We start from the raw sequence: 44,102 nt of genomic DNA, 5'->3' as shown, positions 1-44,102 counted from the left end.
GACACATGAGGAGACGCGGTCGGATACGCCGCGCGAATAGGTACGAAAGCTGCCGGACGCCGGATCAGCATGTGGGCTAGGGAAGACAAAAAACAGAACAACGAAGGAGGAACCCTTGGAGGGTCCCGAAATCAAGGCCGCTGAGGCGGTCATAGACAATGGCTCGTTCGGCAGGCGCACGCTGCGCTTCGAGACGGGCAGACTGGCACAGCAGGCGGACGGCGCCGTTGCCGCCTACCTCGACGATGATTCCATGGTGCTGTCCACCACGACCGCTGGATCGAGCCCGAAGGAGAACTACGACTTCTTTCCCCTCACCGTCGACGTCGAGGAGAAGATGTACGCCGCGGGACGGATCCCCGGATCCTTCTTCCGTCGCGAGGGACGCCCCTCGAACGACGCGATTCTGGCCTGCCGCCTCATCGACAGGCCTCTGCGCCCGCTTTTCCCCCACACGCTGCGCAACGAGGTCCAGGTCGTGGAGACGGTGCTCGCCGTCAACCCCGAGGACTCGTATGACATCATCGCGCTGAACGCCGCCTCGGCGTCGACGCTGATCTCCGGACTGCCCTTCGAGGGCCCGGTATCCGGGGTGCGGCTCGCTCTCGTGGACGGTCAGTGGGTGGCCTTCCCCAAGTGGAGCGAGCGTGAGCGTGCGGTGTTCGAGCTCGTCGTGGCCGGGCGCGTCGTCGAGAACGGCGACGTGGCGATCGCCATGATCGAGGCCGGAGCCGGCAGGAACGCCTGGCATCTCATCTATGACGAGGGACAGGCCAAGCCTGACGAGGAGGTCGTCGCCGGTGGCATCGAGGCCGCGAAGCCCTTCATCAAGGTCATCTGCGCGGCCCAGAGCGAGCTCAGGGAGAAGGTCGCAAAGCCGGCCCGCGAGTTCCCGCTCTTCCCCGAGTACACCGACGAGCTGTACTCCCGCATCGATGAGATCGCCCACGCCGATCTCGACGAGGCGCTGTCCATCGCCGAGAAGCTTCCGCGTCAGGCACGCATCCACGAGATCAAGCAGGGCGTGCGCGCGCAGCTTGCCGGCGAGTTCACCGACATGGACGACGCGGAGAAGGACAAGCAGCTCGGCAACGCCTTCAAGGAGCTGCAGCGCCAGATCGTTCGCCGCCGCATCCTCACCGAGGACTTCCGCATCGACGGCCGCGGCCTGCGCGACATCCGCACGCTGTCGGCTGAGGTCGACGTCGTGCCGCGCGTGCACGGGTCGGCTCTGTTCCAGCGCGGCGAGACCCAGGTGCTGGGCGTCTCCACGCTGAACATGCTCAAGATGGAGCAGACCGTCGACGCCCTGTCGGGCCCGCAGACCAGGCGCTACATGCACAACTACGAGATGCCGCCGTATTCGACCGGTGAGACCGGGCGGGTCGGCTCTCCGAAGCGCCGTGAGATCGGCCACGGGGCCCTCGCCGAGAAGGCGCTCGTTCCCGTGCTGCCAGGTCGCGAGGAGTTCCCCTACGCCATCCGCCAGGTCTCCGAGGCGATCGGGTCCAACGGCTCGACGTCGATGGGCTCCGTCTGCGCCTCCACGCTGTCCCTGCTGGCGGCGGGCGTCCCGCTGAAGGCGCCGGTCGCGGGCATCGCCATGGGCCTCGTGTCCGGCGACGTCGACGGCCAGCACGTCTTCAAGACGCTCACCGACATCCTCGGGGCCGAGGACGCCTTCGGCGACATGGACTTCAAGGTCGCCGGCACCTCCGAGTTCATCACCGCCCTGCAGCTCGACACCAAGCTCGACGGCATCCCCGCCGACATCCTCGCCGCCGCCCTGCAGCAGGCCAAGGACGCCCGGACCACCATCCTCGACGTCATCACCGAATGCATCGACGGACCGGCCGAGATGAGCCCCTACGCACCCCGCATCATCACCACCTCGGTTCCCGTCGAGAAGATCGGCGAGATCATCGGGCCCAAGGGCAAGATGATCAACCAGATCCAGGAGGAGACCGGCGCCGACATCACCATCGAGGACGACGGCACCATCTTCATCTCCTCCGAAGGCGGCGAGGCCGCCGAGAAGGCGAAGGGCATCATCGACTCCATCGCCAACCCGCATGTCATCGAGGCGGGCGAGACGTACAACGGCAAGGTCGTGAAGATCACGAGCTTCGGCGCCTTCGTCAACCTCACCCCCGGCACCGACGGCCTGCTGCACATCTCCCAGGTGCGCAACCTCGCCGGCGGCGACCGCATCGACTCGGTCGAGGACGTGCTCAAGGACGGCGACTCCGTGCAGGTCGTCGTACAGAGCGTGGACGACCGGGGCAAGATTTCCCTGGCCATCCCCGGATACGAGGACCAGGTGCAGGCTCCACACGGAGGCCGTGACCGTGACGACCGTGACGACCGTGGACGCGACGCTCGCAGGGGCCGCCGTGACGACCGCGGCGAGGATCGCCCGAGCCGCGGCAGGTCGGATCGGGACCGTGGGTATGACGAGGACCGTCCGCGTCGTCGTCCGTCCCGTGACGACCGTGACGCCCGCTACGACGACTCCGAGGACCGCGGCGAGCGTTCCGATCGGGACCGTGGGTATGACGAGGACCGTCCGCGTCGTCGTCCGTCCCGTGACGACCGCGAGGGCCGTGACGATCGTCATGACGATCGCCGGGACGATAGAGGTGGACGCCGTGGAGGATATGGCCGTCGTGACGACCGCAACCCCCGCTACGCCGCCGACGAGAACTACGACGAGTATCGCGCGGACCGCGAGGAGCGTTCGGAGCGTCCGCGCCGCCGCGTGCGTCGCGACTTCGATCCCTTCGAGGACTAGCCGGATCGACCGTCCGCTTTCCTGATTCCTGCTCGCAGGTGAGGGAACGGACGGGGGATTGAGCGCGGGGGCCCCGCGATCCATCAGGATCGCGAGGCCCCCGTCGTCGCAGGCATGCGGCCGCGATCGGCGGGAGGTATGGTTCAATGAAGACGAAGGGCGGCCGTTCTACTGGCGCGGTGCTCCCGGGTGTTCCCGCGGACTGAGACAGGCAAGGGGAAGCAGACATTATGGGATACGTCATCGTCATTATCGTTCTCGTCGTGATCGTGGTGCTGTGGGGCGTCGCGGCCTACAACTCGCTGGTGACGCTGCGCAACCGGGTGGGCAACGGCTGGGCCCAGATCGACGTGCAGCTCAAACAGCGGGCGGACCTCATCCCCAATCTCGTCGAAACCGTCAAAGGCTATGCGGGCCACGAATCGACGGTGCTCACCGAGGTGACGCGCGCCCGCGCCGGGGCCGTCGCCGCCGCAGGCGACCCCAACGCCACGGCTGCCCAGCGGGCGTCGGCGGAAGGCGCCCTGTCCCGTGCGCTCGTGGACCTCCGGGCCACGGCCGAGGCCTATCCGGATCTCAAGGCCAACCAGAACTTCCTTGACCTGCAGAACCAGCTGTCGGCCATCGAGCAGAAGATCGCCTACGCGCGGCAGTTCTACAACGACGTCGTTCTCAAGCTCAATACGGCGATCGAGAAGTTCCCCACGACCATCGTCGCCGGGATGTTCCACTTCGCGCATGCCGAGTACTTCCAGGCGGACGGGGGCGCGCGCCAGGCGCCGCAGGTGAGGTTCTAGAAGGCTTCGGGTTCCGAGCCGGGTGATTCTGAGGAGCGCGGCAGGAGTTCGGTCGAACCCCGGCCCGCTACCGGACGAAGGGAGGGCGTCCGGACTCCGCCGGAATCCCGTGGGGAAGGCCTGCCGTGGCGAGTCCATCACCTCGTCCTCGTCATATGGCCGGCGAGGGGCAAGGACGGGTCGTGGCGGAGACGTCGGGCGGGGATGCAATCGGACAGGGATGCATGGGAATGCAGGAACGGAGGCCGGGTCATGTCGCGGAAGAGGATTCTCGCCAGGACGGCACTATCGCTGCTCGCCGCCGTCGTGGTGGCCGTCGTCATCGCCGTCATGTCGCTGGGGTCGTCGGCATCCGCCGATCTCAGCTACCGGTCGCTCGGCTACGACGTCACGATCCTGGCCAACGGCGACATGAGGATCGTCCAGACCATCGACGTGCATCTCGCCGACCGTGATTCGCCCTGGCGGCAGCTGTACCAGGACTACACGCTGAAATCCTCGAACCTCACCTCCATCAGCGACGTGTCGGTCACCGACCTGAGCACGGGCAGGACGTTCACGAAGCTTGACGCCCCCCGCACGCCGGACCAGGTCTCCTCCTCCGAATGGGAGGGCTCCTACGCGAACCACTGGTATCTCGCCGACGTGACGAACGGATCCGATTCGATGGAGCCGTACGACTCCTCGACCTCCGTGACCTCGCAGCGCACGGTGGAGATCGGATGGAACATTCCCGCCACCGACTCCGCCGACAGCATGCGCTTCCGCGTCGCGATGACCTTCCATGGCGTGGCCACGGCCTACAGCGATGTGACCGCCCTCCAATGGGAGCCCTTCGGCGCGTCGAACCAGGTGCCCATCGGCACGGTCACGGGCGTCGTGCGTTTCCCGGACGGGGTCACCGCGGCGAACTCCTGGGCGTGGCTGCACGTCACGGGCACGTCGACGACGTCCCGGGACTCCGACGGCACGCTGCGCTTCACCGCCGCCGACGTGCGCACGGGCCAGTATCTCGACCTGGTCGCCATGATGGACGGGGACGCCACGTCCGGGGTGGTGCGGCGAAGCGATTCGGCGGCGAAGGGCCGCATCATCGCCGATGAAAACCGTCAGGAGACGCAATGGCGGCAGCAGCGGCATGAGGCGGCCGTCCGCACGGTGGTCGCATGGGTGGTGATCGCCGTCCTGGGAATCGCGTTCCTCGTTCTGGGAGTCATCGGGTCCGTGAGGTCGAACAGGCTCGCGCGCTACCGTGGCGACATCGAGTACCGGCGTGACCCGCCGGATATGAGCCCGGCCTCCGCCGCCGCGCTGCTGTCCCTCGTCGGGGATGCCTCCTCCGGCTCGTCGCTGACGACGCGGCAGATGAGCGCGACTGTTCTGTCCCTCGTCTCCAAGGGCGCCATCGCGGTGTATCCAGGTTCTGCCGCCCTCTACCAGGGCATGGACCTGGCCCGGGCCTCCGCCGCCTCCGTGGCGGCCGCCCTGCATTCCGACGCGGCCTCGCGTTCGTCGATGGCCTCGACGAGCACCGTCGCCATCCTGCCGGTCTGCATGACGGACCGGGATTCCCTGCATCTGAGCCCGTCGGAGGATGCGGCCCTGTCTCTGCTCGAGACGGCCGCCCAGCGCCTGGGGACCTCGGCGTTCGGACTGGACTCCCTGCGAACCGCCTTTGCCGGATGGAGCGGCGGCGCGTCTGTCCAGAACCGCTTCACGACGGCCGCGGCCAACGAGTTCGCGATGCTCGGAGTCATCCGTCATGACGGGGTCATGGCCTCCGTCTTTGGGTCCCTGGCCTTCCTCGATGCGGCGGCCGCTCTGGCCTTCGCCTCCTATCAGGGGTCCTTGGCTCTGCTGTTCGCCGTGGGGCTGCCCGTGCTGGCCGGTGCGCTGGCCGTGCTGTCGACGAAACGCTCCCGCGTGCTCACCGACGAGGAAGGACAGCGTCTGGCTGGCCAGGTCGTGGGCCTTCGGCGCTATCTGACGGATTTCAGCGACTTCTCGGACCGTGGGGTCGCCGACATCGTCCTGTGGAACCGCTATCTCGTCTACGCCGCGGCCTTCGGCATCAGCGACGTGGCGATCCGACAGCTGGCGAAGGCCTATCCGCAGCTGTCCGATCCCCAGTGGCTGGACGCCAACGCCACCGGGTCCCTCATCTACTGGTCGTATCGCCCCTGGGTCATCGGCCCCTCTCTGGCCGGAGGAATGACGGGATCCCTCCCTCCCGATCCGGCGGGCGCCTTCCGCGGCGGATTCGGCGACATCGGCGCTCAGCTGAATTCCAGCTTCTCCCAGCTGCGCTCCACGATCATCGCCGCCTCCGCGCCGAGCGGCCCCAGTGGCGGCTCCTTCTCCGGCGGCGGTTTCGGCGGCTCCTCGGGTGGCTCCGGCGGCGGCTCCTTCGGCGGTCGCTGAATCCGGGCGTAGGATCCGGCGGGGTCCGGGACCGGCCGCTCGCGTCCCAGGCGAAACGGTTGGGGCTAGAGTTGGCCTCAGTGGTATTCCGCCGCGTCCGCATCGACGGGCGCATCATTATCCGTGGTCCTGCGGGCGGATGCCGTGCGGGTCGCCCAGGCCATCGTGGCCCTTCGCATTCCGCCCCCGGCTTCCGTCCGCGGGGCCGTCGCACGAAGGAGAGTCATGCTTCACCGCCATATCGGACCCTACGACACCACCGCCATCGGTCTGGGCGAGATGCCCTTGACCATTGAGAACAACCTCGGCGAAGACAAGGGCGTGGAGACGATTCACGCCGCTCTTGACGCCGGATGCCGCCACATCGACACCGCATGGGCCTACTACTGCTCGGGCGGCGAGGAGCAGACGGGTGAGAAGCTCGTCCGCCGCGCCCTCGACGACTGGAAGGGCCCCCGCGAGGAGGTGCTCGTCGCCACCAAGGTCGGGCACTATCGCAACTTCACCGACGGGCGCCCCACCTGGGACGTCGACGGCCGCCCCGAAAGCCTTATTCGTCATGCCAAGGAGTCCGCGCTCGCCCTGGGCGTCGACGCCATCGATCTGCTGTACTTCCATCGCCCCGATCCGAAGGTTCCCTACGCCGAATCCATCGAAGCCATCCGCCAGCTCGTCGACGAGGGCGTGGCGCGGACCGCCGGCGTGTCCAACGCCTCGGTGGAGCAGATTGACATCGCCCATGACGTCCTGGGTGACAGGCTCGTGGCGGTGCAGAACCAGTTCTCCCCGATCTGGAGACAGACCCGCGACACCCTGGAGCATGCCCGACGCATGGGCCTGGCCTTCGTGTGCTGGAGCCCTCTGGGGGGCTACCGCAAGCCGAAGAAGGAGTCGCTTTTCGACCCCTTCCGGGACCTGGCCGCCCGCCATGGCGTGAGCTACCAGCAGGTCGTGCTCGCCTGGGAGCTCGCGCAGGGCGATCACGTGTTCGTCATCCCGGGAGCGCACCGGCCGGCCACCATCCTCGACAGCCTGAAGGCGGGCGATCTGCGTCTGGGCGCCGAGGAGCTCTCCGCGCTCGGCTGAGGCGCGGAGCCGGCGACGCGTACGATGGGGCCCATGAGCGCACCAGCGGAGGGACGCGATGAGGACGGGATCATCGACAGCAGCCCCATATCCCCGGTCGACGAATGGGGCAACCCCATTCCCGTGACCTTTCCCATCGCCCTGTCGGCGGAGGTGCGCGTCGTCTACACCACGCGCCTCGGAGGAGTGAGCGACGGCGATTACGCGGACTGCAACCTCGGCGCGCATGGCGGAGAGGACGTGATGAAGGTCACGGCCAACCGCATGGCCCTCTCCCGCACGATCGGGGCGCCCATCACGCTTGTCAGCCAGGTGCATTCGGCCGTTGCGGTGGACGTCGACGCCAGCCGTTCGCGGGAGTCGGACTTCGGATGCGACCTCGTCGACGACGGCGGGAGCGTGATTCGTGCCGACGGGCTGGTCTCCTCGACCGTCAGATCGGCCCTGGGAGTCTTCGCCGCCGATTGCATGCCGGTGATGCTGTGCGACGCCGAGGCCGGGGTTATCGCCGCCGCCCACTGCGGACGCAGGGGCCTGATGCGGGGAATCCTGCGTTCGACGGTGGACCTCATGGTCTCCCGGGGCGCCACGCCGCAGGGCATCGTGGCGACGCTGGGGCCTCGAATCTGCGGGGACTGCTACGAGGTCGGCGGCGTCATCGCGGACGAGTTCGACGCGCGCTTCCCCGGGACCTTCACCGTCACCCGCTTCGGAGGACCTGGCATCGATCTGGCGGCGGCCGCCCTGCAGGAGCTCTCCGCCGCCGGCATCCCCCGCGACAACCTCATCGACTCGCGTCCGCGCGTGGCGGCGGCGACGAAGTACCTGTCGCAGGACGAGGAGCTGGCGAGGCTCTGCCGCGAGGACGGTGAGGGGGATCCCGACCTCTCCGTGCGCATCGCCGCCATACGCCACGGCATGTGCACCCTGGAGAACCCCCTGTGGTACTCGCATCGGCGCGCCTTCCTGGCGGGCAAGGCGCATGAGGGACGCATGCTGGCTCTTATCCTGCGCGAGGTGTGACTCCGGTCTGCATCCGTCAGACGTGGAACGCTCCCGCTTTTCGCCGTGCCTCCGTCGCCTCGGCCGAAACGGAGCCCTCGACGACGGGTCGGCGACGTCCCGATAGAGGGAATTCGGTGCAGAATGACCTGCGCGTCGCGGGGCGTCATCGTCGGCCTCCTACTGTGGAGCGCATGAACGAGAAGACTTCGGGTGAAGGACGCGCCATGGGTTCCCCACCCGCCATTCCGGTGGTTGCGGTCGTTCTGGCGGCCGGGTTCGGCACGCGCTTCGATCCGGACAGCCCCAAGCAGCTCGTGACCCTGAACGGCCGGCCCATCATCTGCTGGAGCATCGAGGCCTTCGAGGCCGATGACAGGGTCACCGACGTCGTCGTCGTGGTGAACCCGCAGGTCCGTCCCGTCGTGGAACGACTGGTGGACGAGTGCGGGTATCCCAAGGTCAGAGCCATCGTGGACGGCGGACCGCGGCGTGCGGACAGCACCATCAGCGCCCTGCGGCTTCTCGAGTCGGCGGGCATACCCGCCGGCGCGAAGCTGCTCATCCATGACGGGGTGCGGCCCTTCGTCTCCACCCGCTGCATCGACGCCTGCGTCGACGCCCTGGATGGGGTCGACGCCGCGACCGTGGCCGTACCCTCCACCGACACCATCCTCGTCACCGACCTCGTCGGCGACCACAGGGTCATCAGCGACGTTCCCGACCGGTCCGGGATGTACCGGGCCCAGACGCCGCAGGCCTTCCGCTTCGGCACGATCCGGCGGGCCTACGTCCTGGCCGCGAACGACCCGGGGTTTGCCCCCACCGACGACACCCGCGTGGTCGTCGACTATCTGCCGGGCCATCGAGTGGCGATCGTGGACGGCGACTCAGACAACATCAAGATCACCACGCGCGATGACATGCCGGAGGCCGAGCGCATCGCCCGGCGGATCGACATGGTGCGGGGGACCTCGTCCTTCACCGAGCATGCCGCGGTCCGGATGGGGAATCCCCTCGCCGCCGCACACCGGGGCGGAGAGCCCGGACGGTCGCCGGTCGGTGGGGCGGTGGGGGAGAGGCGCCTTCCATGAGCCGGATCAGCGTGGTCGTGTCCGGGTTCGACCCCTATGAGGGCGTGAAGGCGAACCCGTCGCTCCAGGTCCCGTGGAGGCTTGCCGCGGAGGGCATCCGATCGGATGACGGACTCGATCTCGACGTCCATGAGGCCGTCCTTCCGGTGAGCTTCTCCGAGGCGTGGCCGGCCCTGTCCTCGGTCGTCACGCGCGTCGATCCCGTCATCGTCATCGCCACGGGGCTTAAGCGTTCGGCCCGGGGAATCGAACTTGAACGATGCGCCACCAATCTCATGGAGTACCGGCACGCCGATGAGGATTCCGGCGGCGTCCGTCGTGAGCCGGTTCGTTCCGACGGCCCCGCCGCCTACTGGACCAGGCTTCCGCTGAGATCCGTTCTGAGGGACTTCTCGCATGACGACATCCCCGCGACCCTGAGCTCCGACGCCGGGACCTGGGTGTGCAACTCCCTGTTCTATCGGCTGCTGGACTGGACTCATTCCCGCGGACGCGTGCTGGCGGGGTTCGTCAGCCTTCCGCCCGTTCCCGCCGGTCCGGATTCGCCAGGGCTGACGGTGGACCGTCAGACCGAAGCCCTGAGGGACGTCGTGAGGATGACCGTGCGGCACTGGCTCGGCACGGGGGAGGACGTCCTCGTCTCCTAGCATGTCCGGGGGTTCCGGTGATCGGGGCCGCGCACCGATGGGGGCATGCCTCGAATCCCCGGGCGTCGGCGGTCACGGCGAGTGCGGCGTCCACGGACGCGTGGAGGCGTCGCGTCATCCCGAGGGCGGCCGTTCCGCGGAGTCCCCGGCATCCGGTGCTCCCCCGCGCGTCGGCGATGATGGGACCATGATGTGTGGGAATACGTGAGATTGGCGGACGCGCCGTTTCCCACGACTCCCATGCGATACAGTGCAATCGGTTATTGGTTGCGGGGTGCCCGGCACCCGCGATGAAAGGACTTAACATGGTGGATCGGTTCCCGATCGTGCTGCGGGGCTATGACAAGGACAAGGTCGATGAGGCTTTCATCTCGGCCCAGGAGACGCTGACCAGGCTGCGCGAGCAGGTGCGTTCCAGCGACGAGGCGATCCTCCAGCTCCAGGCGAAGCTCCAGGAGGAGAAGACCAAGGCCAGCAAGGCGGGCAAGTCCAGCACCTTCGCCTCGCTGGGAGCCAACGCCCAGCAGCTGCTGGCCTCCGCGGAGCAGACCAGCACCGAGCTCATCGAAAGGGCCAAAAGGGACGCCGCCTCCATCCGTCAGGCCGCCAAGGCCCAGGCGCAGACCCTGCTCAACAACGCTCGCCTCGACGCATCCCACATCATCGCGGACGCCAAGACCAACGCGGGGTCCATCATCGCCAGGGCGCAGAGCGAGGCGGATACCGCCACCACGGGCGCGAAGAACGACGCCGCCCAGCTGCGGGCCCAGACCGAGAAGGACGTCGCCGAGCAGCGCGAGACGACGAAGCTCGAGCTGGAGAACGCCCGCCAGGAGCATGCCAAGAAGCTCGCCTCCGAAAGGGCGGCCCAGGAACGCGAGCTGTCGGAGCTCAAGGCCGGAACGGCCAAGTGGGTCGCCGAGCAGCGCGAAACCGCGAGCAGGGAGGTCGCGCAGCTCAAAAGCGAGACCAACGACCAGATCGAGGCCGCGCTCGCCGACGCCAACAAGAAGCTTGCCGACGTGCGCGAGCAGGTGTCCCGCATGATGACCGAGGCGCAGCGCCGGGCGTCCGAGATCACGGATGCCGCGAAGTCCAAGGCGCAGGCGATCAGCGACCAGGCGGAGGTGCATCGCACCACGGTGATCAGCAAGGTGAGCTCCGAGGTCGAGCAGATCCGGGGCGACATCGCCGCCCAGCAGGACGAGGCGACGAAGAAGGTGGACAGGCTTCTGGCCAGCCTTGAGGAGCGTCGTGCGCAGACCAAGAAGGAATGCGACTCCCTGATTGCCAAGGCCGCCGACGTGCGCAAGGCCGCTGACGACTACTCCGCTCAGGTGCGCGGTCAGGCCGATGCCCAGGCGGCGGCGATCCTCGACAAGGCGTCGAAGGACGCGGCGCGGCAGATCGAGGAGCGTCGCGAGGCCGCCAAGTCCGAGCTCGAAGGGCTGGAGGGCCATATCGCGGAACTCCAGCAGCGCGAGGCGATGATCACCCAGCGCGTGAGCGAGCTGCGCAGCATGTTCGTCAAGGCCTTCTCGGGCTTCGACTTCGCCGGGGACTCCGAGGCCTCGCAGGACGGTGCATCCGGTCAGACGCAGGAGGCCGGAGGCGCCGTCCCGAGCCCCGGCGGCGCCTCGATCGAGGAGCAGGACGGCGGCGAGGACCGGGAGTCCGCCGGGGAGATGACGACCGTCATCGCCCCGGGAAGCGTGGTGGATGCCGTTGCCTCTCAGGTCGCGCATTCGGATGATTCGGAAGGGGACTGACATAGTGTCGATCAACGCATTGGACGAGAACCGGCTTGACGCGCTCCGCGCACGATTCGAGGCGGATCCCGCGCGGCGTCTGGCCATGAACGCGGTCACCGTCGCCGGGATCCAGAGCGTGGCCCGCAACTACGACAGGTCGCGCCGGCTGCAGCGGCGCTTCTCCGTCAGCCTTGATGACGGTCAGGCCACCCATCAGGACCGCTCGGGGCGCTGCTGGCTTTTCAGCTCGCTGAACGTGGCGCGTTTCATCGCCCGCAGGACGCTGAAGGTCAAGGAGTTCGAATTCTCCCAGAACTTCGCGATGTACTACGACAAGCTCGAGCGCATCAACTACTTCCTCGGCGACGTGTCCGGTCTGGTCCGCGCCGGCGAGCCCTCCGACTCCCGTCTCATGCAGCATCTGCTGCATGACGTGATGGGCGACGGCGGTCAGTGGACCATGGCTCTCAACGTCTATCGCAAGTACGGGGCCGTTCCCAAGGACCTCTATCCGGAGACCGCCTCCTCCCGGAACACGGGGGAGATGAACGTCCAGCTGCGCCGCCTGCTGCACACCGCCGTGGGCCGCATGTACGCGGATCCGATGCGCATCGACGAGATCGCCGCCTCCACGCTCGAGGCCGGCCATCGGATGCTCACCATCCATCTGGGTGAGCCCCCGGAAAGCTTCGACTGGGAATGGACGGACACTGACGGTGTCTTCCACCGCGACGGGGAGACCACTCCCGTGGAGTTCTGGAATCGATACGTGGACGCCGGGCTTGAGGATTACGTGTGCCTCGTGGACGATCCCCGTCCGGAGCATCCCAAGGGTCGCAAGATCGGCATCGAGCATCTCGGCAATGTGGCCGGTGGAGCGCCGACGGAGTACCTCAACGTGCCCAACGCCTTCATGAAGGACTGCGCCCGACGGATCCTCACGGAGCTGTCGCTTCCCGTCTGGTTCGGAGCCGACTGCCATCCGATGATGGACCGGGAGCAGGGGGCGTGGGCCACCGACCTCTTCGAGTATGGACGGGTGTACGGGGTCGACTTCGATCTCGACAAGGAGGAGCGCGTGCGCTTCGCCGATTCGGCGATGAACCATGCCATGGCCTTCGTCGGCGCGGACGTCGACGACGACGGAACGACCACCCGCCGCTGGCGCGTGGAGAACTCCTGGGGTGATGGCGTCGGCGACAAGGGATACTTCACCATGTCCGACGACTGGTTCACCGAGTACGTCTACGAGATCGCCGTTCCGCGGGACATGCTGCCTGCGGACTACCGGGCGGCGCTTGACGGGCCGGCCATCATGCTGCCGGCCTGGGATCCGATGGGGGCGCTCGCCCGCTGAGGTCTTCCGAGGCCTCGTGTTTCCTGAGGACGCCGCCGGTACGCGGAGAATCCGCACCGGCGGCGTCCTTCATGGGGACCGCGTCGGTTTGGTGGCCGGACCTTCCGCTATGGTGGTGGTTTCGTGCGCCGGCGGCGCGAAGGAGGCGGACGCAGCGATGGTGGAGCTACGGGGACCTGGAAGCTCGCAGGATGCGGGACGGCTGGGAGACAAGGCCGTCTTCCCGGAGACTGTGGACGTGAACATCCGCCAGCTCGACCCCATACCCGCCCCGAGGGCGTTCCTCAGGGAGCTTCCGCTGACGGACGCCATGAGCTCCCTGGTCCTCGGCTCCCGGCAGGCCATCCGCGACATCCTGCACGGCAGGGACGACCGGCTGCTCGTCATCGTCGGCCCCTGCTCCATCCACGATCCCCGGGCGGCCCGTGACTACGCCTCGCGGCTCGCGCCGGTGGCGGCGGAGCTGCGGGACCGCATCCTCGTGGTCATGAGGGTGTACTTCGAGAAGCCTCGGACCACCGTCGGCTGGAAGGGTCTGATCAACGACCCGGACCTCGATGGACGCTTCAACATCCGCAAGGGCATGTGGCTGGCGCGCAAGGTGCTCACTGACGTCCTCGCTCTTGGCTTGCCCGCCGCCACCGAGTGGCTCGACCCCATCACCCCGCAGTATCTGTGCGATCTGATCAGCTGGGGCGCCATCGGCGCGAGGAACACGGAAAGCCAGGTGCACCGGGAGCTCGCCAGCGGGCTGTCCATGCCCGTGGGCTTCAAGAACTCCACGGACGGCTCGGTGAGGACTGCAGCGGACTCCTGCTTCGCCGCCGCCTTCGAGCACCACTTCCTGTCCATCAACCTCGACGGGCGCGTCATCTCCGCCGAGACCAAGGGCAACCCCGACTGCCATGTCGTGCTTCGTGGGTCGAGCCATGGGCCCAACTACGACCGCGTCTCGGTGGCCGAGGCCCTGAAGGAGCTGCGGGAGTCGAGAGCCTCGAGGCCGAGCGAGCGCGGGCTGGTCGTCGACGCCGCCCATGGCAACTGCGGCAAGGACGAGGTGCGCGAGGCCGTCGTCGTCGAAGAGCTCGCCGCCCGCATCGCGCAGGGCGAGCACGGGATCCTCGGCGTCATGATGGAGAGCTTCCTGCTGGGCGGACACCAGAGGCCGGCGCCATTGGACGATCTCGTGTACGGCAGATCCGTCACCGACGCCTGCATCCCCTGGGACCGTACCGAAGGGCTGCTGAGGCTGCTCGCCGGAGCCGTGAGCGTCCGGCGCGCGCTGAAGGACTGATATGGCGGGCTGAATACGGCATCACCTTGAGCCGGGAAGGGGCGAACCGGTTCCGAACACGTCGATGCTCCGGGCGGGACACGGTTCAGGCGCGTCGTTCGCCGTCCGCGGCCCTTGGGTCCGGCCTCCTCGCGTCCGGTCCTATTCTGGGAGGAAACGTAAGGAGAAGGCATGCAGCAGCAGGAGTCCCCATCGACGTCGTCGGGGTCGGACGTCAGGGCGGCGCTGTCCGTCGGCGACGTCCCCCTCAACACGCCCGAGGAGCTCAGGGCGATCCATCAGGCGGTGGCCGAGGGGAAGAACCCCCTGGTGGCCACTGACGTTCCTCGCTGGGAGGACGAGGTCGGCGTCAGCCGCATCATCAACCGTCGCGTGCTTGAGCTCGAACCGCTTCCGACGCCCGCGCAGGTGCTGTCCGACCTGCCTCTGACATCGGTGGCTCAGGAGACCGTGGCATCCTCGAGGGATGAGATCCGTGCCTGCCTGTACGGGCAGGACGACCGTCTGCTGGTCATCGTCGGCCCCTGCTCCGTGCATGATCCGGCTGCCGCGCTCGATTACGCGGAGCGTCTGGCCACGCTGCGCGGGGAGCTCGACGACCGTCTCCTCATCGTCATGCGGGTGTACTTCGAGAAGCCGCGCACGACCATCGGCTGGAAGGGGCTGATCAACGACCCCGACATCGACGGCAGCCATAGAATCGCCAAGGGTCTTCTTCTGGCCAGGAGGGTTCTGCTGGGCGTGGTCGGTCAGGGGCTGCCGGCGGCCACGGAGTTCCTTGAGCCCACCAGCCCGCAGTACCTCGCCGATGCGGTGAGCTGGGGGGCGATCGGAGCCAGGAACACCGAAAGCCAGATCCACCGTCAGCTCGCGAGCGGTCTGTCCATGCCCGTGGGTTTCAAGAACGCCACGGACGGATCCGTCAAGGCCGCCATCAACGGTTGCTACGCCGCGGCCCAGCGTCATGCCTTCTTCGGCATCGACCATCTGGGGCGCGCCTGCTCGGTCCAGACCCTGGGGAACCCCGACTGCCATGTCGTGCTGCGGGGGTCGAGCCACGGCCCCAACTACGACGTCGCCTCCGTTCGGGCGGCTATGGAGGCCATCCACCAGGAGATGCCCGCCGATTCGGCCGCGAGCCACGGTCTGGTCATCGACTGCTCCCACGGGAATGCCGGCAAGGACGAGCATCGTCAGGCCGCCGTCGTGCGTCATGTCGCATCCCGGATCGCCAGCGGGGAGACGGGCATCACGGGGGTGATGATGGAGAGCTTCATCGTCGGCGGCAACCAGAAGGCCGCCCCGTTGAGCCGCCTGACCTATGGACAGTCCATCACCGACCGCTGTCTGTCCTGGCCCGACACCGAGGATCTGCTCAGAACCCTCGCCGACGCGGTCTCGACGCGACGCTGGAGCTGACGGATGACGCCGGCGGCGCGTATGGCGGCGCATGACGGGGAATGACGACGGGGATCACCGACGACACGAGGAACGGAGAGGCGATGACGGGAACGATGGATGAAGGCAGGGACCGGTGCGGAAGGTCGGACGTCCGGGATGCGGCGCGCATCCCCACCGTCGCGGTGATCGGCGCCCTCGAGGAGGAGACGGCTCTCATCGCCGGGCGTCTGCGCCGGGCGTCGACCGCGTCGGGGGCGGGCATCGAGGTCGTCGACGGACTGCTTGACGCCGCATCCGGAGGCCTCGTCCACGTCGCGGTCACGGTGGGGGGAATGGGGCTGGTCAACGCTGCGGCGACGACGCAGCGGCTCATCGACGTCCATCATCCCGATGCGGTCATCTTCTCGGGCATCGCCGGCAACCTCAACCCCGACCTGCATGTCAACGACGTCGTCATCGGTGGTACCGTGCGCTATCTCGACACCGATATGAAGCTCGTGTCGCAGTGGGCGCCGAAGCTGCAGGAGTTCCGTTCCGACGACCGTCTGGTCGCCCTCGCCGACGAGGTCCTCACCTCCCGCGGCATCCCTCACATCACGGGGATCATCGCCTCCGGGAACCGCTTCGTCGACACCGATGAGCTCCGGCGTTCCGCGGTTCTCCAGACCGGCGCGGACGCCGTGGAGATGGAGGGGGCCGCCGTCCTTCACGTCGCGGGGCGCAACCGGGTCCGCGGGCTGGTCATCCGGGCGTTAAGCGACAACGCGGACACGGCGTACGACGAGTTCTCCACCTTCGACGTCTCCCGTTTCGCCGACACGGCCGCCGCCGTGGCCACGGACATCCTTCGCCGGCTGGATCCGACGACGCTCGGGTCCGGACGGTGCGCCGAACGCGCGGTGCAGGGTTAACGGAGGGGAAACTTTCGACGACCCCTTCGATCAGCGGCGGGTGCCCCCGCTAGTCTGGGCTTACAGGGAGGTGTCCGGATGGATTCCACGCTGACGCCCGTCGTCGTCGCCGCGGCGTGCCTGGCCGTCGCGGTTCTGGCCTTCGCCCTCGGCAGAGTGGCGGCGAGGCCCCCGGCCGCGCCCGCGGGATTCGATGGCGTGGACGCGACGACCCCGACCCTGTTCGGTGAGGGCGTCGACGTCGGTGAGGCCGAACGGCATCTCGTCGAGGTGATGCCACTGGCGATGATGCTGGTCGGCGCCACGGGCATCGTGCGATACGTCAGCCCCGCCGCCTCGGCCCTGGGCGTGGCCCAGGGGGGGCGGCTCGTCGCCCCAGAGGTCGAGGACATCCTCGCCAGAGTGGTTTCCGACGGAAGGGTGCGCGAACGGGAGGTCACCGTCACCCGTCGTCCGCGTGCGGACAGGGATTCGGGCCGTGGCGTGCCCGCCGGACAGGGGCCGGCAGGTCGGTCCGCGCATCTGAGCGTCCGGGTGGGGCCTGTCGCCCCGGACCGCTTCGCCGTCTTCATCAAGGACGTGAGCGAGCAGAGGCGCTTCGAATCCATGCGACGGGATTTCGTCACGAACGTCTCCCATGAGCTCAAGACGCCGGCCGGGGCCATCTCGCTGCTCGCGGAGACCATCAGCGACGCCGCGGACGATCCCCAGGCGGTGCGGTACTTCTCGGGACGGGTCTCGACCGAGGCCCGGCGTCTTATCGAGCTGGTGGGGCATCTGATCGACCTTCAGCGCGCGGACATCGCCAACCCGCTGCTGAGCATGGCTCCGGTGCCCGCCCTCGAGATCGTCAGGGATGCCGTCTCGCAGAACATGGTGCAGGCGAAGGCGAAGCACATCGACATCCGGATCTCGCTCGCGGGCCGCTCCGTGGACCTCCTGGCGCCGCGGGAGGGATCCGTCGACGAGGGGTCCGGGCGATGCGCGGTCATGGCGGACCGGGAGGCCATCACGACCGCCGTGAAGAACCTGGTGGAGAACGCCATCCGGTATTCGGAGCAGGGGACGACGGTGGGCGTGGGCATCGTGCGCTCCGAAGCGAGGGTGATGATCCGCGTCGTCGACCAGGGCATAGGGATTCCGGCCGAAGCCCTGGGGCGGATCTTCGAAAGGTTCTACCGGGTCGACCCGGCGCGCTCGCGCGAGACGGGGGGGTCGGGCCTCGGTCTGGCGATCACCAAGCACTGCGTGCAGGAATGCGGCGGCCGCATCAGCGTGTGGTCGCGCGAGGGCGAGGGGTCCACCTTCACCATCGACCTTCCCGCGGCGGAGGGATGCGACGGGTCCGCGGCATCGGGGGCCGGGTCCGCATCCGTCGTCGGTGCGGCGGCCGTGGATTCATCTCAGGCGGACGCTTCCGGCGTCGTCACGTCCACGGGTCCGTCCTCGGAGGGCGCCCAGGGCTGCGCATCCCCCTGCGCGCCACATGCGGGGACCACGGCGTGAGGCGGAACGGGGACGCTTCGGATTCCTCCGGTTCGCGCGTGCGGGAGGGCGGACGCGGGCCGCGGCTACCATGGATGACGGATCCCATGTTCCCGGCCCCGGATCAGGTCGCGCAGAGGGAAAGGCAGACATGACGCGCATTCTCATCGTGGAGGACGAGGAGTCGTACCGCGAGCCGCTGGTGTATCAGCTGACCCGGGAGGGCTATGACGTCTCGGCGGCCGCCACGGGGGAGGAGGGTCTCGACCTGTTCACGCGTGGCGGGATCGATCTGGTGCTGCTCGACCTCATGCTGCCCGGACTGGACGGCACGGCGTTGTGCCGCAGGATCCGCGAGCAGAGCCGTACGCCCATCATCATGCTCACAGCGAAGGGCACGGAGATCGACAAGGTGGTCGGGCTCGAAATCGGCGCCGACGACTACGTCACCAAGCCCTATTCCTTCCGCGAGCTTCTGGCCAGGATCAGGGCGGTGTTGCGTCGCGACTCCATGCGCCAGGACTCCCAGAACCCCTCCGACGACGACATCCCCCTGACCTGCGGCGGCGTCTCCATGCTCGTGGGGCAGCATCAGGTCATGGTCGGCGGCCACACGGTCTTCTTCCCGCTCAAGGAGTTCGAGCTCCTCGAATACCTCCTGCAGAACAAGGGGAGGGTGCTCACCCGCCATCAGCTCATCGACAGGGTCTGGGGTTCGGACTACGTGGGCGACACCAAGACTCTGGATGTCCACGTCAAGCGCGTGCGGGCGAAGATCGAACGCGACCCGTCCCATCCCGATCTCCTCACGACCGTGCGTGGCCTCGGATACAAGGTCGACGATCCCCAGGCCTGATGGCGTGGGCGCCCCCTTCGCCGTGCGCTTCCATCGGGTGATCGTCCTTCGGGTCCCGTCGCGTGATCACTCGCCGCGTCCGCAGGGTGGCGTCCGTCCCGCCGTGTCCGCGACCGGCCCGGCTCCACGGTCCTTCGGCATCGGCAATCCCGGCGGATGACGAGGACGACGACATCAGCAACTGTTCATCTTCCGTTCACCCGTCATGGCGGCCCGCGCCCCGACGCCTTTCTAGGCTGGAACTGTCATGAACCACAGTGTGCCGTGGTGGTGATGCCCGGGGCGGGTCCCCAGGCGGTCCAAGGCACATGGCGCCGCAAGTCGCCGAAGATGACAGCAGAAGCAAGAAGAAAAGCAGAAGCAAGAGGGAAAGCACAAACATGCGCAACAATGTCCTCGTTCGTTCGATCGCCGCGGTCTCCGGCCTGGCGATGATGGCCACGCTCGCCGCCTGCGGCGACAACACCTCGTCCTCGTCGTCCTCGTCGTCGGCCACGGCCACCGAGACGATCTCCGGGAACTTCTCCGGCGCGGGCTCCAGCGCCCAGGAGTCGGCCGTCGAGGCCTGGATCGCGGGCTACACCGAGAAGAACCCCGACGCCAAGATCGCCTACAATCCGACGGGCTCCGGCGCGGGCGTGAGCACCTTCCTCACGGGCGCCACGGCATGGGCCGGGTCCGACGCCTCCCTCACCGACGACCAGGTCACCCAGTCCAAGACCGTGTGCGCCTCCGGCACCGCCTTCGACATCCCTGTGTATATCTCCCCGATCGCCATCGTCTTCAACCTCAAGGGCATCTCGGGCAAGAACAAGCACCTCAACCTCGACGCCGAAACCATCGCCAAGATCTTCGACGGCAAGATCACCAAGTGGAACGATTCGGCCATCAAGAGCCAGAACTCCGACGTCGACCTGCCCTCCACCTCGATCACGGTCGTGCACCGCTCCGACAAGTCAGGCACCACGAAGAACTTCGTGAGCTACATCAAGGACGCCGCGGGCAGCGCCTGGAGCTATGAGGTCGGAGAGAACTGGCCGAACAGCGTCGGCCAGGGCGCCAAGGGCACCGACGGCGTGATCAGCACCGTCAGCCAGGCCGATGGCACCATCGGATACGCGGACGCCTCCAAGGCCGGCGATCTGGGCACCGTCTCCGTCAAGGTCGGCGACAGCTACGTGGCCTATTCGGCCGATGCCGCGGCCAAGGTCGTCGACGCGTCCCCGCTCGACAGCTCCGTCAGCGGCGACAACCGCGTCGTCATCAAGCTTGACCACACCACGACCACCAGCGGCGCGTACCCCGTCGTGCTCGTCTCCTACGACATCGCCTGCCCTGCCTACAAGGACACCAACACCGCGAAGTTCGTGAAGTCCTGGCTGACCTACGTCGTGAGCTCCGAAGGCCAGCAGACGGCCGCCGACAACGCCGGTTCCGCTCCGATGAGCGACACGCTCCGCGCCAAGGTGACCAAGTCGATCGACGCCATCGTCACCAAGTGACCCCATGCGCGGCCGGTGTCCCTCCGGGGGCTCCGGCCGCGCATCCATCCTGGCCCCGCCGGTGCAGGGGCCTTGAGAGCATCGGTACGATAATGTGTGTGAGTCGGGGACCGGCCGCCGGCGATGCGGAGAACGACGACCATCGCTGGACATGACCGGGTTGCATAAGGAGAATCCTTGAGTTCGCAAGACACGAAGTCGTCATACGGCGCAGTGGACGGACGAACCGCCGACAAGGTCTTCAAGGGGGTCGCCTACGGCTGCGGCATCCTCATCCTCGTCGTGCTGGCGGCCGTCGCGCTGTTCCTGCTCTTCCGGGCATGGCCTCTGATCGGCGGCGACCAGAAGGACAACGCCGCGGTCGTCGAGTCCTTCACCGGAGGCAACGCCCACAACTTCTGGCAGTACGTCGGCCCTCTGGTCTTCGGGACGGTCCTCGTCGCCGCCCTCGCCCTCGTCCTGGCCTTCTTCGTGGCCGTGGGGATCGCGCTGTTCATCTCCCACTACGCGCCCAAGAGGGTGGCCGCGGGACTCAGCTACATCGTCGACCTTCTCGCCGCCATACCCTCCGTGATCTACGGCCTGTGGGGAGGCATCGTCCTGGTGCCCGCCATCGCCCCCTTCTGGAACTGGGTGGCCAGTTACCTGGGATGGATTCCGATCTTCGCCGGTCCCTCGGCCAATCCCCCGAGGACGGTGGCCACGGTGGCCGTGGTTCTCGCGGTGATGATCCTGCCGATCATCACCTCGATGTCCCGGGACATCTTCCTTCAGACGCCCCGGCTCCAGGAGGAGGCGGCGCTCGCCCTCGGGGCGACCAAATGGGAGATGATTCGACTCGCCGTCCTGCCGTTCGGACGTTCGGGCATCATCTCGGCCTCCATGCTGGGTCTCGGCAGGGCCCTTGGAGAGACGATGGCCGTGCTCATGATCCTCTCCCCCGGACTGACGTATTCGGTGCGTCTGCTCAGGGCCTCCCAGAACCAGACCATCGCCGCCAACATCGCCGCGCAGTACCCGGAGGCCGACAGCCTCGGCGTGTCGACGCTTATCGGCACCGGCCTGGTGCTGTTCCTCATCACCTTCCTGGTGAACTTCGCGGCACGCCGGATCACGGAGAAAGTGAGCGCGCAATGACGACCGCATCGACGACGACTCCCCAGGGGGAGGACAGGGCGCCCGCCATCGACTTCTCGCGCTTCGCTCCGACAAGGTCCTATGTGGCCGCGCGCAAACGCCGCAGCGCGGTGATGGCCGTGCTCATCACCCTGGCCTTCGGCATCGCTCTGATCCCGCTGGTCTCCGTGCTGTGGACGACGATCAGCCGCGGAATCACGAGGCTGAACCTCAACTTCCTCTCCTATAACATGACCGGGGTCGTCGGAGGTCGTCCGACGCCCTCCGGAGGGTACGGCGGCATCCAGCACGCCATCATCGGGACGCTGGAGGTCACGCTGGGCGCCATGGTCATCTCCGTCCCGATCGGCCTTATGTGCGCGGTCTTCCTCATTGAGTATGCAAAGAAGGGCGTCCTTTCGCGATCCATCTCGCTGCTCGTCGACGTCATGAGCGGCATACCCTCCATCGTCGCCGGCCTGTTCGCCTACTCGATGTTCACGATTCTCTTCGGGCCGGGCACCATCACCGGCTTCGAGGGATCCGTCGCCCTGGCGCTGCTCATGATTCCCACGGTCGTCAAATCCAGCGAGGAGATGCTCAAGATCGTGCCGAACGACCTGCGGGAGGCCTCGTTCGCTCTGGGGGTCACGAAGCAGAGGACCATCACCAAGATCGTGCTGCGCACCGCCCTTCCCGGCATCGTCTCCGGGGTCATCCTCGCCATCGCACGAGTCATCGGGGAGACCGCGCCTCTGCTCATGACGGCCGGCTTCATCGTCTCCACCAACTTCAACCTGTTCTCCGGACAGATGACGACCCTGCCCGTGTACGTCTACCAGGAGTACAGCAAGCTCCGTGCGACCTGTCCGGCGACGGCGGACGCCAGCTGCATCGCGACGATTCCGGTGGAGAGGGCCTGGGCGGCGGCTCTCGCCCTCATCATCATCGTGCTGCTGCTCAACCTCATCGGCCGTCTCGTCGCGAAGATCTTCTCGGTTCCGACCGGACGCTAGAGACACGCGGAAACAACGAAGGAAAGACACAACGACATGGGACAGCGCATCGACGTCAACCATCTGAACATCTACTACGGCGACTTCCTCGCCGTCGAGGACGTCAACATCGCCATCGAGCCCGACAGGGTCACCGCGTTCATCGGCCCCTCCGGATGCGGCAAGTCGACGGTGCTGCGCACGCTCGACCGCATGCATGAGATCATCCCCGGGGCCCACGTCAAAGGCGAGGTCCTCCTCGAGGGACGCAACCTCTATGACCGGGACGTCGACCCGGTCGCCGTCCGTCGGGACGTCGGCATGGTCTTCCAGCGACCGAATCCTTTTCCGACGATGTCCATCAGGGAGAACGTCCTGGCCGGTGTGCGCCTCAACAACCGCCGTCTGAGCAAATCCGACGCCGACGATCTGGTCGAGTGGGCGCTGCGCGGCGCCAACCTCTGGAACGAGGTCAAGGACAGGCTGGACAATCCCGGAACCGGTCTGTCGGGCGGACAGCAGCAGAGACTGTGCATCGCGCGCGCCGTCGCCGTCCACCCGCAGGTGCTTCTCATGGACGAGCCCTGCTCGGCGCTCGACCCCATCTCCACCCTCGCCGTGGAGGACCTCATCAACGAACTCAAGAACGACTACACCATCGTCATCGTCACGCATAACATGCAGCAGGCGGCCCGCATCGCCGATTTCACGGCCTTCTTCAACCTCAAGGCCGTCGGGCAGCCGGGGCATCTGACCTACTTCGCCGATACCACGACCATGTTCAACAACCCCCAGAACGAGGAGGCCGAGAGGTACATCTCCGGCCGATTCGGCTGATTCGCGACGTTCCGTCGATGCGGCCCCGAGGACTCCGGTCCCCGGGGCCGCGCGCATTCGCGGAGGCGAGTGGCCCGGCGGGATGCGAATCGCGGAGGGCGACGATTGCGAAGGATGCGGATCGGACCGCGATGCGGAGGCATGGCGAGCCGGTGACCCTTTGGACATCGCCCGGTGCTACCCTCAGCCCTGTCGGTCCGACCCGACGCACCGAAGAGAATGCGCGGCCCTGCCGCGCGACGAAGGGAAAGGGAGAAAGAGTCCATGGAGAAGTTCTTCCATCTCAAGGAGAACGGGACCACGGTATCCACAGAGATCACCGCCGGTCTGACCACGTTCTTCGCGATGTCCTACATCATCATCGTCAATCCGCAGATCCTCGAGAAGACCGGAATGCCCTGGGGCGGCGTGTTCCTCGCGACGATCATCGCGGCCATGGCGGGCACCCTGGTCATGGGCCTGTTCGCCAACGTCCCCTACGCGCAGGCCGCCGGCATGGGCCTGAACGCCTTCTTCACCTACACCGTCTGCCTGGGTCTCAAGTTCACCTGGCAGGAGGCTCTGACGATGGTGTTCATCTGCGGCCTCATCAACATCATCATCACCGTGACCAAGATCCGGAAGATGATCATCGAAGCCATTCCGGAGTCGCTCCAGCACGCGATCGGTGGAGGCATCGGCATCTTCGTCGCCTACGTGGGCATGCTCAACGTCGGCCTCATCAACTTCAAGTCCGGCGTCCCGGCCCTGTCGAACTTCAACACCCCCACGCTGTGGGTCTTCCTCATCGGTCTGCTTCTCGCCATCGTCCTCACGGTGCTCAACGTCCGTGGCGGTCTGCTCATCGCCATCATCGTGACGGCCCTCGTCGGCATCCCCTTCGGCGTCACCACGATGTCCAGCTCGGTCTCCATCAGCGGCGCGTTCTCCCAGCTGCCGCAGACCTTCGGCGCCATCTTCACCTCCGCAGGATTCCCGGCCCTGTTCTCCGACCCCGCGAAGCTGCCGCTGGTCATCGTCACCATCTTCGCCTTCTCCATGTCCGACACCTTCGACACCATCGGCACCTTCATCGGCACCGGCCGTCGCACAGGCATCTTCTCGGACAAGGACATGAAGGACCTGGAGAACGGCAACGGCTTCAGCTCGAAGATGGACAAGGCCCTGTTCTCGGATTCGATCGCCACCTCCATCGGCGCCATCTTCGGCACCTCCAACACCACCACCTATGTCGAGTCCGCGGCCGGCATCGGCGCTGGCGGGCGCACCGGTCTAACCTCCGTGGTCGTCGCCATCTGCTTCGCGCTGTCGGCGTTCCTTGCCCCGGTCATCTCGGCGGTTCCCTCCGCCGCGACCGCCGGCGTGCTCGTCCTCGTCGGCTGCATGATGGTCGCCAGCCTGCGGGAGATCGCCTGGAACGACATCTCCGAAGCCATCCCGGCGTTCTTCGCCGCCGTGTTCATGGCCCTGACCTACTCCATCTCCTACGGCATCGCCGGCGGCTTCATCATGTACTGCCTGGTGATGAGCTGCAAGGGCAAGGCGAAGCAGGTCCATCCCGTCATCTGGGTGGTCTCCGCGCTGTTCATCATCGATTTCGTGGTGCAGGCGCTTCTCTAGGATCATTCGCGTCGGTCGTTGCGCATGGGGGCCGCCTCGGCGGCCCCCATGCCGTCCTTGAGGACGGCATCCGCCAACACGCCGTGGAGGATCGGCCGGATGGCGTGTAAAATGAAGCCGTTGTCACCAAAGACCGTTGGTTGGGGTTCGTCTCCACGAATCCCCGAAGCCGGGTTCCGGGCCACCGCAGGTTGAGTCAGACGCGTCGCATCCGGCGACGTCGCGTGCCTTCGCCTGCAGGCGAGGGCTTTTTCAGTTCTCGTCAGTTCTCGGGCTCCGAATCCGATTCCGCCTCGGTCGTATGAGGAAGGAACGCCATGAAAAGGCCCGACAAGGCAGCGGTGATCGCCGAGCTCACGGACAGATTCCGCGACTCCGATGCGATCTACCTCACCGAGTACCGCGGGCTTACCGTACCGCAGGTCTCCGACCTGCGGGACAAGCTAGGCCGCGATACCTTCTATTCAGTGGCGAAGAACACCCTGGCCCGCATCGCGGCCAAGGAGGCCGGAATCGAGGGGCTCGACGAGCTTCTCAAGGGCCCCGTCGCGATTACGTTCGTCAAGGGTGACTTCGTGCAGGCCGCCAAGGTTCTGCGCGACTTCGCCAAGACCAACAAGGCCCTCGTCACCAAGGGCGGTTTCGCTGATGGAACCGTCTATGACGCCGAAGGCTTCACGAAGCTTGCGGATCTCGAATCCCGCGAGGTTCTTCTCTCCAGAATGGCCGGAGCGCTCAAGGGCACGATGGCCAAGGCCGCGTTCCTCTTCGTCGCTCTGCCCACCAAGGCGGTGCGCACGATCGACGCCCTGCGCGAGAAGCAGGAAAAGGCCGCCTGACCCGCTCGGGACAGCCCGCGCGAAAACCGTTCATCACACCGCACCATCACATCAGGCAGCCGGGAAGTACCCGACGGCCGCAATCGAAAGGAAGCCATCATGGCCAAGCTCTCTACCGATGAGCTGCTCGACGCGTTCAAGGACATGACCCTCGTCGAACTCTCCGACTTCGTCAAGGCGTTCGAGACGGAGTTCGACGTCGAGGCCGCCGCCCCCGTCGCGGCCGCGGCCGCCGCTCCCGCCGCCGCCGCCCCGGAGGAGGAGGAGAAGACGGAGTTCGACGTCGTTCTCACCGCCGCCGGCGCCAACAAGATCCAGGTCATCAAGGCGGTCAAGGCCATCACCTCCCTGGGGCTCGCCGATGCCAAGAAGCTCGTCGATGGCGCGCCGAAGGCCGTTCTGGAGAAGGCCAAGAAGGAGGACGCCGACAAGGCGAAGGCTCAGCTCGAGGAGGCCGGAGCCACCGTCGAGCTCAAGTGAGCCTCGCGGCATAGCCGTCTTCCGCGTTCCCCCATCCGGTTTCTCCGGGTGGGGGAACGCGCGTTTCAGGCTTTCGGCACAGCCTCGCGTGCCGAATCTGCGCGGATGGATTGCTATCGTCGTCATCGTGACGGCGAGGCGGCATACTGGATAATGGTGTCGCAGGATCGCATTCTGCCACGACGAAGGGAGGCCGTGCGGTGGTCAGCAGACAACGGGTCGCACAGCAGTGGATCGTCAGAGCCAACGGAGTCGAATGCGCTCGTGTCCGGCAGGGGAGAAGCGTCGAGATCGGTCGGCGTCCCATCCGCCCGATCGCCGACGACGGTCATGAACGGGTCGAGATCGATGATGCGGATCGGTCGATGTCGAAGCGGCACGCACTGGTCACCGTCGGCCCGACCGGTTCGGCGGTCGTCCGCGATCTGCATTCCACCAACGGGACGTTCGTGGTCGGATCGGAGGGCGGTCTGACGAGGCTTCAGCCCGACGTTGACTTCCTGCTTTCCACCTCTCCGATGCGGCTGCAGTTCGGCGACGTGTTCATGGACTTCATCCGCGTCGAGGAGCGGAACGACGGCGAGGATGCCGCGCCGGTCAGGAATCTGTTCGGATCCGCCTCTCCGGTGCAATCCTCGGCGGGACCCGATCTGGCTTCGCTTCCGGTTGATGACATTCTCAATGTTCGGGTCGGGGAGCCCACCGTGGTCTTTCGAACGGCGGACGCTCGCCGATCTCCGGAGGAGCGGCGTTCGGATGCGCCTGAGACCGCGCAGGGGACGACACCTCCGGGCAGGTCGTCGCCCGCCGCCGATGCTCCCGCCCATGACGGCGTCGGCAAGGCCGTCGACGATGCCGTCGAGGAGGCTGTGCCGGAGGACGCGGTCTCACTCTCCGAAGACGCCCCTGCCGATTCGGAGTCGGCTGATGGGTCTCAGGCCGGTTCCGGTCCCGCCGTCGATTCCGTTTTGGCGCCAATTGACGACGCGTCAGCCCCGGATGCCCACCAGTCCTCCGCATCCTCGGTTCCCCTGATTTCGCGTTCGATCGGCGTGAAGGCCGAGCCGCGCGACCTTTTCGCCGACGCCAAGGCCGTGAAGCCAGCTGATGGCGTCGCATCCGCAGGGACCGGTGCGACCCGTTCTCCTCGCGGATCTTCCGTCGTCGCGGCTGGCGGGTCGACGCACGCGTCTTCTGCGGGGGCGACGTCCGAAGGGACCACGGGCTCCATCGCGCGTCCCGAGGCTTCGTCGCGGTCGTCGTCGCCGGTCGTCCGCCCGTCCGCCGCGTCCAGCGTCGGACTCCCCTCCGAGGGGCCGTCAGGGACGTCTCCGGTCTTCGAGCCCGGATCGATTTTCGCCCGGGTCCAGAAAGGCGAATTCGATGCGGGACGTCCATCGATCAGCGTCGGTGGATTCACCTCCGATCGGGCCATGGTCACCACGGACTACGACGAGCAGTGCGGTATGGCGCGGCATGTCGAGCTTCTGCCGTTCCTGGCGATGAACCCTTCCCTGTACGATGCCCTCTACGACTGGCTGGCACGTCACCGGGACGCGGACATCGATGCCGCTCTCGAGGGTAATCCGGGGTACCGTGAACACCGTCTGTCCGGAAAGAAGTGAGACACCGATGAACGACATGCCACGAACCTCGCTGGAGGATCTCCGCCGTTGGAGGGATGCCTATCGCACGGACCTCGGACCTTCGCCACTTGATGACGTCAACCGGCTCCAGTCACGTCTCGATGCCACTCATGCCCACCCCGCCGGCCTTGCGCAGCTTTTCGCCTCCGGTCATGCCCCCTTGTCGTCCCTGTTCCGTGATTCGGCGGGACTGCGTGCCGCCGGATATCGGCTCGGCCACGTGCTGAACGACCATGCGGCCAGGCAGAGAGCGGGGCAGGTCTCGGGTCTGTCGCTGGCGGTGGGAGTCGCCGCATGGAAGGACGGCGAGGCCGTCCACAGGGCCCCCGTCCTTCTGTATCCGGCAATGGTGAAGCGCCATCCGGGCGGTGACGGCACCGACGCCACTATCGCGGTGGTGGGTCCGGCGAGGTTCAACCAGTCCTTCGTATCCTCCATGCGCGGACATCGTGTCGAGCTTGATCAGGACGAGCTGCTGGACGCGTCCGCCTATGGCGAGAAGGGCCCCGGTACGTCATCGGTCTTCGAGGCGATCTGCCAGGAGACCGCGCAGGCCCTTCCCGATCTTCGTATCGAGCGTTCGATAACCCTGGGATGCTTCATGGATCCGGGTTCGTTGTTCCTTCAGGATACCGACCGGATCATCGCCTCCTTGGCGGGGGGGCATCGGGGGGGAGTGCCACTTGATGCGATGGCGGGAGTTCCCCAGGCGACGAAGGCCCTGCTCGGAGATTCTCTGCCTCAGTACAGCCCCTTCGACGTCGATCCGCACGGCGAATCCGAGATCGGCGACGTCGACAATGCCGTCCGCTACGCCGCCGGGCTGGCCTCGAGCGGTCGTTCGCTTTTTCTCGATGTCGGGGATGGCGCGGATGCGACGGCGTCCGCGGCGGCGGTTGCCACCCGCTGCATGGCAAAGGGCAGGACGGTTCTGTATGTCCCCTGCGTATCCGAGCGGCGGCGCTCGTTCCTCCACATCATGGACTCCGCTGGCCTGGGCCAGATGGTTCTGGATCTGGCCGGTGAGGACGCCGCGGGCCCCGTCGACCGTCAGCTCATCGCCGCGGTGAGCTTTCGCGACGGGGATGCGGCCGCACGCTTCGACCGGCTGGCGGACGAGCTCGTCGGGATCCGGTCGAGACTGACCAGATACCTTGGCGACCTCCATGGCACGGAGAACCGGTGGGGGGTCTCCGCCTATGCGACCATCCAGCATCTGGCCGGCATCGCCGCGCTTCCCGGCCATCCGAGCACGCATGTGAGACTGTCCCGGGCATCCGCCGAGACGCTTGCGGGTCATCTTGATGAATGGTCGGGCAAGCTGCGCCGTGCGGGGGAGCTCGGCGAGTACGTGACCGGTCCGGATGACACCCCGTGGTTCGGAGCCACTCTGGTCAGCGAGTCCGAGGCGGTGACCGCCTACCGCCGCGTGGACGACCTCCTGCGCGGCATACTGCCGCAGGCCCGGGAGCAGATCGCCTCGGTGGTGCAGTCCTGCGGTTTCCCCATCCCCTCCACCGCCGCCGACTGGGGGCGCCAGATCAGGGTGATCAAGAACCTCAGGCTCGTGCTCAACGTCTTCCAGCCGCAGGTGTTCGAGCGCGACGTGGAGGCGATGATCGAAGCCACCAAGCCCAAGCAGGTCCGTCGCGTCGAGGGTACCTCCATGGGGTTCTGGGAGCGACGCCGGCGGACCAAGGAGGCGCGTTCCCTGCTGCGTGCGGGCGCGCAGATCGAGGACCTCAACAAGGCTCTTGTCGTCGTCTCCCGCCAGGCACGGCAGTGGAGGGAGCTTGTACCGCACGGAGGCTGGCCCGTCCTGCCCCCCAAACTCGACGAGATCATATCCTGCTCCGACGCCCTTGCCGCGAACCTCACGGCCCTGGACGCGGTGCTGTCGACGACGCCGGCGGGAGGGGATCTCGAATCCGCGGACTTCACCGGTCTCGAGGCCCGGCTCAAGGCCCTTCATGACGACCGTCATGCCTTGGACACCCTTCCGGGAAGGTGCGGGTTGGAAGCGGAGTTCAAGGCCGCGGGGCTGAGCGAACTCGTCGCCGACCTCAGATCGAGACGCGTGGGCGACGACCAGGTCGACGGAGAGCTCCGTCTGTCCTGGTGGATGACAGTCTTCGAGGACATCGTGCAGTCCTCCGCCATGATCTCGAATCAGGACGGTTCGGCGCTCCAGTCGGCCTCCGAGCGTTTCCGTCAGGTCGACGCCGAGCACATCCGCTCCGTCGGTCCGATGCTTCGGGATGGGGCGCTGCGCCGGTCCTGCGACCTTCTCTTCTCGCATGCCCAGGAGGCCAACCAGCTCCATACGGTCCTCGCCGGGGGATCCCATGTGCCCTTCTCCCGTTTCCGGCATGACCATCCTTTGCTTGTGGGCTCGGCGAAGCCTCTTCTCGTGGCGACGCCGGCGACGCTGGTGGCGACGACGTCGCCCGAGCCGGTCGCTGACCTCGTCATCCTGGATGCGGCCTCCCACGCTCCGTCGGCCGAGCTGCTTTCGGTGCTGGCGCGTGCGAATCAGATCGTGGTGCTGGCGCATGCGGAGACGATGTCCTCTCCCGCCCTGCTGTCGCTGACGTCCATGATGCCCAGAATCCATGTGGCGTCGAGACCGACCCGTAGGTCCTCGACGCTGTCGGCGTTCCTGGAGGAGCATGGGTACGGCGACGTGCGACACGACCCCGTCGCGCCGGCCGCGCAGGGGACCGTCCGTCTGCATCAGGTCGAGGCCACCGGGACGGCGTCCACAGGCACGGGCCTGGTGGAGAGCAGCCAGGCGGAGATCGACGAGGTGGTCCGCATCATCGTGGACCGGGCGTCGCAGTCCGCGGCACTTCCTCACGACTACGCTCTCGCGGTCGTCGTCCTCACCGGGGCCTTCCGTGCGGGCCTTCGCGCCAGACTGCGGTCTCTGGCCTCCCGCAGTCCTGCCGTGGAGCCCTTCCTGCGGCATGTCCGTGTGGTGGACATCGGGGATGTGGCCGGCGTCAGAGCCACGGATGTGGTGCTGAGCCTGTGCTATGCGAAGACCACCCATGGGCGTCTGATTCAGCAGTTCGGCAGGCTGGAGGATGATGGCGGCGATCGTCTCCTTCTCGATGCCTGCGCCCTGGCGCGGCGTCGGCTCGATATCACGGTCGCATTCGGTCTGGAGGACCTGGATGAGGACAGGCTTCATCAGCCGGGTCCCAGGCTGCTTCGCGAGCTTCTGGAATGGGGAGGCAAGGCCGGCGACTACGTCGAGCCGGACCCGCTTCCCTCCGACGAGAAGTCCGACGTTCTCGTCGCCGACCTGGCGCAGAGGCTTCGCGCCCGTGGACTCGAAGCCGTCGTCGGCTATGGGGTCGCGCGCGGGACGTCCATACCACTGGTCGTCGGCACTCCGCAGAATCCCCATATACTCGCGGTGCTCACCGATGACGCCGATTTCATGGGGATTCAGTCGACCCGGGAGCGGCATCGTCTTATGGGAGATGGCCTGCGTTCCCTGGGATGGTCCGTGATGAGCATATGGAGCGTGTCGGCCTTCGTGAATCCCGATCGGGAGGTCGATCGCATCGTCGCACGCATCGGACAGACCGCCTCACCGGATGCGGGCTGACGGGGGAGGATGGGCATGCAGCGCTACGATTCCACGCGGAGGGTTCCCCGTGGCCATCGGCGCTCGGCGCGCCGGGGGAGCGAGTTCTTCGAGGAGGATTCCGCATCGGCCCACGAGTTCGATGACGAGGAGCCTCATTCCCGACGTGATGACCGATCCATCGACGACGAGAGCGACGATGCACGGATTCTTTCGGAACTGCCGCCGCACTGGGCGGTTTTCACCGAGAGGGAGGGCTGATGGCCACCATCGGCGCCACGCCTGACATCCGTGTCACCCGTAGAGCTTCGGCGGCGGGAAGAGCGAGGGACAGAAAGGTCGTGTCCTGCTGCTTCGCTGACAGGTCGAGGACGATCGCCTTGTCGCTGACCGGGCACAGCCCCTCCTGACGGTCCGTCTCCCGGCATTCTCCGTCGGAGAGCAGCACGAGGCGGTCGCCGGGGGTGATTCCCCGTCCCGTGCCGATAACCGGCACCTCGAGGGCCGCATATCCCTGCGGAACCGAGGGCGATTCCGTGAGAACCGCATGCGAGAGCGGCTCCCCCTCCAGGACGTCCGCGAGCAGGGTCCGCCCCACGACCTCGTTCCTCTCCGATGACATGCCCGGGAGCACTCCGGAGCGCGGAACGTCCCTGATGGCGACGTCCTTCGACGTCAGGATGCGTCCGGCGCGCAGGGCCGCCCCGGCGACCACGACGGATGACGAAGGAATCACGGTGATCGCAAGACGGGCGGGCAGCAGCAGTGCGGCGACGAAGGCCATGGCGGTCACGATGCGACGAAGCCGTGCGAGTCTTCTGCGCATGGCGAGTGTCGGATGGGTGATGGCCGAGCGATACGAAGGGCGCTCGGTGCGAAGGAAGGGATCCATGGGGCAAGCGTGGCGCGTCCCGTCGCCTTCGATGGGCTTGAGGAAGGACTGTGGTCGCGGCGGAGCGGAGGCGGACGTTCCTGCGGGTCTGGACCGGGCTTCGCGCGACGGGAACGGCGGGTCACGTCATACGAGCCACAGGGACCTCTCGGTGACCCCGTGCCGGGCCTTCTACTTGGTGTGCGAGGATCCCGCGTTGTCCGTGTGATAGAACCCGTGCCCTTTGAATTCGATGGGCACCGCGGAATACACCTTCCTCACCCTGGGCTCGTGGCACTGCGGGCATTCGACGATGGGGGAGTCGTCGAACGACTGGTACCTGGTGAAGTCGTATCCGCAGTTCCTGCAACGATAGTGATACGTCGGCAACGGTTCTCCTCCAGACGGCTTTCGGTTACGCTACGGCCATCCTAATACCGGGCTTCGCCGGGAGGGCGCTGAACATCCGATTTCACGCCCTGAGAACTTCCGCGACCGCCCGTGAGATCCCGTCGACCGAATGCCCGAGAAGGAAAGGTCGCGGCCAGCGAAGCGTCAGGCGGGCACGCCGCGACGGATGGGCGAGGCACCCTCGGGCGTGAGCACCGCATCCACGGGCACGTCGTGGGTCTCACGGGGAAGGGGTCCGTCGACGACCTCCCATGGCCAGCACACGGCGATGACGGTGGAGGTCGCGGGGATGGATGTCAGGACGCGGTCGTACCACCCGCCTCCTCGTCCCACGCGCGTTCCGTGCCCGTCGACCGCGAGTGCGGGGACGAGAATCGTCCCCGCATCGTCGACGGCGTCGGCGTCGAGCACGGGGCCGAAGGGCTCACGGGGCCGTTCCCTCCCGGACCCGAAGCGGCCTGCCGTCCGCAATTCGTCCAGCGACGTCAGAATCCCCCAGCCAAGCTCCCTTCCTGACCCGAGTCGTGGAACGATCACCTTCAGACCGCGTTCGAGGGCGAGTCCGAGCAGCGGGTCGAGATCGATCTCAGATCCCATGGAGACGTAGGCGGCGATCGTCGCGGTGTCACCGTTCTTCGCGGGGACCACCGCGGGAAGCAGTGGGCGGGCGGCCTGCGCCAGCGAACGCCCGGCCGCCGCACGTTCGCCGGCGCTGATTCGGGCCCGTCTTATCAGCGCCGCCCGTCGCAGTTCGTCCTTGGCCGTCCGTACATCGATCGTCATCCCACCGTTCTAGCAGTGCGCATCCCCATGTTCCGCGGTCCTCGCCATAAGCCCTCATGGCGGGAGCGGTTGCCGGGGCGCCCTCGGGAGGGCCTCCGTGGTCTGGGGGTGGAGACGCCGGTCTCAGAGACGGTGTCGCGGAGGCTGGAGGTCGTGGATGCCGCGGTGCACAATGGAGGCGTGCGCGTCATCGGCAGACCCTTCGGCGGAACGGGTCCATCGATTCCCCGGAGGGCCGAACCCTCCCTGAAGCCGCCACGACGCCTGGTGGCCCCGACAGGAGCGGTTCCCATCACCCTGCGTCCCGTGCGTCTCTCCGACGAACGGGAATGGGAGGACGTGCGCTGGAGGAACCGCGACTGGCTCGATCCCTGGGAGTCGGGGGATCCCCTTGGCGCGGAGCCCCCCGGCTTCCGCCGGTGGGTGGGTCTGATCCGTCGCTCCGAACGGCAGGGAACGGGGACCTCGATGCTGGTCGATCTGGAGGGACGCATCGTCGGTCAGGTGTCTCTCGGAGCCGTCTCCGCCGGTGCGCTGAGGTCGGGGACCGTGGGGTACTGGGTGGACCGCGTCCATGCCGGACGGGGAATCGCTCCGATGGCCGTCGCCCTCCTCGCGGACTGGGCCTTCCACGGCGATCCGGGGCCCCGGCTGCATCGTCTGGAGATCGCCATGCTGCCTGGGAACGATCGTTCGCGTCGCGTAGCCGAGAAGCTCCACGCGCGCTATGAGGGTCGGCGAAGCCGGTATATGTTCGTCGATGGGCGCTGGAGGGACCACGACTGCTACGCCCTCCTCGCCGAGGACTGGGTCGGAGGTTCAGCGGCGTCGCTGGTCTCCCGACACGCCTAGGCCGTTCGTCGCGGAAGGTCCGGTGTTCTTCTATTCTGGGAGTTATGGATGATGGGTGGGTGAGCACGGCCATTGTGCTCGCCGTCATCGCCATCGTCATGGTCGTATGGCTTCCCGGACGCACCCGGGACAGCATGAGGAGGGTGGTCGAGCATCGACAGGACCGGTATTCGCCGTCGCTCCATCTTATCGACGAACGCAGCGGGACACGGTTCTCCGATGAGAGGACGCCGACGGTGAAGGGGGTACTGATGCAGCCGACCCGTACTGTCTCGCCGGGACCGACGAGGAAACGCATCGCCGAGGTCCGGCGTCGCAGACGGGAGGCAATCAGGCGTCGCCGGGTTCTGACGTCCGCATTGCTCGGCCTGGGCGTCGCGGTTCTTGTGTCGGCGCGCATCTGGGCGTTCGCCCCGTGGTGGTCCCTGGTGTTCTTCCTGCCTCTTCTTGCGGTCGTCGCCCTGGGGGCGCGAGCCTCCGCGCATGCCCGGCGCTGGGAGGACCGCGTCAGGACGCTTCGCGACGTCGGGAGGACATCAGCCATGACCCCGGGATCCGCTGGTCCCGGTTCGCGTGATTCGGGAGAGGTCGGGAAGACGGACGTCGGATCCGGCGCGCATCCGACGGGGGATGATTCTCCGACCGCGACCCTGGCCGCTCGCCAGATCCGGCAGGCCCTGCGCAGAAGTGCCGAGGAGCGCGACCGGAGGACGAAGGACCGCCGCGTCGACTCGGGGATTCCGGCATCCTTGGCCGCGACGAAGTCGGAGGAGTCGGTTATCGGTTATGCCTCGGCGTCGGATCATGCTTCTGCTGCCGGCGCGGATTCCCCTGCGATGCCTCCGAACCGATCTCAGACCCCGGATCGGTCTTCGGCTCGGCCCAGGGTTCCTGACGTCAGCGCCGCGACGTCCGGGGGACCGGCCTCCGACGAGACGAACGAGCTCGTCACCATCCATCCCGCGGCGCCTCTGGACGCCTTCGACATGGCCGTGTCGGGCCAGGACCTCATCTCCTTCTCGCTGGGTGAGGCGCCTGGCGATGCGCGCAGCGGGTCATTCGCCTCGGATCAGGGTCCCCAGAGCCTGGAGATCAGGTCCACCCGTCAGGTCTCACGCGCGGTTCCGGGCGGGCGGCCCGTGTCCTCACCGGATCCGGAATCCGACGAGTCCACGACCACCGTCCCCGCGACCGCTGCCGTCGAGGAACCCGAGTCCGGGTATGAAAGCGGCGAGGATTTTCACAGGACGGAGATGGAGGCCCCCGTCGAGGCCCCGCCCGTGACGGGCGATTCGCTGGGTCCCGCCATCGAATCGATTCTCTCCCGCCGCTCGGCGTAGCCGGTTTCCGCCGTCATGGGGAGACGGAGGCAGGCCGCTCGCTTCGATCGGCGCACTGTTCTCTGACAGCATTAGCACTCGAGTTGGCGGAGTGCTAGCAATCGCGCTACTATGAGTGCCAGCGCGAAGGGAAGCCGCCGACCGTGTCCGTCAGCCGCGATGGGTGGCGTCCTGGCGCGGGAACCATCGATTTCTCTCACAGAAAGAGGAGGTCCACAGTGTCGATCTCACTCACACCGTTGGAAGACAAGATCATCGTCAAGCAGGCCGAGGCCGAGACGAAGACCGCGTCCGGGCTGTTCATCCCGGACAACGCCAAGGAGAAGCCGCAGCAGGGCGAAGTCCTGGCCGTGGGTCCGGGGCGTCGCGACGATGACGGCAAGAGGATCCCCGTCGACGTCAAGGCCGGCGACCGTATCCTGTATTCGAAGTACGGCGGCACCGAGGTGCACTACAAGGGCGAGGATTATCTGATCGTCTCCGCCCGCGATGTGCTGGCCATTCTCAACTGACCTTCCTTCGTTGCGAAGGGGCCCCGCGGAACAGCTTCCGCGGGGCCCCTTCCTGTTGTCTGTTGTTCGCATCCTCGTTCCATGAGGCGGATGGTCGGAGGGTCCCATCCCCCATCGTCCTGTGACGGCGTCCTGGCGTCAGGTCAATGGCATCTCGGTGAGGTGCGTCCTGCCTTATGCGGATTCAGCGCCCCCGGACCGATGTCGACGACTCAGATGCCCGCTTCGGCCAGAGCGTGGTCGATGTCACGGATAAGGTCCTCGGTGTCCTCGAGCCCGACGGCGAAGCGAAGGAAGCCCCGATGGAACTCCTCGGGGTAGAGGTACTGGCGTTCGTCGTCCTCGCCGAGGAAGACGATGAGGCTTTCGTCATGGCCGAGGGACACCGCCGAGGTGATGACCTCGAGCTTCGAGACGAAGCGGTTGTGTCCGTCATGGTCGGTGTCGAGCCCGAAGCTTAGCACCCCGCCGAAGCCGGCGTCCGGTCGGGCGAGCTGGCGGACCGCCACGTCATGTCCCGGATGGCTCTCCAGTCCCGGATAGGCGACGAAGCGCACCTGGGGAAGCGACTCGAGATGGCGGGCGATGGACAGCGCCGAGGCGTTGTGCTGGCGCATGCGCAGGGGGAGCGTCACCGACCCCCGGTTGATGAGCCAGGCGTTGAAGGGGCTGATGACGCCGCCGTAGTTCACCTGGTAGGTGTACCGAATTCGGTCGGCGCGCTCCTTGGTGGTGGCGATGACGCCTCCCAGGGCGTCCCCGTGCCCGTTGATGTACTTCGTCAGGCTTTCGATGGCGATGTCGGCGCCCAGATCGAGGGGACGCACGTTGTACGGCGTGCTGAAGGTGTTGTCCACGCTCAGGAGGATCTCGTGCCCGTAGCGTTTCGCGGCGTCGTGGACGATCCCTGCCACCGCGGCGATGTCCGTGACCTTGAGGGTGGGGTTCGCGGGGGTCTCGATGTGGACGAGCCGCGTCGTGGGCCTCAGGGCCCTGGCGACGTTCTCCGGGTCCGAGGTGTCGACGATGCTCGTGTCGACGCCGTACTTCTCCGGCAGGATCTGGTGCAGGAGCCGGTAGGCGGCGATGTAGGTGGTGTCGGAGAACACGGCATGGTCCCCCCGGCCGAGGAAGGTCGTGAAGGTGGCCGCCAGGGCCGCGACGCCGGAGGCCAGAGCCACCGCGTCCTCGGAGCCTTCGAGGTTGGCGATCTTGGCCTCGAGATAGCGCTGGTTGGGATGCCCGTTGCGGGCGTAGAGGTTGAGGTCCGAGCTCGACCAGTTGATGTCCGAGGGGTCGTAGGGCAGGGCGTAGGCGTTGGCGAGGGTGATGGGCCGACGGATGGCCCCCGTCTCGGCGTCCACGCCGTTGCCGAGGTGTATCGACCTCGTGGAGAAGCCGAGGGGGTTGTCGTCGAAGGAGAGTCCCTGATGGACGCGTGAGGATGTCATGCCCCCCAGCCTGTCACCCGGCTCCAGGCCGGGCAAGCCCTCGCTTCTCCCCGGGGAGTCTGGAATTCTGCGGCGTTGCAGCGTGCTATCGGGAACGTCTATAGGCGTGTCGGTCGCGTCGGGCCGAATGCGTGCCCCGGTACGGATGTGGGGGACGGGCAGCGTGTCCGGCCACCCCCCCGTGCCCGCTTCGGCTCATGTCGCGTGCGCTTGCGCCGCCTGCCCGTGGGCGCCGCGGCGTGTGGGCGTCTACGATGAGGCTATGACATTCCGGCATCGTTCCATCGTCGACACCATTCCCGCGTACCGGCAGGGCCGTCCCGCGCCCGCCACTCCCGGTCGCCGCTCCTTCAAGATCTCCAGCAACGAGAATCCCTTCGATCCGCTGCCCAGCGTCGTCGACGCGATCAGCTCCGGGTCCCTTGCCCGCGTCAACCGCTACCCGGACATGCGCGGCTGGGACGTCGTCGAGCGGGTCGCCGCGCTCGAGGGGGTCGCACCCGAGAACGTCGTCCTGGGCTGCGGATCCACCGAGGTCATCACGCAGCTCGTGGATCTCGTGGCCGGGCCGGGGGACGAGGTCGTCTACCCTTGGCGCAGCTTCGAGGCCTATCCCATCATCGTCGCCGGGGCGGGGGCGACCAGCGTGCGGGTCCCCAATCGCCCGGATGGTTCGCATGACGTGGACGGCATCATCGGGGCGGTGAACGAGCGCACCAGGCTCGTCATCGTCAACAACCCCAACAACCCCACCTCCACGGCCCTGTCGGACGCGGACGCACGCCGGATCGTGGACGCCGTGCCGGATGACGTCCTCGTGCTCTTCGACGAGGCCTACTTCCAGTTCAACACCTCCGAGGGCACCAGCGTCGCCATGGACCTCTTCCCCGACCATCCCAACATCGTCGTCGCGCACACCTTCTCCAAGGCCTACGGTCTGGCGGGTCTGAGGATCGGCTATGGCGTGGCCACCCCCGAGGTCATCGAGGGCATGCGCAAGATGTCGCTGCCCTTCGGCGTCACGGACGTGGCGCAGAAGGCCGCTCTGGCCTCACTGGACGCTCGTGAGGAGCTGGAGATCAGGGTCAAGTCGCTCGTCTCCGAACGCGACCGCGTGGTCGACGCCCTGCGCTCGCAGGGCTGGGAGTTCCCCGAGCCGTACGCCAACTTCCTGTGGCTGCCGCTGGGGGACCGCACCGACGAGGCCGCCGAAAGATTCACCTCCGCCGGACTGTCGACGCGGGTCTTCTCCGGGGAGGGCATCCGCATCTCGATCGGCGAGACCGAGGCCAACGACAGGGTCATCGAGGTCTGCCTGCGTCTGGTCGGGGAGGGCATCCGCGCCTGACCCCGGCGGCTTCCGCGGCGTGTCCCCGACTTGCGCAAGTCGGAAACGCGTGGCACTATGGCGAAGTTGCCGTTTTGAGGCCTTGGTCTTGCGCGGCGGCATGGCGGATTTCCCAAGCGGTCAAAGGGAGCTGACTGTAAATCAGCCGCTTCGTGCTTCAGTGGTTCGAATCCACTATCCGCCACGCCTCGATAGCTCAGTGGTAGAGCACTTCCTTGGTAAGGAAGAGGTCGTGAGTCCGATTCTCACTCGAGGCTCGATGGCGGGGTAGCTCAGCTGGCTAGAGCGTGCGACTCATAATCGTAAGGTCAAGAGTTCGAGTCTCTTCCTCGCTACGAACACCGGCCGACGTCGGTGACCACACGAACACAGAGGTGAGGCATATGGCAAGCAAGAGCGCCGATATCCGTCCGGGCATCACGCTGGCATGCACCGAGTGCAAGGAACGCAACTACATCACGACGAAGAACCGCCGCAACACGCCGGATCGTCTCGAGCTCAAGAAGTTCTGCCCCCGCTGCGGCAAGCAGACCCTGCATCGCGAGACCCGCTGAGCGCGCCTGTCATCCCGCGACCGTGAAGGCCCGACCCGTGTGGTCGGGCTTTTTCCGTACCATGGCCCCTATGGCATCCGGCAATTCGGCAGACCCCCTCTCCATCCGACACGGTCGTTCCGACGACGTCCGTGCTTCCGTCGGGCGCATCCGTTTCGCGGACCTGACGACGATGGGCGTCGGCGGGTCCATCCGGAGCTTTGTCCTCGGATATCGCGATGAGGTCATCGAGGCGGTAAGGGACGCTGATGTGCAGGGTCTGCCGCTCTGCGTCATCGGAGGAGGGTCGAACCTGCTGGTCCGGGACGGACCCTTCGATGGCGTCGTCGTGCGTGACAGGAGTCGTGGCCTGCACGACGTGCTCCGGACCGACGACGTCGTGGTCCAGCGGGTGGATGCCGGGATGATGTGGGATGACTATGTCGCCATGTCCGTCGGCTCCGGTCTGTCAGGCGTCGAGGGACTGTCGGGGGTGCCGGGGACGGTCGGTGCCTCGGTCGTCCAGAACATCGGCGCCTACGGCCAGTCCGTCGCCTCCTCGGTGCGCCGAGTCGAGGCGTGGGACAGGCTGTCCGGTCGTCTCGTCGTCCTCGGGCCGGGCGACCTGCGCTTCGGCTACCGGACCTCGGCCCTCAAGGAGAGCATGTACGTCTCGCCGGCCGTCCCCGCCGTGCGCTTCTTCCCCACCCCCCGTTACGTCGTGCTGACGGTGGATCTGGCTCTGAGGCCCGACGGCATGGGGACCGTCGCCTACGGGCAGCTGGCCCATGCCCTGGGGGCGGTGGTGGGGGACAGGCTGCCCGTCGAGGAGATCCGTGCCGCGGTGCTGCGGGTGCGGGCCGCCAAGGGGATGCTTGAGGATCCGCACCGCTATGCCACGCCGGTGATGGCCGGCATGCGCGACCCCATCGCGGTGGAGGCCGCCCTGGAGTCGATGCGTCGGGACTCCGACGTCCAGGACGCCGACCGGCACAGCTGCGGAAGCTTCTTCATGAACCCGGTGCTGTCCGTCGGACAGGCTGCGCAACTGCCCGACGACGCTCCACGATTCCCGGTGGCCCCGCAGGGAGCGGCGGACGTGGACGCCCGCCCGGGCGTCAAGACCTCGGCGGCGTGGCTGATTGACCATGCCGGCTTCCATCGTGGATTCCGGCTGTCCCCGGATGCCCCGGCGGCGCTGTCCTCCCGGCATACCCTGGCGCTGACCAACAGGGGAGCGGCCCGGGCCGCGGACGTGGTCGCGCTCGCCTCGGCCGTCCGTGACGGCGTGCGGTCGGTTTTCGGAGTGACTCTGGACCCCGAGCCCGTGCTCGTCGGAGTGGGACTGGACTAGCGGAGAGGGCTTTCCCATCCGGCGTCCTGCGGCGTGGGTAGCGTGGAGACGTTCCGAGTTTGCAAGGAGGTCGTCATGCCGTACGTCATCGCCCAGCCCTGCGTGGATGTGAAGGACAAGGCCTGCGTCGACGAATGCCCCGTCGACTGCATCTACGAGGGTGGCCGGTCCCTGTACATCAATCCCAACGAATGCGTCGACTGCGGTGCCTGCGAGCCGGTCTGCCCGACCGAGGCGATCTTCTATGAGGACGACCTGCCGGAGGAGTGGGCATGGTACAAGGATGCCGCGGCGGATTTCTTCTCCGAGATCGGCGACCTGGGCGGCGCCTCGGCCGCCGGCCCCATCGGCCATGACCCCGCCCAGGTGGCGGCTCTGCCACCTCAGAGCCAGAGCTGATCGCACGCAAGGCACGCATGGGCTTCTCCTCCTATGACACCCCCTATGACTGGTCGCGCCTGGCGCCGCTGAAGGCCATGGCGGCGGCATATCCCGGCGGCATGGCCGACCTGTCCGTCGGATCCCCGGTCGATTCGGTGCCCGACCGGATTCGCCATGCCCTGGCGGAGGCCTCGGACGCTCATGGATACCCGCGGACCCTGGGGTCCCCTCGTCTGCGTACGGCGATCGCCGACTGGCTGCTCAACTGTCGTGGCGTCGACGTGCGCGAAGTCGATGCCGACCTTCTTCCCACCGTCGGATCCAAGGAGGCCGTGGCCCTCATGGCCAGCCTTCTGCGTCTGGGCCCCGGCGACGTGGTGGTGCAGCCCCGTGTCTCCTATCCGACCTACGAGATCGGCACCCAGCTCGCCGGCGCGCACGTCCTCAAGGTGGACGACGTGTGCGACGTCTCGTCGTGGCGCGACGTCCCCGGCGTGCGGGCCATATGGGTCAATTCGCCCTGCAACCCGACGGGCGAGGTGGTCTCCGCAGCCCGTCTGGCTTCGCTCGTCGCCGAGGCCAGGCGTCTTGGGGCCGTGGTCCTGTCCGACGAATGCTACGCGCTCCTCGCCTGGGACGGCGCCGCCCCCTGCGTTCTCGACCCTGCCGTCTGCGCGTCCGACGCCAAGGGCGTTATCATGCTCTACTCGCTGAGCAAGCAGTCGAATCTCGCCGGGTATCGCGCCGCCTTCATGGCAGGAGATCGCAAGATCCTGGAGAGAATGGCTGACTACCGCCGGCAGATCGGACAGATCGTTCCCGCTCCGGTGCAGGGCGCCATGACGGAGGCGTTGCGAGACGTCGATGACGTGGATGTGCAGCGCGCGCGCTACCGCGGGCGCCTGGCGAGGCTGGTGGAGGCGTTGCGCGAGGCCGGATATGCGGCCGGGATGCCCCAGGGGGGTCTGTACGTCTGGGTGAGGGCGGTCACCGGGGACTGCTGGCGGGATATGGAGACGCTGGCCGCGAGAGGGGTCGTCGCCAGCCCGGGGGAGTTCTATGGCGATCGCAAGAGTCTGCGCTTCACGGCCACGGCATCCGATGAATCGGTGGATCTGGCCTGTGCTCGTCTGTCATCGTTCGCAGGGGAGTTCCCGGGGGCCGCAGAGGTCATAGACCAAGCCTGACTGAGTCTCCTCCGTAGCGGTTCCGGACCTGATCCAGGGCCTTCTCCGCGTCACGCATTCTCATGTCCCTGTCGGTGCCATCCCCGTAGCCGATGTTCGCCGGACCATTGCCGCGTATGGTGCCGCCCCTCCTCGACGCGGCTCCTCCGGAATCATGGCCGGCTTCCCCGGGATTGTCAAGGTCGTCAAGGGAGGGCTGAATCGCCGTGGAAGCCGCCGCGGAAAGCCCGCTCACGCTTATTCCCGCGAGCCTGAGCGCGGTCGGCAGCGTCGGACCGGTCCCCGCGTTCAGCATCGCGCGGAGAAGAGCCGTGGCATGGCGGTAGAGAGTCGTCGCCATGTCCGTGGGAGAATCTAGGGTCAGGGAACGCGTTGAGTAGTGCAGGTCGGGGAGTCTCAGCTTGACGCTGATCGTCCGTGCAGCCAGCCCGCGGTGACGCAGGGTGGAAGCGACCTCGTCGCAGCAGCGGCGCAGGAGACCGAGGACCGCATCCGCGTCCCTGGTGTCCCTGACGAAGGTTCTTTCCGCGCCGATGGATTTGGCGAGTCTGTGGGCGACGACGGGTCTGTCGTCATCGCCCGCGGCCATCAGGGCCAGCGTCCGGGCAGCGGCTTGCGATCCGGTGGCGCGCAGCAGACCATCCCCGTCCATGGCCGCCAGGTCGGACACCTGATGGACCCCCCAGACGTTCAGCCGTCGTTCCAAGGCCGGGCCGATGCCTGGCACGGAGCGCAGGGGCATCATCCCGATGAACTCGGCCCGGCGGTCGCGGGGGACGAGCAGCATGCCGTCGGGCTTGGCCATCGTCGAGGCCAGTTTGGCGATGAGCTTGTTGGACGCCACGCCCACCGAGCAGGTGACGGACAGTCGTTCCGCGACGGTGCGGCGGATCCATGCCCCGATGGCCGTCGGGCGGCCCCATCGCAGCAGCGCCCCCGACGCGTCGATATAGGCCTCGTCGACGGAGACCTGCTCGACCGCGTCCGTCACCGTTCCCAGGATCTCCTCCATCGCGATGCGTGACATCGAACGGTAGTAGGTCATGTCTACCGGAAGAAACACGCCTTCCGGGCACAGACGGCGGGCGCGGGATGTGGGCATGGCGGAATTTACCCCGAAGCGGCGGGCCTCATAGCTCGCCGCCGACACCACGGAACGGGGACCCGTCCCCACGATCACCGGTCGACCGCGAAGCTCGGGATGCCGGGCGACCTCCAACGAGGCATAGAAGGCGTCCATGTCGACATGCAGAACGGTGCAGCCTGATTCGTCATGCCCCCAGTCCCGGTCGGCGGCCTTCACCCGCGGAGAGCTGCTCATGGGGCCATCCTAGGACGTAGCCCCGCAGATGGAGCCGTGTTCGCGGATGACATGGGGACGGCTCCTTCTGTGGCGGCGTCGTCCCGCGGCGGGGCGGGTCGGCGGACGATGGTACAGTGTCTTGATGTTGCGTCCGTGGCGCAGCGAGGAGTCATGCCTGAGTGGCCGATAGGGGCACCCTGCTAAGGTGTTAGTCGCGTTAGCGGCTCGAGGGTTCGAATCCCTCTGACTCCGC

37 protein-coding genes and 4 tRNA genes are annotated in these 44,102 nt (G+C 67.0%); 36 read left to right on the top strand and 5 right to left on the bottom strand.

The features are described from left to right. Positions 1 to 115 precede the first annotated feature (115 nt). The 24 genes from RWX87_RS02445 (at position 116) to RWX87_RS02330 (ending at position 31,784) form a co-directional block, all read left to right on the top strand. Positions 116 to 2,791, top strand: coding sequence for a polyribonucleotide nucleotidyltransferase (locus RWX87_RS02445; protein WP_314686533.1), 2,676 nt, complete (start codon positions 116 to 118; stop codon positions 2,789 to 2,791). A gap of 230 nt (positions 2,792 to 3,021) precedes the next feature. After that, the gene (locus tag RWX87_RS02440) at positions 3,022 to 3,588 is read left to right on the top strand and encodes a LemA family protein (RefSeq protein WP_314686531.1); all 567 of its coding nucleotides are present in this window, start codon (positions 3,022 to 3,024) and stop codon (positions 3,586 to 3,588) included. A 252-nt stretch (positions 3,589 to 3,840) separates the two neighbouring features. Beyond that, positions 3,841 to 6,009, top strand: a complete 2,169-nt coding sequence (locus RWX87_RS02435; RefSeq protein ID WP_314686530.1) for a DUF2207 family protein — start codon at positions 3,841 to 3,843, stop codon at positions 6,007 to 6,009. Positions 6,010 to 6,234: 225 nt separating this feature from the next. Continuing rightward, on the top strand, positions 6,235 to 7,095 hold the full coding sequence (locus RWX87_RS02430; RefSeq protein WP_314686527.1) for an aldo/keto reductase: 861 nt from the start codon (positions 6,235 to 6,237) through the stop codon (positions 7,093 to 7,095). Positions 7,096 to 7,128: 33 nt separating this feature from the next. Then, positions 7,129 to 8,118: a polyphenol oxidase family protein gene (locus RWX87_RS02425; RefSeq protein ID WP_314686525.1), complete on the top strand. Its 990-nt coding sequence runs from the start codon at positions 7,129 to 7,131 to the stop codon at positions 8,116 to 8,118. A 173-nt stretch (positions 8,119 to 8,291) separates the two neighbouring features. After that, positions 8,292 to 9,191 (top strand): IspD/TarI family cytidylyltransferase, encoded by a 900-nt coding sequence (locus RWX87_RS02420; RefSeq protein WP_314686522.1) that lies wholly within the window; start codon positions 8,292 to 8,294, stop codon positions 9,189 to 9,191. Then, entirely contained in the window at positions 9,188 to 9,838 is a 651-nt protein-coding gene (locus tag RWX87_RS02415; protein WP_314686520.1) for a pyroglutamyl-peptidase I, read from the top strand. The genes RWX87_RS02420 and RWX87_RS02415 overlap by 4 nt, the downstream gene beginning before the upstream one ends. A 305-nt stretch (positions 9,839 to 10,143) precedes the next feature. Continuing rightward, positions 10,144 to 11,607, top strand: a complete 1,464-nt coding sequence (locus tag RWX87_RS02410; RefSeq protein ID WP_314686517.1) for a cell division protein — start codon at positions 10,144 to 10,146, stop codon at positions 11,605 to 11,607. After that, entirely contained in the window at positions 11,588 to 12,946 is a 1,359-nt protein-coding gene (locus RWX87_RS02405) for a C1 family peptidase (RefSeq protein ID WP_399552273.1), read from the top strand. The genes RWX87_RS02410 and RWX87_RS02405 overlap by 20 nt, the downstream gene beginning before the upstream one ends. A 157-nt stretch (positions 12,947 to 13,103) precedes the next feature. Continuing rightward, complete coding sequence (locus RWX87_RS02400) at positions 13,104 to 14,240, top strand: 3-deoxy-7-phosphoheptulonate synthase (protein ID WP_314686516.1); 1,137 nt, start codon at positions 13,104 to 13,106, stop codon at positions 14,238 to 14,240. Between the two features lie 171 nt (positions 14,241 to 14,411). Then, positions 14,412 to 15,659 (top strand): 3-deoxy-7-phosphoheptulonate synthase, encoded by a 1,248-nt coding sequence (locus tag RWX87_RS02395; protein ID WP_314686514.1) that lies wholly within the window; start codon positions 14,412 to 14,414, stop codon positions 15,657 to 15,659. A 95-nt stretch (positions 15,660 to 15,754) separates the two neighbouring features. Further along, positions 15,755 to 16,552 (top strand): 5'-methylthioadenosine/S-adenosylhomocysteine nucleosidase, encoded by a 798-nt coding sequence (gene mtnN / locus RWX87_RS02390; protein WP_314686537.1) that lies wholly within the window; start codon positions 15,755 to 15,757, stop codon positions 16,550 to 16,552. 78 nt (positions 16,553 to 16,630) lie between these two features. Next, entirely contained in the window at positions 16,631 to 18,058 is a 1,428-nt protein-coding gene (locus RWX87_RS02385; RefSeq protein WP_314686511.1) for an ATP-binding protein, read from the top strand. 130 nt (positions 18,059 to 18,188) lie between these two features. Continuing rightward, positions 18,189 to 18,893: a response regulator transcription factor gene (locus tag RWX87_RS02380; RefSeq protein WP_314686508.1), complete on the top strand. Its 705-nt coding sequence runs from the start codon at positions 18,189 to 18,191 to the stop codon at positions 18,891 to 18,893. A gap of 380 nt (positions 18,894 to 19,273) precedes the next feature. Further along, entirely contained in the window at positions 19,274 to 20,395 is a 1,122-nt protein-coding gene (locus tag RWX87_RS02375) for a phosphate ABC transporter substrate-binding protein PstS (RefSeq protein WP_314686505.1), read from the top strand. A 177-nt stretch (positions 20,396 to 20,572) separates the two neighbouring features. Beyond that, the gene (gene pstC, locus RWX87_RS02370; RefSeq protein WP_314686501.1) at positions 20,573 to 21,532 is read left to right on the top strand and encodes a phosphate ABC transporter permease subunit PstC; all 960 of its coding nucleotides are present in this window, start codon (positions 20,573 to 20,575) and stop codon (positions 21,530 to 21,532) included. Continuing rightward, a complete protein-coding gene (pstA, locus tag RWX87_RS02365; protein ID WP_314686499.1) occupies positions 21,529 to 22,527 on the top strand; it encodes a phosphate ABC transporter permease PstA in 999 nt (332 codons plus the stop codon). Before pstC ends, pstA begins: the two co-directional genes overlap by 4 nt. A 36-nt stretch (positions 22,528 to 22,563) precedes the next feature. Beyond that, positions 22,564 to 23,343: a phosphate ABC transporter ATP-binding protein PstB gene (pstB, locus tag RWX87_RS02360; RefSeq protein ID WP_314686498.1), complete on the top strand. Its 780-nt coding sequence runs from the start codon at positions 22,564 to 22,566 to the stop codon at positions 23,341 to 23,343. 264 nt (positions 23,344 to 23,607) lie between these two features. Further along, positions 23,608 to 24,963: an NCS2 family permease gene (locus RWX87_RS02355; RefSeq protein ID WP_314686495.1), complete on the top strand. Its 1,356-nt coding sequence runs from the start codon at positions 23,608 to 23,610 to the stop codon at positions 24,961 to 24,963. A gap of 317 nt (positions 24,964 to 25,280) precedes the next feature. Further along, entirely contained in the window at positions 25,281 to 25,802 is a 522-nt protein-coding gene (gene rplJ / locus RWX87_RS02350) for a 50S ribosomal protein L10 (RefSeq protein ID WP_314686493.1), read from the top strand. A 99-nt stretch (positions 25,803 to 25,901) separates the two neighbouring features. Next, entirely contained in the window at positions 25,902 to 26,282 is a 381-nt protein-coding gene (gene rplL / locus RWX87_RS02345; RefSeq protein WP_314686490.1) for a 50S ribosomal protein L7/L12, read from the top strand. Positions 26,283 to 26,482: 200 nt separating this feature from the next. Beyond that, complete coding sequence (locus RWX87_RS02340; protein ID WP_314686487.1) at positions 26,483 to 27,907, top strand: FHA domain-containing protein; 1,425 nt, start codon at positions 26,483 to 26,485, stop codon at positions 27,905 to 27,907. A 16-nt stretch (positions 27,908 to 27,923) separates the two neighbouring features. Further along, positions 27,924 to 31,544, top strand: a complete 3,621-nt coding sequence (locus RWX87_RS02335; protein ID WP_314686484.1) for a helicase — start codon at positions 27,924 to 27,926, stop codon at positions 31,542 to 31,544. 15 nt (positions 31,545 to 31,559) lie between these two features. Further along, positions 31,560 to 31,784 (top strand): hypothetical protein, encoded by a 225-nt coding sequence (locus tag RWX87_RS02330; RefSeq protein WP_314686482.1) that lies wholly within the window; start codon positions 31,560 to 31,562, stop codon positions 31,782 to 31,784. Here RWX87_RS02330 and RWX87_RS02325 read toward each other — a convergent pair. The 3 genes from RWX87_RS02325 to RWX87_RS02315 form a co-directional block, all read right to left on the bottom strand. Further along, a complete protein-coding gene (locus tag RWX87_RS02325; protein WP_314686479.1) occupies positions 31,765 to 32,415 on the bottom strand; it encodes an SAF domain-containing protein in 651 nt (216 codons plus the stop codon). The two genes, RWX87_RS02330 and RWX87_RS02325, sit on opposite strands and share 20 nt — an antisense overlap. 171 nt (positions 32,416 to 32,586) lie before the next feature. Continuing rightward, positions 32,587 to 32,784, bottom strand: coding sequence for an FmdB family zinc ribbon protein (locus RWX87_RS02320; RefSeq protein WP_314686477.1), 198 nt, complete (start codon positions 32,782 to 32,784; stop codon positions 32,587 to 32,589). A 165-nt stretch (positions 32,785 to 32,949) separates the two neighbouring features. Further along, a complete protein-coding gene (locus RWX87_RS02315) occupies positions 32,950 to 33,588 on the bottom strand; it encodes a 5-formyltetrahydrofolate cyclo-ligase (protein WP_314686475.1) in 639 nt (212 codons plus the stop codon). Positions 33,589 to 33,696: 108 nt separating this feature from the next. On the opposite strand from RWX87_RS02315, the gene RWX87_RS02310 reads away from it, so the two are divergent. The 3 genes from RWX87_RS02310 (at position 33,697) to groES (ending at position 36,292) form a co-directional block, all read left to right on the top strand. Next, positions 33,697 to 34,440: a GNAT family protein gene (locus tag RWX87_RS02310; protein ID WP_314686472.1), complete on the top strand. Its 744-nt coding sequence runs from the start codon at positions 33,697 to 33,699 to the stop codon at positions 34,438 to 34,440. A gap of 59 nt (positions 34,441 to 34,499) precedes the next feature. After that, positions 34,500 to 35,780, top strand: a complete 1,281-nt coding sequence (locus RWX87_RS02305) for a hypothetical protein (RefSeq protein WP_314686471.1) — start codon at positions 34,500 to 34,502, stop codon at positions 35,778 to 35,780. A gap of 218 nt (positions 35,781 to 35,998) precedes the next feature. Then, the gene (groES, locus tag RWX87_RS02300) at positions 35,999 to 36,292 is read left to right on the top strand and encodes a co-chaperone GroES (protein WP_314686468.1); all 294 of its coding nucleotides are present in this window, start codon (positions 35,999 to 36,001) and stop codon (positions 36,290 to 36,292) included. 212 nt (positions 36,293 to 36,504) lie between these two features. Here groES and RWX87_RS02295 read toward each other — a convergent pair whose 3' ends face one another. Then, positions 36,505 to 37,743 (bottom strand): aminotransferase class I/II-fold pyridoxal phosphate-dependent enzyme, encoded by a 1,239-nt coding sequence (locus tag RWX87_RS02295; RefSeq protein ID WP_314686467.1) that lies wholly within the window; start codon positions 37,741 to 37,743, stop codon positions 36,505 to 36,507. Between the two features lie 262 nt (positions 37,744 to 38,005). Here RWX87_RS02295 and RWX87_RS02290 point away from each other — a divergent pair, with 262 nt between their 5' ends. The 8 genes from RWX87_RS02290 (at position 38,006) to dapC (ending at position 42,546) form a co-directional block, all read left to right on the top strand. Next, complete coding sequence (locus RWX87_RS02290; RefSeq protein WP_314686465.1) at positions 38,006 to 39,091, top strand: histidinol-phosphate transaminase; 1,086 nt, start codon at positions 38,006 to 38,008, stop codon at positions 39,089 to 39,091. Between the two features lie 102 nt (positions 39,092 to 39,193). After that, positions 39,194 to 39,275 (top strand) — tRNA-Tyr (locus RWX87_RS02285). 1 nt (position 39,276) lies between these two features. Continuing rightward, positions 39,277 to 39,348 (top strand) — tRNA-Thr (locus RWX87_RS02280). A 4-nt stretch (positions 39,349 to 39,352) separates the two neighbouring features. Further along, positions 39,353 to 39,426, top strand: a tRNA-Met gene (locus RWX87_RS02275). A gap of 48 nt (positions 39,427 to 39,474) precedes the next feature. After that, positions 39,475 to 39,645 (top strand): 50S ribosomal protein L33, encoded by a 171-nt coding sequence (gene rpmG / locus RWX87_RS02270; RefSeq protein ID WP_022858912.1) that lies wholly within the window; start codon positions 39,475 to 39,477, stop codon positions 39,643 to 39,645. Positions 39,646 to 39,817: 172 nt separating this feature from the next. Beyond that, positions 39,818 to 40,978, top strand: a complete 1,161-nt coding sequence (locus RWX87_RS02265) for an FAD-binding protein (RefSeq protein WP_314686535.1) — start codon at positions 39,818 to 39,820, stop codon at positions 40,976 to 40,978. Between the two features lie 75 nt (positions 40,979 to 41,053). Beyond that, entirely contained in the window at positions 41,054 to 41,377 is a 324-nt protein-coding gene (gene fdxA, locus RWX87_RS02260; protein WP_314686441.1) for a ferredoxin, read from the top strand. Positions 41,378 to 41,394: 17 nt separating this feature from the next. Then, the gene (dapC, locus tag RWX87_RS02255) at positions 41,395 to 42,546 is read left to right on the top strand and encodes a succinyldiaminopimelate transaminase (RefSeq protein ID WP_314686440.1); all 1,152 of its coding nucleotides are present in this window, start codon (positions 41,395 to 41,397) and stop codon (positions 42,544 to 42,546) included. Here dapC and dinB read toward each other — a convergent pair. Then, positions 42,530 to 43,867 (bottom strand): DNA polymerase IV, encoded by a 1,338-nt coding sequence (gene dinB, locus RWX87_RS02250; RefSeq protein ID WP_314686437.1) that lies wholly within the window; start codon positions 43,865 to 43,867, stop codon positions 42,530 to 42,532. The genes dapC and dinB overlap by 17 nt on opposite strands. A 147-nt stretch (positions 43,868 to 44,014) precedes the next feature. On the opposite strand from dinB, the gene RWX87_RS02245 reads away from it, so the two are divergent. Next, positions 44,015 to 44,101 (top strand) — tRNA-Ser (locus RWX87_RS02245). The last annotated feature ends 1 nt before the right edge of the window (position 44,102 follow it).

Source organism: uncultured Bifidobacterium sp. (assembly GCF_963540075.1).
Taxonomy (GTDB): Bacteria; Actinomycetota; Actinomycetes; order Actinomycetales; family Bifidobacteriaceae; genus Bifidobacterium.
Note: the sequence above shows the minus strand (reverse complement) of the source record. Positions and strands in the feature narration are given on the sequence as shown.

Bases quoted from the DNA above. Each gene is read 5' to 3' on its own strand.
- RWX87_RS02440 (WP_314686531.1), top strand. From the start codon at position 3,022: ATGGGATACGTCATCGTCATTATCGTTCTCGTCGTGATCGTGGTGCTG.
- RWX87_RS02435 (WP_314686530.1), top strand. From the start codon at position 3,841: ATGTCGCGGAAGAGGATTCTCGCCAGGACGGCACTATCGCTGCTCGCC.
- RWX87_RS02430 (WP_314686527.1), top strand. From the start codon at position 6,235: ATGCTTCACCGCCATATCGGACCCTACGACACCACCGCCATCGGTCTG.
- RWX87_RS02425 (WP_314686525.1), top strand. From the start codon at position 7,129: ATGAGCGCACCAGCGGAGGGACGCGATGAGGACGGGATCATCGACAGC.
- RWX87_RS02420 (WP_314686522.1), top strand. From the start codon at position 8,292: ATGAACGAGAAGACTTCGGGTGAAGGACGCGCCATGGGTTCCCCACCC.
- RWX87_RS02415 (WP_314686520.1), top strand. From the start codon at position 9,188: ATGAGCCGGATCAGCGTGGTCGTGTCCGGGTTCGACCCCTATGAGGGC.
- RWX87_RS02410 (WP_314686517.1), top strand. From the start codon at position 10,144: ATGGTGGATCGGTTCCCGATCGTGCTGCGGGGCTATGACAAGGACAAG.
- RWX87_RS02405 (WP_399552273.1), top strand. From the start codon at position 11,588: ATGATTCGGAAGGGGACTGACATAGTGTCGATCAACGCATTGGACGAG.
- RWX87_RS02400 (WP_314686516.1), top strand. From the start codon at position 13,104: ATGGTGGAGCTACGGGGACCTGGAAGCTCGCAGGATGCGGGACGGCTG.
- RWX87_RS02395 (WP_314686514.1), top strand. From the start codon at position 14,412: ATGCAGCAGCAGGAGTCCCCATCGACGTCGTCGGGGTCGGACGTCAGG.
- mtnN (WP_314686537.1), top strand. From the start codon at position 15,755: ATGGATGAAGGCAGGGACCGGTGCGGAAGGTCGGACGTCCGGGATGCG.
- RWX87_RS02385 (WP_314686511.1), top strand. From the start codon at position 16,631: ATGGATTCCACGCTGACGCCCGTCGTCGTCGCCGCGGCGTGCCTGGCC.
- RWX87_RS02380 (WP_314686508.1), top strand. From the start codon at position 18,189: ATGACGCGCATTCTCATCGTGGAGGACGAGGAGTCGTACCGCGAGCCG.
- RWX87_RS02375 (WP_314686505.1), top strand. From the start codon at position 19,274: ATGCGCAACAATGTCCTCGTTCGTTCGATCGCCGCGGTCTCCGGCCTG.
- pstA (WP_314686499.1), top strand. From the start codon at position 21,529: ATGACGACCGCATCGACGACGACTCCCCAGGGGGAGGACAGGGCGCCC.
- pstB (WP_314686498.1), top strand. From the start codon at position 22,564: ATGGGACAGCGCATCGACGTCAACCATCTGAACATCTACTACGGCGAC.
- RWX87_RS02355 (WP_314686495.1), top strand. From the start codon at position 23,608: ATGGAGAAGTTCTTCCATCTCAAGGAGAACGGGACCACGGTATCCACA.
- rplJ (WP_314686493.1), top strand. From the start codon at position 25,281: ATGAAAAGGCCCGACAAGGCAGCGGTGATCGCCGAGCTCACGGACAGA.
- rplL (WP_314686490.1), top strand. From the start codon at position 25,902: ATGGCCAAGCTCTCTACCGATGAGCTGCTCGACGCGTTCAAGGACATG.
- RWX87_RS02335 (WP_314686484.1), top strand. From the start codon at position 27,924: ATGCCACGAACCTCGCTGGAGGATCTCCGCCGTTGGAGGGATGCCTAT.
- RWX87_RS02330 (WP_314686482.1), top strand. From the start codon at position 31,560: ATGCAGCGCTACGATTCCACGCGGAGGGTTCCCCGTGGCCATCGGCGC.
- RWX87_RS02325 (WP_314686479.1), bottom strand. From the start codon at position 32,415: ATGGATCCCTTCCTTCGCACCGAGCGCCCTTCGTATCGCTCGGCCATC.
- RWX87_RS02315 (WP_314686475.1), bottom strand. From the start codon at position 33,588: ATGACGATCGATGTACGGACGGCCAAGGACGAACTGCGACGGGCGGCG.
- RWX87_RS02295 (WP_314686467.1), bottom strand. From the start codon at position 37,743: ATGACATCCTCACGCGTCCATCAGGGACTCTCCTTCGACGACAACCCC.
- RWX87_RS02290 (WP_314686465.1), top strand. From the start codon at position 38,006: ATGACATTCCGGCATCGTTCCATCGTCGACACCATTCCCGCGTACCGG.
- rpmG (WP_022858912.1), top strand. From the start codon at position 39,475: ATGGCAAGCAAGAGCGCCGATATCCGTCCGGGCATCACGCTGGCATGC.
- RWX87_RS02265 (WP_314686535.1), top strand. From the start codon at position 39,818: ATGGGCGTCGGCGGGTCCATCCGGAGCTTTGTCCTCGGATATCGCGAT.
- fdxA (WP_314686441.1), top strand. From the start codon at position 41,054: ATGCCGTACGTCATCGCCCAGCCCTGCGTGGATGTGAAGGACAAGGCC.
- dapC (WP_314686440.1), top strand. From the start codon at position 41,395: ATGGGCTTCTCCTCCTATGACACCCCCTATGACTGGTCGCGCCTGGCG.
- dinB (WP_314686437.1), bottom strand. From the start codon at position 43,867: ATGAGCAGCTCTCCGCGGGTGAAGGCCGCCGACCGGGACTGGGGGCAT.